This window comes from Roseicella sp. DB1501, assembly GCF_013112485.1.
In the GTDB taxonomy this organism is placed as follows: domain Bacteria; phylum Pseudomonadota; class Alphaproteobacteria; order Acetobacterales; family Acetobacteraceae; genus Paracraurococcus.
The window spans coordinates 448,685-503,023 of sequence record NZ_JABFHG010000003.1 but is presented as its reverse complement, the minus strand read 5'-3'; the positions used below and the strand labels follow the sequence as shown (position 1 = coordinate 503,023).

Genomic DNA, 54,339 nt, shown 5'->3' with positions numbered 1-54,339 from the left:
CGTCGCCGGCGCCAGTGTCACGCGCGGATTTGGCCGGCCGCTGTAGAGGTCAATTTCGATCTCGAGCATAGCCGGCTGCGCTCCTAGGCGATGCGTTGACTGCGGCAGGTATAGAAATAGCCACAGAACAATGTGTAAGGCCCACGATCGCATGTGCTGGGATCCATGATGACGCGGCCGCTATTGTCAGTGTTGCGCGCCGCGGTCCCGCCAGGCTTGTGGCCCCAAAAGCCCTCCTTCTGCTTGCGATACCAATGGAAATCCACGAAGCCCGGGCCAGGGGCCACGACCAGGGCCACGAGATAGCGCGGCTTCTCGGAATCCGGGAAGCAGTCGAAGCGCCTGTGTAGCCCGTCGCAGAGTGACGCCCGGGTCATCTCGGCGCAGGTGATCGCCGTGTACATACGCCCGCAGCCCTTGCCAGGCTGGGCAAAGGTATTGGTCCGCTTGTTGCTGGCGTAGTTGTAACAGTTGTTGCGTGCACGAGTCGTCGGGTCGTTGTTCCAGAAGCCCGGATTGAAGGCCCCGAGCTCGATCATGCAGGTGACCGCGGGCCCGACGGCAGCGGCTTCCTCCGCCTCCGGCGCGGCGATGCCGCTGGAGTCCGTGGCCGAGACGCGGCTGCCGACCTCCAGCTGTTGCGCCAGGAATTCCTGCAACGGCGTTTCGAGCGGCAGCGCCTCGGCACTCGCCGCCGTCGGCAAGCCCTGATCCATGCTGGCGAGGACCCGCTCCGCCAATTCACGCTCGCGCCCTGTCGCCTGCGGGCCCAGCCTGAGGTAGCCTGCAGCGGCTTGGCCAAAATCCTTGTCCAGCTCGTCGCTCAGCGGCTCGATCTGCAGGCCGCGCAGACCGAGCCCTCCGTCCTGAGTCGGCGCGGCGGCCATCAACGGGCGCTCCCGCGAGAACTCGCGCAGCAGGCTGCGTGCCTCGGCCTCGTCGGCGACAACCCAGCTCGGGTTCGGCCGTCCTGAGAAGACGTCAACTGTAACCTGGAGCATCTTGATCTCCCTAATTTATCTTGTAATGCACAACAAAAATGAAGCTTTCTTTTGTTTGGAATAGATAAATATAGAAACAAAACTAGGCAATTCATTATATTAGACGATTACAAGAAGAACCTCGCGGTATAGTCTCTCTAGTTTATTTTGAACATGCAAGCTGGCATAAATCTCTTACATCTCCTTCTATTGCCAGAATTTAATCGTATTCCAGCGGATGTAATTTCGGCAAGTCAATTGAGCCGCGGCACCTCGGATGCCGACGCGTCCTGTGACGTAGCGCACTAATTCCGGATTGGAGCATATCTGGCCCACGGCACAGCGCGACCAGAGGCACGACGCCGTCCAACACGGCGTGGAAGACCTCAGTCGACTCAGGCACGTGCATCGTCAAACCGAGGACCTGGGCGTCGCCGTGCAAGCAGCAGCAGCGTGGCCAGCCATCCGGGCTAGGGACCGTCGCGCTACTGGTCGTAGCCGCGGCGATGGCTGAGCCGCATCAGCCAGATCAGCAGCGCGGTGATGCCGAGGGTGAAGAGGCTGCCGAGGATGAGCGCGATGACCCCGTGCACCCCGATCTCCGTCTCGCCGGCGGCGCTCCAGGCCGTCCAGGCGGCATAGCCGGCGAGGCCGAGCAGGAGGATCGGCAGGGCGATGACGAGGAGCCGCATAAGCATCGGGGCGGCAGGCCGCTAGAGCATCGCCAGGGAGCGCTTGCGCTTCGGCGGCGGGAAGGCGGCATCCAGCGCCGCCTCGTCCGCCGCCGAGAGCCGCAGTTCGCGCGCCGCGGCATTCTCCCGCAGATGCGCCGCATCCGCCGCCTTCGGGATGCTGATCACCCCTTCCCCGCGCAGCGTCCAGGCCAGCGCCACCTGCGCCGGCGTCACCCCGTGCCGCGCCGCGACCTCGCGCAGCGCGGCGTTCCGCAGCAGCGCGCCGCCCTGGCCGACCGGCGAATAGGCCATCACCGGCAACCCGCGCCGGCGGCAGAAGGGCAGCAGGTCGAACTCGATCCCGCGCGCCTCCAGGTTGTAGAGCACCTGGTCGGCGGCGCAGTCGGCGAGCGCCGGGCCGAGCTCCTCCAGGTCGTCGACATCGAGGTTGGAGACGCCCCAGCGGGCGATCTTGCCGGCCTTGATCGCCCGCTCCATGCCCGCGACCGTCTCGGCGAGCGGGATGGAGCCGCGCCAGTGCAGCAGGTAGAGGTCGATCGTCTCGACCTTCAGCCGCTTCAGGCTGCGCTCCAGCGCCTGCTCCAGCCGCTTGCCGCCGGCATTGTGCGGATAGACCTTGGAGACGAGGAAGACCTCGTCCCGCCGGCCCGCGATGGCCTCGGCCACCACCTCCTCGGCGCCGCCCTCGGCATACATCTCCGCCGTGTCGATCAGGGTCATGCCGAGATCGAGGCCGAGGCGCAGCGCCGCTGCCTCCCGGCCCCGGTCGCTGCCCCGCTCGCCCATATGCCAGGTGCCCTGGCCGAGCGCCGGGACCTCCGTGCCATCCGGCAACCGCACCTTCGTCATTCGGCGCCCCTCTCTCCTGCGGCTATCATCCCGGCCATGCCCCGCCTCGTCACCGCCCTCGCCGCGCTCCCGCTCCTCCTGCCCGCCCTCGCCGGCGCCGCGCCGGACCAGGAGATCGGCTCCTGGCGCCTCGCCTGCGTGCAGGACAAGATGACCGACCAGGCCGCCTGCCAGCTCCGCCACCGGGACTGGGTGGAGCGGCCGAGCGGCGCGGTGCCCGGCCTCGCGCTCGAGGTCATCGACCGGCGGGGGCGGCTGGTTCCCGCGGTCACCGCCCGCGACCTGACGCTGGAGGGCGCCTCGCGCGGGTTGCTGGCGCTGACCGGCACGGCGCAGCTCCGCTTCCCGCCGAACCGGATGTTCGAGATGCCCTGCGGCCTGGAGGGCCGGTCGGTGGTCTGCGCCCCGACGCCGGAGGACGCGCCGCGGGCTGAACAGGAGCTGCTGGCGGCCGACCGCGCCCTGGTCCGGGTGGTCGGCGGCAGCAACGAGAGCAGCACCGCCGACCCGACGGAGCTGCGCCTCGCCGGCACCCGGGACGCGCTGGCCCGCTTCGCCAAGGAGGCGCCGCCCAACCCCTCGGCGGGACCGGAGCCGCTCGACGCCCGCGGGCTGCTGCAACGCCTGCTGCGCTTCCTCGGCAGCAACTGAGGCACCCCATCCGGCCCCCACAGCGCGCGTCGCAACTTGCCGCCTCCCGTTGCCCCGCCGCGGCTTCCCCGCGGCAGGCTGTGACGCGCCCCGGGACCGAGGCGAATCACGCCCCCCGCGGAGCCGCGCAGCGGCTTCGTGGGGATTTAGAACTTCACCCTGTCGCCGCCCTTCAGGCCAAGCATCTGCCGCGCCTCGGTCGGGTTGGCGATCTCAAGGCTCAGCTCCTCCAGGATGCGGCGGATCTTCGCCACCTGCTCGGCATTACTCACCGCCTGCTTGCCCTTGCCGATCCAGAGGCTGTCCTCCAGCCCGACGCGGACATTGCCGCCCAGCATGCCGGCCATGGTGGTGAAGGGCATCTGGTTGCGCCCCGCCGCCAGCACCGACCAGACATAGTCCTTGCCGAAGAGCCGGTCGGCGGTCTCCTTCATGAACATCAGGTTGCGCGGCTCGGCGCCGATGCCGCCCAGGATGCCGAAGATGGTCTGGGTGAAGAGCGGCGGCTCCACCACCTTGCGGTCCAGCATGTGCGCGAGGTTGTAGAGATGGCCGACATCGTAGCACTCGAACTCGAACCGGGTGCCGTGCCCCTTGCCGAGCCGCTCGACGATCTGCTCGATGTCCTTGAAGGTGTTGCGGAAGATGAAGTCGGTCGTGCCCTCCAGATAGGGCCGCTCCCATTCGTGCTTGAACGTCTTGATCCGCGCCGCGCTGCCGGCGATGTTGAAGTTCATCGAACCCATGTTGAGCGAGCACATCTCCGGGCTCGCCTGCAGCGGTGCCGCCAGGCGCTCATCCACCGTCATGCCGAGCCCGCCGCCGGTGGTGATGTTGATCACCGCATCGGTCGACTGCTTGATCACCGGCAGGAACTGCATGAACACCGCCGGGTCCGGCGTCGGCCGGCCGTCCTTCGGGTCGCGGGCATGCAGGTGCAGGATGGCGGCGCCCGCCTCGGCCGCGGCGATGGACTGCTCGGCGATCTCCTGCGGCGTGATCGGCAGGTGATCCGACATCGACGGCGTGTGGATCGCCCCCGTCACCGCGCAGCTGATGATGACCTTCGCCATGGCGTGCTTCCTCCGTCCCCGGCCGGCGGCGGAGTCTGCCCCGGCGGCCGGATGCCGTCCAGGCGGGCCCGGGGAAAGGCTGAGGAAGGCCGGCCCCCTTACACCTCGGCGCCGAATTGCAGCGTGGCCAGGCGGGCATAGAGGCCGCCCTCGCGGACCAGCGCCGCATGCGTGCCGCTCGCCACGACGCGCCCATGGTCGAGCACCAGGATGCGGTCGGCGCGCCGCACCGTCGCCAGCCGGTGCGCCACCACCAGCGTGGTGCGGCCGCGCGCCGCGATGGCGAGCGCCTGCTGCACCGCCTGCTCGGATTCGGCGTCGAGCGCGCTCGTCGCCTCGTCGAGCAGCAGCACCGCCGGGTCGCGCAGGATGGCGCGGGCGATGGCGAGGCGCTGCCGCTGGCCGCCCGAGAGCATCACCCCCTTGCTGCCGAGGAAGCTGCCGAAGCCCCGCGGCAGCGCATCGAGGAAGCCCTCCGCCGCCGCCGCCCGCGCCGCCGCGCGCACCTCCGCCTCGCTCGCCCCGGGCCGGCCGAAGCGGATGTTCTCCCAGGCATCGGCGGAGAAGATCACCGGGTCCTGCGGCACCAGCCCGAGCCGCGCCCGCAGCGCCGCCGGATCGACGCGGGCGATGTCGATGCCGTCGAGCGTCACCCGCCCCGCCTGCGGGTCGTAGAAGCGCAGCAGCAGTTGCAGCACCGTGGTCTTGCCGGCGCCCGAGGGGCCGACCAGCGCCACCGTCTCGCCCGGCTCGACGGTGAAGGAGACGTCGTGCAGCGAGGGCAGGTCGGGCCGCGCCGGATAGGCGAAGGTCACCGCCTCGAAGGCGATGCGCCCGCGCGGCGGCTCCGGCAGCGGCAGGGGCGCCGCCGGGGCGGTGATCTGCGGCCGCACCGCCAGCAGGTCGAGCACCCGCTCGGCGGCGCCGGCGGCGCGCTGCACCTCGCCCCAGACCTCGCTGAGCGAGGCGCCGGCGCTGGCCAGCAGCACGGCATAGAGCACGAAGGCCGAGAGCTCGCCCGCCGTCGTCCGCCCGGCGATCACGTCCCGCCCGCCGATCCACAGCCCGAAAACGACGGCGCCGAAGCCGAGCAGGATGACGACGAGGTTGAAGAGCGAGCGGCTGCCGATCCGCCGCATCGCGGCGGCGACCGAGGCCTCCACCCGCCCGGCGAAGCGGGCGCGCTGCTCCGGCTCGGCGGTGAAGGCCTGCACGGTGCGCAGCCCCGCCAACGCCTCCTCCGCCTGGTCGCCGAGATCGGCGATGCGCTCCTGCGCGGCGCGGGAGAGGCGCTTCTCCCGCCGGCCGAAGATCAACATGGGGCCGAGCACCAGCGGCAGCACCAGCGCCACCACGCCGGCGAGCTTCGGGCTGGTCACCAGCAGCATGCCGAAGGCGCCGATCCCGGTCATCAGGTTGCGCAGGCCGAGCGAGACGGCCGAGCCGATGAGGGACTGCAGCAGCGTCACGTCGGCGGTCAGGCGGGAGAGGATGTCGCCGGTCCGCGCCGTCTCGAACCAGGCGGGCGAGAGGCGCAGGACGTGGTCGAAGACCTCCCGCCGGAGGTCGCCCGCCACCCGCTCGCCGAGCCAGGAGACCAGCCAGTAGCGGCTGGCGCTCGTCACCGCGAAGCCGGCGACGACGCCGAGCAGCAGCAGGGTGGTGCGGTCGAGCGCCGCGGCGTTGCCGGCGGCGAAGCCGCGATCGACCAGTTGCCGGACCCCCTGGCCGATGCCGAGCACGAAGCCGGCGCCGAGCACCAGGAAGACCGTGGCCAGCGCCACCCGGCCGCGATAGGGCCGGAGATAGGGCAGCAGCCGGCGCAGCGCGGCCAATCTCGCGGGCATGCCGCGCCGCCCGATCCCCTCCGTCACGCCATCCCCCCGCCTGCCGCCGGCATCATGCGGGCGCCGCCCTGGACCGGTCCAGGTCATGGGGCCGGTCCAGGCCATGCTGCACCGCACGAAGCCGATTGGCGTCGCGGGCAAGCCTGCCTAGGCTCCTCCCTTCCGCCGCCCGTTCCGCGACCTGGGAGCCCCGATCATGGCCGATGAGATCCCGATTCTCGACCTCGCGCCGCTGCTGGAAGGCAGGCCCGGCGCGCTCGACGCGCTGGGGGCGCAGCTGCGCCGCGCCTTCACCGAGGTGGGCTTCTACTTCGTCCGCAACACCGGCGTGCCGGAGCCGCTGGTCGAGGCCGCCTTCGCCGCCGCGGCCCGCTTCCATGCCCAGCCGCTGGAGGCGAAGCTCGCTTTGCCCTTCAACGAGCACAACCAGGGCTACCTGCCCTTCCGCGGCAACACCACGCGGATGAACGCGGTCGAGGGCGTCAAGAAGCCCAATGCCAACGAGGCGGTCTTCTTCAAGCGCGAGCTGCCGCCGGACCATCCGGACGTGCTGGCCGGCCGGCGCTTTCGCGGGGTGAACCGCTGGCCGGCGGCGCTGCCCGGCTTCCGCGAGGTGGCGCTCGACTACGCCGCGGCGATGGAGGGGCTGGGCCGGCGGCTGGTGCCGATCTATGCTGCCGCGCTCGGCCTGCCGCCGGACTGGTTCGACGACAAGTTCCGCGAGCCGATGTTCACGCTGCGCATGACCCACTACTCGCAGCAGGAGCCGACCGCAGCGGCGGATGAATGGGGCCTGGCGCCGCATGCCGACACCTCCTTCATGACCATCCTGGCGCAGAACCGGGTGCCGGGCCTGTCGCTGCGCCTGCCGGACGGGCGCTGGATCGACGCCCCGGCGCCGGAGGGCGCCTTCCTGGTCAATGGCGGCATGATGTTGCGGCGCTGGACCAACCATGTCTTCCTCGCCACGCCGCACCGCGTCACCAACCGCTCGGGCCAGGAGCGCTACGCCATCCCCTTCTTCATGGATTGCGACTACGACGCGGTGATGGCGCCCATCCCGACCTGTGTCACCCCGGACAACCCGCCGCGCTACCCGCCCTTCACCTATCCGCAATTCATGACCGAGTATTCCGGCGCGAATTACGACCAGCGCGGTGCCTCCGCCGCCGGCGTGGCGCTGCAGGGCGCGTGACGCAGGCGGCCCTCAGACGCCGGGCGCAAGCCTCCGGCCTGCTTGGCGTCGCAGCATAGGCCGCGGGCCCCGTTCGGGGCCTCGGACCGGTCAGGAGACCGGTCCGCTGGTATGTGAGCGTCGGCGCCGGCCCGCCGCGGGCGGCGACGTCCTTCCGCCCGCGTCAAGAAACCGGAAGCTTCCGCCGGGGCATTCTGCCCGGATGGCCCCATGGGCATGGCCTCTCAGCCTTGACGCAGGGCGGCCATCGGGCCCGGCACCGGCAAGGTCGGGTCGGCGCCGTGCCACAACCTGCTGGTTTCATGTGGGGCAAGCGTGATAGTGCACGGCGTCATGGCGTTGTACCTTCCGGCATGCGGCCGTGAACGGATGACGGAGCGGCCTGCCGGTCGCCCGCCCGCGCCGCGCCGCCGCGCCTGGCTGGCGGCCCTTGCCTGGCGCGCAGGGCAAAGGATCGCCTCCGGCATCGCGCGGCCGGGCGCCGGCGCGCCGGTCCTTGCCACCTGGGCCCGCTCCACCTGGGCCCGCTCCACCCTGGCGATGCTCGGCCTGTGCCTGCTCGGCAGCCTGCCGGCGGCGGCGGAAGATCCGCCGATCCGCATCAAGGTGGTGGGCGGCCTCGCCTCGGTCAGCCAGTACGTCCGCTACGAGGAGCCCTTCTGGACCGAGCGCGTGCCGGGCCTCACCAATGGCCGGGTGCAGGCGGAGATCGCGCCCTTCGATCGCAGCGGCATCCGCGGCCAGGAGATGCTGCAGCTCATCCGGCTCGGCGTGGTGCCCTTCGGCACGGTGCTGCTCGCCCTCGCCGCGGCGGACGAGCCGGAGCTCAACGCCATCGACCTGCCGCTGATCAACCCGGACATCGCCACGCTGCGTGAGACGGAGCGGCTCTGGCGACCGCGGCTGGAGCAGCTGCTGCACGACCGCTACGGCGTGGAGCTTCTCGCCATCTACACCTATCCGGCGCAGGTGATGTTCTGCCAGAAGCCCTTCGGCGGCCTCAGCGACCTGGCCGGGCGGCGCGTGCGCGTCTCCTCGGTCGGCCAGTCGGAGCTGATCGAGGCGCTCGGCGCGACGCCGGTCGTCACCCCCTTCGCTTCGATCGTCTCCTCGATCCGCGCTGGCGTTGTGCATTGCGCGATCACCGGCACCCTCTCGGGCAACGCCATCGGCCTGCAGGAGGTGACGACGCATGTCTCGCGCACCGCCATCAGCTGGGGCGCCTCGATCTTCGCCGCCAATGAGCGCGCCTGGCTGGCGCTGCCGGAACAGGCGCGGGCCGCCATCAAGCAGGGGCTGGCCGGGTTGCAGCAGGATATCTGGGACGGCGCGGCGCAGGAAACCGAGGACGGGCTGCTCTGCAATGCCGGCCGGCCGGAATGCCTCGCCGGCACCCGCGGCCAGATGACGATCGTCGAGGACCGGCCGGAGGAGCAGCAGCGCCGCCGGCAATGGCTCACCAACACCGTGCTGCCCGCCTGGGTGCAACGCTGCGGCGCCGACTGCGCCGACACCTGGAACAGCATCATGGGCAAGGCCCGCGGCATCTACGCGAAGACGGACTGAGCGCGCATGCTGGTCCATCGTCTCCGCATCGCCGTCACCCTGTCCTGCGGCCTCGTGCTGCTGACCATCTTCGTCGGCACGAGCCTGCTGCTGAACCGGCTCGAGAGCAGCGCCCGGCAGACCGGGATGCAGACGGTCGAGCGCGTCGCGCGGGTGGCCGAGAGCACGGTGAACCGGCATTTCCTCGCCGTGGACGGCATGCTGGCCGGGCTGTCGCAGCTCATCGGCCAGCTCGGCCCGGACGGGAACATCGATCCCGCCGCCGCGAACCGGATGCTGCGGGAGCTGAACTTCCAGAACCTCAATTTCCGCGACCTGCTGCTGCTGCAGCCGGACGGGCGCCCCTGGGCGACGGCGCTGCCCGGCTCGCGCATGAAGTCCTCGCCGATCGATCCCGAGCGGCTGGCCGAGGCGCGCCGCAGCGGCGCGGCGGTGATCAGCGGGCCGATCCGCAGCGCGAACACCGGGGAGTGGACGCTGTTCTTCCTCCGCGCCCTCGACCTGCCGAACAACAAGACGATGGTCGCGGCGGCGGAGGTGCCGACCTCGCTCGTCACCACCATGCTCGCCCCGGTCGGCGAGCAGCCGGGCCTGCGCATCGCCGTCGAGCGGAGCAACGCCCAGCTCCTCGCCAGCCTGCCGCATGACGAGACCCGGGTCGGGCGGCATCTCCGGCCGCTCGACAGCGCCCTGCCGCCGGACGGCGTCGCCGCCGAGATGCCCGGGCGCTTCACGGCCGAGGAGGTCCTGGCCGCCGCCCGGCCGACGCTCTACCGCGACATCCATGTGGTCGCCAGCCTCGAGATCGCCGCCGCCTATGCCGCCTACGAGCAGGACCGCCAGCGCCTGCACCTGATCGCCCTCGTCTCCATCCTGCTGATCGGCGCGCTCGGCCTCGCCCTGCACCTGGCGCTTCGGCAGCGTGAGCGGATCGAGGCCGAGCGCGCGGCCGCCCGCGGCCTGCTGGAGAGCGCGATCGAGAGCCTGCCGGACGGCTTCGTGATGTTCGACGTCGAGGACCGGCTGGTGATCTGCAACCAGCGCTACCGCGACCTCTACGCCGTCAGCGCGCCCTTCATCGTGCCCGGCGCGCGCTTCGAGGACATCATCCGCGAGGGCGCCCGGCGCGGCCAGTATCCGCAGGCGAGCGAGGACATCGAGGCCTTCGTCGCCGAGATCAAGGCCTGGCACCGCGGCAACCATCCGAGCATGGAGCGGCTGCTGCCGGACGGGCGCTGGGTGCTGGTGACCGAGCGCAGCACGCCGGGCGGCGGCACCGTCGGCATCCGCACCGACATCACCGCGCTCAAGCACGCCATGGCCGACCTCGCCCTGGCGCGCGACACCGCCGCCGCGGCGACCGAGGCGAAGTCCCGCTTCCTCGCCCGGATGAGCCACGAGCTGCGCACCCCGCTGAACGGCGTGCTGGGCCTCGCCCAGGTGCTGGCGCGCGACCCGGCGCTCTCGGGCGAGCAGCGGGCCCGGGCGCAGACCCTGGAAGCAGCCGGCCGGCACCTGGTCTCGGTGGCCAATGACGTGCTCGACCTCGCCAAGGTCGAGGCCGGCCGGCTGGAGCTGCGCCTGTCCGCCGCCGAGCTGCCCGACCTGCTGCGCGACTGCACCACGCTGGTGCGCCAGGCGGCGGTGGAGAAGCAGGTGACGATCGCCCTCGACCTCTCCCCGGCCCTGCCGCCGCTGGTCGAGACGGACCAGACGCGGCTGCGGCAACTCGTGCTGAACCTCCTCTCCAACGCGGTGAAGTTCACCCCGCCCGGCGGCCGGGTCGAGCTCGCGGCGCGGGCGCTCGGCACGGCGGGCGCGGACGGGACGGTGCCGCTCAGGATCGAGGTGCGGGACACGGGGCCGGGCGTGCCGGAGGCCGAGCGCCGCGCCATTTTCGGCGATTTCGTGCAGCTCGACCACGGCCGGGCCGGCGGCACCGGGCTTGGTCTCGCCATCGCCGCCGGCATCGCCGACCAGATGGGCGGCAGCATCGGCTGCGAGGCGCATGCCGCCTCGCCGACCGGCACCGGCGCCATCTTCTGGGTGGAGCTGCGCCTGCGGGTGCTGCAGCCCGCCGCCAGGCCCGCCGCGACGCCGGCCGCTGCGACGCATCGCCGGCTGCACGTGCTGGTCGCCGACGACGTGCCGGCGAACCTCGCCGTGGCTCGCGCCCTGCTGGAATCCGCCGGCCACACCGCGCAATGCGTCAGCGACGGCGCCATGGCCGTGGAGACGCTGCGCGAGGCGCCGGCGGAGGCGCCCTTCGACCTGGTGCTGATGGATGTGATGATGCCCGGCATGGACGGGCTCGAGGCGACGCGCCGCATCCGCGCGCTGCCAGGCCCGGTCGCCCGCGTGCCGGTGCTGGCGGTGACCGCGAGCGCCTTCAGCGAGGATATCGCCGCCTGCCGCGAGGCCGGGATGGATGCGCATCTCGCCAAGCCGATCGAGCGGGAGGCGCTGGTCGCCATGCTGGCCCGGCTGACCGGCGAGGCCGCCGCCTCGCCGCCCGCCCCCCAGGCGCCGCCGCCCGGCCTCATGCAGACGCCGCTGCTGCAGCGGCGCGACGGCGCCAGACTCGCCGTGCCCGGCCTCGATCCCGAGGCGGCGCGCAGCCTCTTCGGCGAGTTCCTGCGTGAGCTGCAGGCGGGGGCCGAGGCGCTGCGGCAGGCCGATTCGTCGGTGCCCGAGCGGCTGGTGCCGGCGGCGCATCGCCTGGCCGGTGCCGCGGCCACGCTCGGTGCGGCGCGCCTGGCGATGGTCGCCCGGCGGCTGCAGGGCGAGGCGAGCCGGATCACGCCCGAGGAGGCGATGCGGCAGCGCGAGGCCGTGCTCGCGGTGACGGCGGAGACCATCGCCGTGCTCGCGGCCGATGCGGCGGCGGATGATGGCGCCGCGCCGGTCGCCGTCTTGCACTAAGGCGGATCGCGGGGGGGGGCAGGCTTGCCGCAGCCTGCCGGCTGCGCAGGCTGCGCGGTCCGGCGGCGGGGCCGCGCCCGCACCCGCGGGCGACGCTGTTGCGCCGCTGGCATGCCGATTGCCAAACTCGCCGCCACGGCGCGCCATCATGGGGCGCCAGGATCGGCGGAGACGCTCCATGACCCAGCCGCCCGGCGGCATGCCCCGGCGTGACCGCGACCTGGCCGGCTATGGCCGCCAGCCGCCCGATCCGCGCTGGCCGGACGGCGCCCGCCTCGCCCTCTCCTTCGTCGTCAATGTCGAGGAGGGGGCCGAGCTCTCGCTCGCCAGCGGCGACGAACGCAACGAGGCCATCCCGGAGACGCGCCAGATCGTCGAGGGCGCGCCCGACCCCTGCATGGAGACGCATTTCGCCTATGGCGCGCGGGTCGGGCTGTGGCGCATCCTCGACCTGCTGCAGCGCTTCGGCGTCCCGGCCACCTTCTCCTGCTGCGGTCGCGCGGTCGCCGCGACGCCGATCCTCGCCGCCGCCCCGGCCGCCGCCGGGCATGAGGTGAGCGCGCATGGCTGGCGCTGGGAGATGCATGCCGGCATGCCGGAGGCGACCGAGCGGGCGGTGATCGCCCGCACCGTCGCGGCCCTGACCGAGGCGACGGGCACCCGCCCGGTCGGCTGGCACACCAAATCCGCATCCTCGGTCAACACCCGCCGGCTGCTCGCCGAGGCGGGCGGCTTCCTCTACGATTCGGATGCCTATGACGACGACCTGCCGCGGCTGGTGCGGGTGGTGGGCCGGCCGCATGTGATCCTGCCCTATGCCTTCGACACTAACGACATGCGCTTCGCCCCCGGCCAGGGCTTCGTGCAGGCCGAGGATTTCTCCAACTACTGCATCGGCGCCTTCGACTGGCTGCTGCGCGAGGGGCAGGCGGCGCCGCGGATGATGTCGGTCGGGCTGCATCTGCGCACCATCGGCCGGCCTGGGCGCATCCGCGGCCTCGAGCGGCTGCTCGAGCATGTCACGCAGGCGCCGGGCGTCTGGATCGCCCGGCGGATGGACATCGCGCGGCACTGGCGGACGCTCTCCGGGCTGTCGGCCTGATGGGCGGCAGATCGCCTCACCCCGGCAGCTGCGCCCGCGCCGCCGCCGCGATGTCGCGCCGCCGCGCCACCCAGACCTTGCCGCGCCGCGCCGCGAGCAGCCGCAGGATGCCCTCCACCGCCCGGAAGCGGGCCGGGCGGCCGCAGATGCGCAGATGCAGGCCGATGCTGAGCACTTTCGGCACGCCCCGCTCGCCCTCCTCGATCAGCTGGTCGATCGCCGCCTCGGCATAGTCGACGAAATGCTGCGGCAGGACGAAGCCGTTGGGGTGGAAGAATTTCATGTCGTTGCAGTCGAGCGCATAGGGCAGCACCAGCATCGGCCCGCCGGCCACCTCGCGGTCCCAATAGGGCAGGTCGTCGTCGAAGGCGTTGCTGTCGTAGAGATAGCCGTGCCGCGCCAGCAGCCCGCGCGTCCAGGGGCTGGCGCTGCCGCGGCAGAAGAAGCCGACCGGCCGCTCGCCCGTCGCCGCCGCGATCGCCTCGGTGGCGCGCAGCAGCCCCGCCTCCTCCGCCTCGCGGCTCGGGTAGTCGGCATGCGGTCGCCAGACCCAGCCATGGTTCGCCGCCTCATGCCCACGCGCGACGCATGCCCGCGCCAGCTCGGGCGTCCGCTCCACCGCCCGGCCGCACATGAACCAGGTGACCTTCACCCCGTGGCGGTCGAAGGCCTCGAGGAAGCGGCCGAGGCCGGCCCGGGTGCCGTAGGAGAAGATGCCCTCCTGCCCGAGGTCGCGGCGACCCGGCGGCACGACGCTGACCACCTCGCCGATGCGCTCGTTCTCGGCATCGCCCGCCTCCACCGCCATCTCCGCCCCCTCCTCGTAATTCACCACCAGGGAGACGGCGAGCGGCGCATCGCCGGGCCAGGCGAGGCGGGGTGGGGCGAGGCCATAGCCAGTCAGGTCACGGCGCATGCAGGCAATCCCCCTCGGTCGCGGCGAGCATCGTCGCGCCCGCGGCCTGCAAGGATCAGGCCGCGATGGCCCCGATCGAGGCCGCCAGCACGTCGAGCGCCGCGGCGAAATCCGCCATCGCCATCGCCTCGGCCGGGTTGTGGCTGCCATTCTCGTTGCGGATGAACAGCATCGCCGTCGGCACGCCGAGCCCGGCGAAGGTCAGCGCATCGTGCCCGGCGCCGGAGGCCATGCTCATCACCGGCACCCCGGCCACCGCCGCGCCCTCGGCCAGCGCCCGGCGCAGCCGCGCATCCATGATCGCCGGCGGCACGTAGAGCCGTGGCCCGGTCTCGAGCGCCACGCCGCGCTCGGCGGCGATGCGCACCGCCTCCTCCTGCAGCAGCGCCTCGACATCCTGCAGCACGCCGGCATCCTCGCTGCGGATGTCGAGGGTGAAGCCCACCTCGCCCGGCACCTTGGTCGGCCCGTGCATCGCCGGATCGGTCGAGAACTCGCCCATGGTCAGCACCAGGTCGCGTCCCTCGGCCTCGGCCTCGATCCAGAAGCGCTCCAGCGCCCCCGCCAGATGCGCGACGGCCAGCACCGCGTCGCGCCGTCCCTGCCGCGGCACCGCCCCGGCATGCGCCCAGGCGCCGCGCGCCCGGCCGGCGCGGAAGCGCACGCTGCCGCGGATGCCGGTGACGATCGCCGCCGGCAGCCCGGCCTCGACCAGCATCGGTCCCTGCTCGATATGCGGCTCGAGGAAGGCATGGATGAAGGAGGGGTCGAGCGAGGCGCGGGACTGGCGGATGAAGTCCGGGTCGAACCCTTCCTCCGCCATGTGCTCGGCCAGCGTCCGGCCACTGTCGGTTCGCCGCAGCGTGTCGGGGGCCTCCGGCGGCAGCAGGCCGAAGGCGGCGCGGCTGCCGAGATAGAGCATGGGAAACCAGCACATCTCCTCGGCGCGGATGCCGAGCACCACCAGGTCGCGCGGCAGCGCGCGCCCCTGCCGCCGCAGCCGCGCGGCCAGCGCCAGGCCCATCACCACCCCGGCGGCGCCGTCGAAATTGCCGCCATGCGGCACGGCGTCGAGATGCGAGCCGATGACGACCGGCGGCAGGTCACGGTTCATCCCCGGCAGGGTCATGGAGAGGGTGCCGACCGGATCGGCCTCCACCTCCAGCCCGATCTCCTCGCCGGCGGCGCGGCAGATGGCATGCGCCGCCCGCTCGCCTTCGCCATAGCTGGCGCGGCTGACGCCGGGCGGATCCTCCGAGGCCTCGCGCAGGGCCGCGAAGACCAGTTCCGCCAGCCGCACCGCCGCATCCGCCGCCATGAATCCCCCTCAGCGCCTCACCGCTCCCGGTCCCGCCCTTGTGGCGCCGGGTGAAGCGGGGCGCAATGCGCGAGCGGCAGCCCAGGGCCGGGCATCCGGCACAGGGGACTATCCTAGCGTCCGTGAAATTGCGGCGGCCGCTTCTCGCGGAAGGCGGCCGAGCCCTCGCGGAAATCCTCCGAGTCGCGGATCGAGGCCAGCCGCGCGCCATGCCGCGCCCATTGCTCGGAGGGGCCGCTCGGCAGGATGTCGTCGAGCACCATGCGCTTCAGGGTGCCGGTGACGAGCGGCGCGAAGCCGGCCATCTCCTTGCCCCACTCGATCGCGCGCGCCAGCGCCCCGCCCTCCGGCACCACCTCGTTCACCAGCCCGACGCGCTCGGCCCGCTCCGCCTCGAAGACGCGGCAGAGCAGCATCATCTCCATGGCGATCTTGTGCGGGATGCGCGAGGGCAGCGCGGCGATCATGCCGCCGGTCAGGCCGATCTTCGCCTCCGGATAGTAGAAGCGCGCCGTGCTGCCGCAGACCGCGAGATCGGCCATCATCGCCAGCACCAGCGCGCCGCCGATGCACCAGCCCTCCACCGCGGCGATCAGCGGCTTGTCGGTCTGCCAGCCGGAATTCGGCACCGCCCGCCAGAGCTCCGGCGGCTCGGTCACGTCGGCGCCGAAGGAGAAGGCCTTGCTGCCCATCGCCGTCAGCACCGCCACCTTCTGGTCGGAGGCGGCGAAGTCGGTCATCGCCGCCTGCACCTCCTCGGCCATCCGCTTCGAGATGGCATTGCCCTTCTCCGGCCGGTTCAGCGCCACGACCGTGACCGGGCCCTCCTCCCAGACCTTGATATGTTCGAAGCTCATTGCACGCTCGCTCCCGTCCTTTGCACCGCCGCGCCGAACAGGGCGCGGTCCTGCGTGATCCGCCGGGCGAAGGCCTCGCCCGCCTCGAGATGCGGCCGCAGCCCGACCGGTGCCATCGCCCGCGCCACCTCCGGCAGGGCCAGCACCGGTCCGAGCGCCGCGACCAGCCGCGCGACGATCACCGGCGGCAGCCCGGCCGGGCCGGCGAGGGCGAAGAAGGAGAGCCCGCCCTCGCCATAGAGGCCGAGCTCGCGCAGGGTCGGCAGGTCGGGAAGCTGCGGGCTGCGCGTCTCGCCGGTGGTGGCGAGGCCGATGAGGCGCCCGTCTTTCACCGCCGGGATGGCGACCGGGTCGAATTGCAGCTCGACATCGCCCGCCAGCACCGCCGTCAGCGCCGGCGCCGAGCCGCGATAGGGGATGTGCTCCAGCTTGATCCCGGCGGCATGGGCGAAGATCTCGCCGGTCATCTGGGTGATGGTGCCGTTCCCGGCGCTGCTGAAGCGCAGCTTGCCGGGATGCGCCTTCGCATAGGCGACGAGGTCCTGGATGCTGCGCACCGGCACCGAGGGGTGCATCGCCACCACGCCGTCGGAGAAGGCGAGCATGGCGATGGGCGTGAAGTCGCGCGCGGCGTCGTAGGGCAGCGTCAGCATGTGCGGGCTGATGGTCAGCACCGCGGTCGGCCAGACCAGCAGGGTGTAGCCGTCCGGCTTGGCCTGTGCGACCAGGGCGGCGCCGATCGAGCCGCCGGCGCCGCCGCGATTCTCGATGACGATGGACTGGCCGAGCGCGGCCGAGAGCGGCTGCTGGATCGGCCGCGCGACATTGTCGGTGCTGCCGCCCGGCGGATAGGGGACGATGAGGGTGATCGGCCGGTCCGGCCAGGCCTCGGCCCCCTGGGCGCCGGCGCGGCGCGGCAGCAGGCCGGGCGCGGCGAGCAGCGCCGGCAGCAGGCGGCGGCGGATCATGCGGAGCGCAGGACGGCTTCACCGTCCTGCCCCTCAAACGCCGGGCGCCGCCCGCGGCGGCCTGGCTTCGCCGCGTCGCGCCGACAGGCGCGCCAAAAGGCGCGACCGGCGGCACCCGTTCGGGTGCTCGGCCCTGCGGGCCCCAGGTCGGAACGCCATGCGTCCGGCATCATGTCGCGCCCTCCGTATCCGCCGGTTGCAAGGTGGCCCGGGCATCGACGGCGATGCAGCCCTGCCCCTCGGCGCGCAGCAGGAGCGGGTTGAGGTCGAGCTCCACCAGCTGCGGCCCGAGATCGGCGGCGAGCCAGGAGAGCCGCACCAGCGCCTCGGCAGCCGCCGCGACATCGAGCGGCGGCCGGCCGCGCACCCCGGCCAGCACCGGCCAGAGGCCGAGGCGGCGCAGCATCGCCATCGCATCCTCCGGCCGCAGCGGCGCCGGGGCGAGCTGCACGTCGCGCAGCACCTCGACCAGCACGCCGCCGGTGCCGACCAGCACCAGCGGGCCGAGCCCAGGTTCGTGCCGGGCGCCGAGGATCAGCTCCGCCTCGCCGCGCGCCATCTCCTGCACCAGCACGCCCTCGAGCGTCACCGGCGCCGCCTGCAGCGCGGCGAAGGCCTCGCGCAGCGCGGCGGCATCGCCGAGGCCGAGCCGGACCAGGCCGAGATCGCTCTTGTGCACCACGGCGCGGCTGACGCCCTTCAGCACCACCGGGAAGCCGATCGCCTCGGCCGCCGCCACCGCCTCGGCCTCGCTCGCCACCTCGGTCTCGCGCGTCACCGGCAGGCCGTAGGCAGCGACGAGGCGCTTGGTCTCCGCCTCGGTGAGCGCCCCCCCGCCTCTTCCCTCTGGCAACGGCCCTTCCAGGGGGCTGGCGCCGGGCGGGCGCTGCGGCGGCGGCAGAGCGTGGCGGTCGCGGCCCTCGGCCTCCGCCTCCAGGGCGCGCAGCACGGCCAGCGCCTGCGCCACATGGTCGCAATAGGGGAAGTCGGCCGCCTGCATCGCCGCCCGCGCGGCATCGCCCACCTCGCCGGCCATCATCACGTAGAGCAGCGGCCGGCCGCCCTCGCGCGCCAGCGGCGGCAGCAGGGCGGCGCGCTGCGCCATGGCCGGCTGCGTCGTCATCGGCACCAGCACGGCGCCGATATCGGGATCGGCCATGAAGGCGCGCAGGCAGCCGGCCAGCGCCGTCTCGCTGGTGTTGTCGTGGAAGCTGCCGGTGTCGAGCGGCAGGTGGACATGGCTCGCCGGCATCCAGCGGGCCATCTCCGCCCGCGTCGCCGGCCCCATCCGCGCCGTGCGCAGGCCGAAGCCGGCGAGCATGTCGGTCGTCGTCACCGTGCTGCCGCCGGAGGAGGCGACCACGGCGACGCCCATCCCGGGGCGCGGCAGCGGCGGCTGGCGGTCCAGCATGTCGGCGGCGAGCACCATGATGGCGGGATCGTCGAGCAGCACCGCCCCCGCCTCGCGGCAGACCGCGGCGAAGGCGGCATGGCTGCCGGCGAGGCTCGCGGTGTGGCTGCGCGCCGCCTGCGCCCCGGCCTCGCTGCGCCCGGCCTTGACGCAGAGCACCGGCTTGCCGGCGGCCCGCGCCCGGCGCAGCAGCGGGGCGAGGCGCGCCGGGTCCTTCAGCCCCTCGATGTAGAGGGTGATGACGTGCGTCGCCGGGTCCTCGATCAGGTAGTCGAGAAAGTCGCAGAGCTCGAGATCCGCCTGGTTGCCGACCGAGATGCAGCGGCTGAAGCCGGCGCCGTGCCGGTGGCCGAGCGAGACCAGCGCCCCCATCAGCGCGCCCGACTGGCTGACCATGCCGATGCCGCCGGGTTTCACCCGCTCCACCTCGAGGGCGAGGGAGGAGGAGAGCATGGCCCGGTCGGTGACGTTGAAGATGCCGAGGCAGTTCGGCCCGACGAGGCGCATGCCGCCCGCAGCGGCGACCTCGCGCACCTGTGCCTCCAGCGCCGCGCCATCGGGGCCGGCATCGGCGAGCTTGCCGGTGATGACGATGCAGGCGCCGACCCCGGCCGCGGCGCAGGCCTCGATCTCGCGCAGCAGGGCGGCGGCCGGCACGGCGAGGATCGCCACGTCGACCGGCCCGGGCGCCGCAGCGATGCCGGGATAGGCCGGCAGGCCGCGGATCGTCGGGCGGGACGGGTTGATCGGCAGCAGCCGGCCGGGAAAGCCGTGGCGGATCAGGTAGTGGATCACCCGGCCACCGAATTTCCCGACATCCTCCGAGGCGCCGATGACCGCGACGGAGCGCGGATTGACGATATGCGCGATCGGCAGGCGGGTGGGCGGCATGGCCATGGCCTCGGTCGTTCCCCCTCGGCAGGTCGCCCCCTGCGCGGGCGCCCGTCCTGTTTCGTTGCGCGCATGCCGGACCAAGCCTGTTGGGATGCGCTGCGGGCAGCTTGGCATGCGGCAGCGGCCCCTGCCCAGGCCGCCCGATCCTCCGGCTGCCGGGCGGGATTTTTCTCCGATGGGCTTCACTTTCCCGCTCGGGGCCTCTGATCCACCGCCCCGAAGGGTGATATGCGCAACCGCATGCCGGACACGCCGACCCTTCCCCGACGCGCCCCCCGCCCGGACCCCGATCCGCATGGGACCGAGCCGTTGCCGGCGCATGGGCGTATCTATGACAGCGTGCTCGACATCGTCGGCTCGACGCCGCTGGTACGGCTGAAGCGGCTGCAGGCGGCGGAAGGGCTGGCGGCCGAGCTCGCGATCAAGCTGGAATTCTTCAACCCGCTCGGCTCAGTGAAGGACCGCATCGGCCTTGCCATGGTCGAGGCGGCGGAGCGCGAGGGGCTGATCGCCCCCGGCCGCTCCACCCTGGTCGAGCCGACCTCGGGCAATACCGGCATCGCGCTGGCCTTCGTCGCCGCCGCCAAGGGCTACCGGCTGATCGTCGTCATGCCGGATGGCGCAAGCATCGAGCGGCGCAAGATGATCCGGCTGATGGGCGGCGAGGTGGAGCTCACCCCGGCGCGGCGCGGCATGGCGGGCGCCATCGCCCGGGCCGAGGCGATCGTCGCGGCGACGCCCGATGCCTGGATGCCGCGGCAGTTCGACAACCCGGCCAATCCCGCGATCCATGCCGCCACCACCGCCGAGGAGATCTGGGCCGACACCGCCGGGCAGGTCGATGTCGTCATCGGCGGCGTCGGCACCGGCGGCACCGTCAGCGGTATCGCCCGCGCCCTGAAGCCGCGCAAGCCGGGGCTGCGCGTCATCGGCGTCGAGCCGGCCGAGAGCGCCGTGCTGTCGGGCGACGAGCCCGGGCCGCACGGCATCCAGGGCATCGGCGCCGGCTTCAAGCCGACGGTGCTCGACCTCGATGCGCTGGATGCGGTGATTCGCGTCGGCGAGCGCGAGGCCTTCGCCGCGGCGCGGCGCTGCGCCCAGCTCGAGGGTCTGCCGGTCGGCATCTCCTCCGGCGCCATGCTGCATGCCGCGCTGCAGGTGGCGCGCGAGATGCTTGGCGGCCTGGTCGTCGGGATCGCGCCTTCCTTCGCGGAGCGCTATCTCTCGACTGAGCTCTTCGCTGGCCTCTGAGCCGGCGGGGCGCCACCTGATTTCCGGCCGCAAGGCCCCCATCCCGGAGGATGTCCGATGCCGCATGACGGTCACCACAGCCACGACGCGCCGCCCGATGGCTGGAAGCATTCGGGCGTGCGGGTGATCCCGGGCGACCAGCTCGACGCCAACACGGCGCAGACGCCGGGCATGAACCGCGCCGCGGCGATCAACGCCGCCCGCGTGGGCGCGCAGAAGATCTGGGCCGGCACGGTGCACATCCACCCGAACGCCAAGACCGGCGCGCATCACCATGGCGAGCTGGAGAGCGTGATCTACATCGTCTCCGGCCGCGCCCGCATGCGCTGGGGGGAGAAGCTGGAATTCGTCGCCGAGGCCGGGCCGGGCGACTTCATCTTCGTGCCGCCCTTCGTGCCGCACCAGGAGATCAACGCCTCCACCGACGAGACGCTGCGCTGCGTCCTCGTCCGCTCCGACAACGAGGCGGTGGTGGTGAACCTCGATATCGAGCCGGTGGAGAAGCCGGAAGAGGTGCTCTGGATCGACCCGATCCACAAGACCGGCGGGGTCTGACGCCGACGCGCGTCCGGCGGCATCGCCAGACCACCCGGAACAGATGACGGAACGGCGGGGCGGCGCGAGCGGCCCCGCCGCCCCGGCTTGGCTCAGACGCAGCCGTGCAGGGCGAAGACCGCGGCCGTGGTCGCCGCCTCGTCGGGCGGCGGCTCGGCCGGCGCCGCGGCGGCGAGGGCGAGGGCCGCGGCGAAGGTCAGCAGCAGCGCCGCCTCGACCGGCGGCAGCGGCAGGGCGAGCAGCAGGGCCGGGCTCATCGCCGGCGGCCCCGGCGGAAGGCGGCGCTCCAGGCAACGGGCAGGGATGGGCTGGCAGGCATCGGCGTCTCCGCCGGCGCCGGGCCGGCATGGCGCCATGATTCACGCCATCGGCGCGTGCGTCAATATATTGAACGCACACCCATCGCATTAAGCCCGCGCGTCGGGCGCCGCGCCCATCGCGGATAGGATGGCATTCACCATCGGCTTCATGTGGAAACTCTCCGCCGGCATCACCGAGACCCGGCCGCCGGCCGCCTGCAGCGCCTCTCCCACCAGCGGCCCGACCGCGGCGAGGCGGGTCTGGGCGAGGGCCTCGCGCAGCCGCTCGGGCGGGGCGAGGGCGCTCAGCCGCCGCACCTGCGGGGTGGAGGTGAAGACGGCGAGGTCGATCCGCCCGGCCGCCATCTCCTCCAGCATCGCCAGCACCCGGGCATCGTCCTCGCGCGAGGCATAGGCATAGGGCAGCACCGGATCGGGCTCGGCCCCGGCGCCGCGCAGCGCCTCGAGCAGCGCGTGGTTCGGGTTGTCCGGGTAGAGCTGCACGCCGACCCGCCGCCCCCGCATCGGCTGCGCCGCGAGGGTGGCGATGACGCCCGCCGTGGTCGGCTCGGCGGCGGCGAGGTCGGAGCCGAGGCCAATGCTGCGCAGCCGCGCCTGCGGCTTCGGCCCGCGGGTGATGCGCCGCACGCCGGCCAGGGCGGCGCGGAACTCGGCCTCGATCCCCGCCCGCTGCGCCACGCCGAGCAGGCGCGACAGCCCCTCCCCGGTCAGCAGGATGAGGTCGTCCGGCGGGGTGGCGACGAAGCGGCGCAGCCAGGCCTCGACGGGGGCGGGATCGGGCGCGTCGATGATGGCGACGAGCGGGCAGCGCAGCGCCTCGGCGCCGTGCCGCTCCAGCATCCGCGCCAGCACCTCCAGCTCGCGCGTCTCCGGCACCATCACCCGCTTGCCGGCCAGCGCGCCCCCTGCCGCTACCTCGCTCATGCCGTCATCCCCTTCCTGTCTCCGGGCTCGACCGCCATCCCGACCGCCGCCATGGTCAGGCCCCCTCGGGGGCCGGGCGCGTCGCGCCGTTGCGGGCGGCCCGCGCGGCCGGCGGGCCGGCGCGCCGCCGCGGCAGCGGCACCGGCTCCCCATCGCGAAACACCACGCAGGCGCCGGGTTCCACCACCGTCCACGCCTCGTCGCGGGTCAGCGGCCGGGTGGCGACCACGGTGACGACGTCCCGCGGCGTGGTCTCCTGCGCGAAGTTCACCGTCAGGTCCTCGTCCAGCAGCGTCGCCGGGCCGAAGGGCGCGCGCCGGGTCAGCCAGGCGAGCTTCGTGCTGCAATGGCAGAACAGGCTGCGCCCGTCCGAGAGCAGCATGTTGAAGACGCCGAGCACCGCCAGCCGCCGCGCCAGCTCCTCCACCGCCGCGTCCAGCGCGCGGGCCGCGGGCGGCGCCGGGAAGCGGAGGCGGAGCTGCTCCATCAGCCAGCAGAAGGCGTGCTCGCTGTCGGTCGTGCCGATCGGCGCATAGGCGCCGAGCCGCCAGCGCTTCACCCCCTTGAGCTGGCCGTTATGCGCGAAGCTCCAGGGCCGGCCCCAGAGCTCGCGCTGGAAGGGATGCGTGTTCTCGAGCGCCATGCGGCCGCGATTGGCGCGGCGGATATGGCTGATGACGATGCGGCTCTTGATCGGGTGGCGGCGGACGAATTGCGCCACCTCGGACCGCGCCGAGGGGTGCGGATCATGGAAGCTGCGGCAGCCCTTGTCCTCGTAGAAGGCGATGCCCCAGCCATCGGCATGCGGCCCGGTCTGCCCGCCGCGCCGCATCAGCCCGGCGAAGCTGAAGCAGATATCGGTCGGGACATTGGCGCTCATGCCGAGAAGTTCGCACATGCCGGGAACGCTAGAGCAGATCGGCGCGGGGCGGAAACGCCAGCAGGGCGGCCTCGGGCGCGCGATTTTGCGGCAGGGCGGTGCCCTTCCGCCGGATTCGGACAAAGCCCCCGCATGGCCCGCGGCTCATGGCTCGGCCCAGCGGCGGTGCCAGGGCTTGCCGGCATAGAAGCGCATCACCTTGAGCCAGAGCCGGGCGCGCCGGCGCGGCAGGGCGAAGGGGTCCGCGCGGTGACGGAGGAGCAGGGCGTGCAGCCAGGCCTCGGCCCAGCGGAACAGGACGGGGCGGCAGAGATACATCGGCAGCACCGGCATGGCGCTGAGCAGGCCGAGCCGTTCCGCCGCCTCGGCCGCCGGCAGGCCGAGCACCCGCATGGCGCGGCGGGCGGCGCGGACCAGGAAGAATTCGATCCGCCGCAGCGCGGGCGGCGCCTCCGGCGCGGCGCAGGCGGCGAGCAGGCGCATCCACGGCCTGGGCGAGGCGGCGGAAATGCCGGCTGACGGTATCCGGCCGGCCATAGGCCTCGGGCAGGCTGCGCCAGGGCTGGCCGGAGGCGGCGATGAGGAACATGGCGTCGATCCGGCCGCGGGCATCGGCGAGCGGGCGGCCCTGATGCGGGGTGACGGCGCGGAGATGCGGCTCGATGGCGGCCCAGGCGGCGTCGGTGAGCGGGGCCCAGGGGCGGCGGGGGGTGTAGTGGCGGTGGGAGGGGGCGGGAGGGGCATGTGGGGCCTCCGGCGGGGGGCGGGGCCGGGGAGGATGGAGGAATTTTTTCTTAGGTGCAAGGGAAATGGGCTAAATGTCGCTTTAGCATGCGCATCTGATTGCCAGCCTTTGAGGCTAGAAGTCTGCTCTCCTGCCAGACTTAAACGTACCATTCCTTCAGGACGAGGCTGGAGCTTGCGTCCAAATACGGGGGGCATCTGGACGTATAGCCGGCGCACCTGCATCGAAACTGCAAAATTTGCCTAGCACAAATAATACAAAACGCCCCAAATCTTAGTGAAATTCTTCTGATTTTTAAAATCAACTTAGCCAATATGTTTAGTTAGAAAATTGGTACCTTCATAGTTTGCCCTACGCTATTCATTAGGATCTGAAGCATTTTCTTCGGTTTGCTCAAGAGCTTCCAATGCGCAATTCCTTTCCTTTCGCAGTTTTGGATCGTCGAGACATTCCAAAACCGCCCATGCTGGCAATACGCATGTCATACCACTTAATCCATTAATTTGGGCCCCGGTCAACAAGGGAACTCTACCCTCGTGAGTTTGTATTTGCGCCGAATCCGCCGCCGTCAATCGGAATATTTCAGGAAATTGGGCGAAATGTATACCAAGGAATTTATGAAGTAGATCCGGCAATAATTGTAAACTAGATCCAGGAATAAATCTTTGCTTTTCTATTGGATCACCCTCAAGATCTGAAGTAAATGTTCGATACATGAATACCGGTGAGCCAGAATAGCCAGTCCTAGAATGCAGATCAATACAGTAAGTCTCAGCAGGCCCGAAATGCATACCCTGCGGCAAGAAGGTAGGCATGATACTAATATTTCCAAATCTAGCAGATGGAACGTTAATTTTTGTGCCGTCATGATCAATAAATCGTCCGATCATGTAAACGTCGTCTCCGAGGCTAATTCCACAATCACTCACGACATCTCGCGTTGCAAACATAGTAGTCGGAATAACAGAAACTTTATGAATTTTTTCGTCTAAATTTTCTAAGGGTATTATTGCAATATCATATTTTTTGCTACCAATCCATTCATCTGGTTCAAAAGAAAATATTTCAGTCCCTCCATCATGCTTATTTATCCGAATCGTTGAGCATCCCTCCCCTAGCGCGACATGCCAGTTTGTCACAGCGTAGACGAAATATTGTCCCGATAGATCCTTAACTGGCATTCCCACAAGGAATCCAGTTCCGCCATTTGGTGAACCCCTTTTTGCGCTTTCCTCATCTGGAAAGAGATAAATCACAGCTTCAAGTATTTTCCTGGGAATTCTCGGCATTTTATTTCCTATATTATCTTGTGCGGAAACTAGGTCGGGACGGAGCGGATATAATACTGATTTGTTGAGAAGATAGGTCGATATCATATTGCATAGCATAGAATTAATTCGTAACAACGGTTCCCATGCGTGACATCCCGCCCTCAGCAGCCAAAACCCACCTGCCTCGGCTCCCCGATGTGGTCGAGCGCGGCGAGACGATCGTCGTCACCCGCCATGGCTGCCCCATCGCCCGCCCCGTACTGGAGGCTGCCGGCCGCGAGGCGGAGATCGCCAGGGCGATGGCGAGCCTGCGCGCGCTGCGCCGGTCCATCGCAAGCCGCGGCGAGTCGCTCTCCTGGGAGGTGTTGAAGTCGTTCCGCGATACAGGGCGCCAATGACTGCGCCCTCACCGACTGACACGGCGCCCTGCTCGCCCAACTCAGCGCCCTGACCCACCAGACCAACCCGGACGTGGCCGAGGACTGGAAGTGACGCGGCGTGCCGGTCTGGTCGCATGCCGGCATCCTCTGCACCGGGTAGACCTGCAAGGCGGTGGTCAACCTCACCTTCGCCAGGGGCGCCGCGCTGGCGGACCCGGCCGGCCTGTTCAATGCCAGCCTCGAAGGCAACAACCCGCCGCGCCATCGACCTGCGCGAGGGCGCGCGGATCGACCCGGCCGCCTTCCAGGCGCTGATCCGCGCCGCCGTGGCGCTGACCCTCGCCGGCAAGCACCCGCGCTGAATTGTCGCCGCCCCGCCGTGCGCCAGCGCATGGAAGGGAGGCCGTCGCCCGCCTTAAGGCTACCGGCCCGCCGCATCCGGCGCCTCCTGCCAGCGAGACCCCGATTCATGGACCTGGAATCCACCGTCGCCCAACACTACGCCCGGGAGTCGCTGGAACACACCATCCTCGCCGCCCTCGCCGTCATGGGGAAGGATGTCGAGCATCTCGCGCCCGAGGACCTGGCGCCGGTCGACGAGTTCCATATCGGCGGCCGGGCGGCGACGCGCGACCTGGCCGATGCCATGCGGCTCGCCCCCGGCATGGCGCTGCTCGATATCGGCTGCGGCCTCGGCGGCGCCGCGCGGTTCTTCGCCGGCGAGCGGGGCTGCCGGGTCACCGGCCTCGACCTGACGGAGGATTACGTGCGCTGCGCCACGGCGCTGGCCCGGCGCGTCGGCCTCGGCGGGCAGACCGCGTTCCACCAGGGCAGCGCCCTCGACCTGCCCTTCGCCGAGGCGAGCTTCGATGCGGCGACGCTGCTGCATGTCGGCATGAACATCGCCGACAAGGCGCGGCTCTTCGCCGAGGCGCGGCGCGTGCTGCGCCCGAGCGGCGTCTTCGGCCTCTACGACGTGATGCGCGAGGGCGAGGGCGACCTCGCCTTTCCCGTGCCCTGGGCAGAGGGCGCGGCGACCAGCTTCGTCGAGGGCGCCGACACCTATCGCCGGCTGCTGGAGGCGGCGGGCTTCGCGGTGGAGGCGGTGCGCAGCCGGCGCGCCTTCGCCATCGCCTTCTTCCAGCGCATGCGCGTGGCGGCGGCGGATGCGGGCGGCCCGTCGCCGCTCGGCCTGCATCTGCTGATGGGCGAGACGGCGCCGCTGAAGGCGCGCGCCATGATCGGCAACCTCGAAGCCGGCCTGATCGCCCCCACCGAGATCATCGCCCGCGCGGTTTGAAGACGCCTCCCGTTGCCCTGCCGAGGCTTCGCCTCGGCAGGCTGTGACGCAGCCAGGATCAGGAGCGAATCCCGGGGCCCCCGCGAAGGCGCGTCAGCGACTTCGTGGGGATTGGAGGAGTGCCTCGCGCGCCGCCGCCCAGCTCGCCGCATCGGGGGCGCAGATCAGGCCGCCGCTCCGCGCCACCGGCCGATAGGGCGAGCCGTCGAACTGCGCGCTGTGGCCGCCCGCCTCGCGGTGCAGCAGCCAGCCCGGCGCGTGGTCCCAGGGCATCAGCCGGTTGTAGAAGAGCAGGTGGCAATGCCCCGCCGCCGCCATGCGGTATTCCTGCGCCGCGCAGCGCAGCCAGGCGCTCATGCCGAGCCGCGCGAGATTGCCGTTGACGGTGCCACGCAGCGGCTCGGGCAGGAAATTGGTGCCGATGATCGCCTCCATCCGCCCGACCGGCACCGGCGCGGCGACCCGCAGCGCCGCCTGCCGCCCGTCCTCCGCCTCGCGCCAGGCGCCCTCGCCGCGCAGCGCCAGCGCGGTGTCGCGGCAGAGCGGGTCGTGGAGGGCGGCCATCACCACCTCGCCCCGCACCACCGCCGCCGCCATGATGCCGAAGAGCGGCAGGCCGGCGGTGAAGTTCCGGGTGCCGTCCAGCGGGTCCAGCAGGATGGCGAGCTCGGCCGTGCCGAGGCTGTCCAGCAGCGCGGGATCGCGCTCGCTCGCCTCCTCGCCGATGACGGCGGCGCCGGGCCAGGCGCGGAGGATGGCGGCGCTCGCCCGGCGCTCCGCCGCCTCGTCGGCCTCGGTCACCACGTCGAAGGCGGAGGTCTTCTCGCGCACCTCCCCGGCGGCGAGGCGGGTGAAGCGCGGCATGATCTCGGCCCGCGCCGCCTCGGCCAGGATGGCGCCGAGCCGCCGCGCATCGCCGGTGGTGAACCGCATCCCGCCTCCTTCCCGCCGCCGGCCCATTGGCGGCCGGCGGCGGGCCATGGTCAAGGCGCGCCTGCCGGGCATTCCCAACTGGGCATTCCCAGCCGCGCCGAACCCAGCCTAGTCTCCCGCAATGAACCGCCCGCCGCCCCCCGGCCTCTCCCCCGGCCATGCCCTGGCACGGCGCGGGCTGCTCGCCCTGCCCGCCTTGCTGGCGCGTCCCGCCCGGGCGGCGCCGCTGCTGCGCGTGGGGTCGAAGAACTTCACCGAGCAGCTCGTGGTCGGCGAGCTCTTCGCCCAGGGGCTGGAACGGGCCGGGGCGCGGGTCGAGCGGCGGCTGAACCTCGGCGGCACCGCCATCGCGCAGCAGGCGCTGGTCGCGGGCGAGATCGACCTCTACCCGGAATACACCGGCACCGGCCTCGGCGTGGTGCTGAAGCAGCCGCCGGAGGGGACGGCGGAGGCGGTGCTGCGCAAGGTCCGCGCCGGCTACGAGCGGGAATTCCGCTGCACCTGGCTCGCCCCCTCGGGCATCGACAACGGCAATGCGCTGCTGGTGCTGCCGGCGACGGCGAAGCGCCTCGGCCTCATCACCCTCTCCGACCTCGCCCGCGCCGCGCCCGGGCTGACGCTCGCCGCCGGCAACGAGTTCGCCGACCGCGCCGACGGGCTGCCGGGGCTGCAGCGGGTCTATGGCATGCGCTTCGGCCGCTTCCGGCAATTCGCCGCCCTCGGCCTGCGCTACGCCGCGCTGCAGCACGGCCAGGCGGATGTGGTGAACGCCTATGCGACCGACTGGCAGATCGCCGTCGGCGGCTACACGGTGCTGCGGGACGACCGGCATCTCTGGCCGCCCTACCAGCTCGCCGCCGTGGTGCGGCAGGCGGCGCTGGCGGCGTGGCCCGGCCTCGCCGCGCCGCTCGAGCGCATCGGCGCCCGGCTCGACAACCGGGTGGCGCAGGAGCTGAACCGGCAGGTGGACCAGGATGGCGACGAGCCGCGCGAGGTGGCGGCGCGCTTCCTGGCGGCGCAGGGCCTCGGCTGATGCGCTGGACGCTGCGCAACCTCGACACCATCGGCTGGGCGGTGCTGGTGCATCTCGAACTGGTGCTGGCGGCGCTCGGCATCGCGCTGCTGGTGGCGCTGCCGGCCGGGCTGCTGGTGGCGCGGCACCAGCGGCTGCGGGCGCTGGTGCTGGGCGCCGCCTCGCTGCTCTACAGCCTGCCGACGCTGGCCCTCTTCGCCCTGCTGGTGCCGGTGCTCGGCCTCGGCCTGCCGCCGGCGCTGCTCGCCCTCGTCACCTATGCCGTGCCGGTGCTGCTGCGGGCGCTGGTCGCCGGCCTCGCCGCGGCGCCGCCCGCGGTGCTGGAGGCGGCGACGGGCATGGGGCTGACCTCGGCGCAGCGGCTCTGGCGGGTGGAGCTGCCGCTCGCCCTGCCGGCGCTGCTCGGCGGGTTGCGGGTCGCCACGGTGACGCTGGTCTCGGCGGCGACGGTCGCCGCCTATATCAGCGCCGGCGGGCTCGGCACGCTGATCCTGACCGGGCTCGACCAGGGACATACCGAGAAGATCCTGGTCGGCGCCGGCCTCGTCACGCTGATGGCGCTGCTGCTCGATGCCGGGCTCGGCGCGGTGCAGCGGCGGCTGCCGGCGCTCGCCTGATGGGGGCGATCGCCGACGGCGCCGCCTGGCTCGCCGGCCATCCCGGCGCCTTCCTCGGCGCGGCATGGCAGCATCTGCTGCTCTCCTTCACCGGGCTCGGCATCGGCATCGCCATCGCCCTGCCGGCCGGGCTGCTGGTGGCGCGCCGGGCGCGGCTGGCGGAGGCGGCGATGGCGCTGGCCGGGGCGCTACGCACCATCCCGAGCCTCGCCGTGCTGGCGGCGCTGCTGCCGCTGCTCGGCGTCGGCTTCACCCCCTCCGTCATCGCCCTCGCCCTGCTCGCCTTGCCGCCGGTGCTGGTGAACACGGTGATCGGCCTCAGGGGCGCCGATGCGGCGGCGCTGGAGGCGGCGCGCGGCCTCGGCATGGGGCGCTGGCAGCGCGCCTGGCAGGTGGAGCTGCCGCTGGCCGCGCCGCTGGTCTTCGCCGGCTTGCGCATCGCCGCGGTGCAGGTGGTCTCGGCCGCGGCGCTCGCCACCTTCATCGGCGGCGGCGGGCTCGGCGACCTGGTGACGCAGGGGCTGGCGCTGCTGGATACCGGGCGGATGCTGGTGGGCGCGCTCGCCATCGCCCTGCTCGCCCTCGGCACGGAGGCCGGCTTCGGCCTGTTGGAGCGCCATCTCGTACGCGTGCCCGTTGCCGTTGACACAGCAACGGCCCCCATCCAGCGCCCCCCTGGCGCCGGGCGCGAACCTCCGGTTCGCCTGGCTTCGCCGCACATGCGGCAGGCTTCGTTCGAGGCCTCGGACCGGTCAGGGGACCGGTCCGCGAGCAACAGCCGTCGGATCGAAGGCGCATGATCGAGCTCGAAGGGCTGACCAAGCGCTGGCCCGGCGCCGGCGCCGCCGCGGTGGAGGACCTGACGCTCTCGGTGCCGGAGGGGACGAGCTGCGCCCTGATCGGTCCCTCGGGCTCGGGCAAGACGACGACGCTGCGCATGGTCAACCGCCTCATCGAGCCGAGCGGCGGGCGGCTGCGCATCGGCGGCGAGGATGCGCTGCGCCTGGACCCGGTGCGGCTGCGGCGCGGCATCGGCTATGTCATCCAGGAAGTCGGGCTGTTCCCGCACCGCAGCGTCGCCGAGAACGTGGCGACGGTGCCGCGCCTCCTCGGCTGGCCGGCGCCGCGCATCGCCGCGCGGGTGGAGGAGGTGCTGGCCATGGCCGGGCTCGATCCCGGCCGCTTCGCCGCGCGCCGGCCGCACCAGCTCTCGGGCGGCGAGCGGCAGCGGGTCGGCGTCGCCCGGGCGCTGGCCGGCGACCCGCCGGTGCTGCTGATGGACGAGCCCTTCGGCGCGGTCGATCCGGTGGTGCGGGCGCATCTGCAGGAGGAGGTGCTGCGGCTGCTGAAGCAGCTCCGCAAGACCGTGCTGATCGTCACCCACGACCTGGACGAGGCGGTGCGGCTCGGCGATGCGGTCGCGGTGCTGCGCGACGGGCGGCTGGCGCAGCATGCGCCGGCGGCGGCGCTGCTGGCGCATCCGGCGGATGCTTTCGTCGCCGGCTTCCTCGGCAGCGACCGGGCGCTGCAACGCCTGGCGCTGCTGCCGGCCGAGGGGGCGGCGACGGGGCAGGCCATGCCGGGGGAGCGGCTGCCGGAGGGCGCCTCGCTGCGCGACGCGCTCGCCGCCATGCTGGCGCGCGGGGTGCGGGCGGTGCCGCTGGCGGATGGCCGGGCGGTGACGCTGGACGCGCTGCTGGAGGCGGCGCGGCGAGGGTAGGAGCGCCCCTCAACCTCGTCGCCGCCCGTTGCCCTGCCGAGGCTTCGCCTCGGCAGGCTGTGCCGCCTCTTGGGCACCGAGGGACTCCCGGGGCCCCCACGAAGCCGCGAAGCGGTTTCGTGGGGAGCTCACAGCAGCTTGTCGAGCGTGATCGGCAGGTCGCGCACCCGCCGGCCGGTGGCGTTGAAGATGGCGTTCGCCACCGCCGCGCCGGTGCCGGTGATGCCGATCTCGCCGACGCCCCGCGCGCCCATCGGGGCGTGCGGATCGGGGATGTCGGTCCAGATCACGTCGATCTCCGGCACGTCCATATGCACCGGCACATGGTACTCGGCGAGGCTCGGATTCATGATCCGCCCCTTGCGCTCGTCGAACTGCGTCTCCTCCATCAGCGCCAGGCCGAGGCCCATGATGATGCCGCCGCGGAACTGGCTCGCCGCGGTCTTGGCGTTGAGGATGCGGCCGCAATCCATCGAGCCCAGGAAGCGGCTGATCCGCGGCTCGCCGGTGATGCGGTTGACGCGCGCCTCGCAGAACATCGCGCCGTGGGAATGCATCGACCAATGCTGCGTCTCGAGCGGCGGCGGCGCGCTGGCCTCGGCCACCACCGCCTCGCGCCCGGCGCGGGCGAGGATGGAGGCGTAGCTCTCCCGGCGCGCGGGCTCCTCCAGCCCGGCAAGGCCGCCATCGAGGCCGCCAACCTCCTCCGGCTTCAGTCCGGCCAGCGGCGAATCATTGCCGGCGAGCTGCAGCAGCTCGGCCACCAGCACGCGATGCGCCGCCGCCACCGCCGCGCCGATCGCCGCCGTCTGCTGCGAGCCGCCGGCGAGGACGACACCGGGCAGCGAGGAATCGCCATAGGCGAAGCTCACCGCCTCGAGCGGCAGGCCGAGCCGCTCGGCCACCACCTGGCTCTGCGCCGTGGCGGTGCCCATGCCCATCTCATGCGCCGCGATCTCCACCCGCACGCGGCCGTCCCGCGTCAGGGTGAGGCGCGCCGCGCCGCCGGGCATCCGGTAATAGGGATAGGTGGCGGTGGCGCAGCCGAGGCCGACCAGCCACTCCCCGTCCCGCACCGCGCCGGGGGTCGGGTTGCGCCGGCTCCAGCCGAACCGCTCGGCGCCGGCGCGCCAGGCCTCGACGATGTGGCGGGCGGAGAAGGGCGTGCCCTCGACCGGGTCCCGCTCCGGCTCGTTGCGGATCCGCAGCTCGACCGGATCCATGCCGAGCTTCGCCGCCAGCTCGTCGATCGCGCATTCGAGCGCGAAGGTGCCGACGGCCTCGCCCGGCGCCCGCATGAAGGTGTTGGCGAGCATGTCCATGTACGCCACCTCCACGTCCAGCTTCAGGCTGCCGGCGGCATAGGCGCTCCGCGTCGGCAGGATGAAGGGCTCGGGCAGGGCGTTGTGCCGCGTCATCGCCACCGTGCCGGTATGAATGATCGCCTCGAACCGGCCATCCGGCTGCGCGCCGATGGCGACCCGCTGCTCCGTCAGGGTGCGGCCGCCGATCATCCGGTGCATGCCCTCGCGCGAGAGGGCGATGCGCACCGGCCGGCCCGCGAGCTTCGCCGCGGCCGCGCCGAGCACCTGGTGCTGCCAGAGCGTCTTGGAGCCGAAGCCGCCGCCGACGAAGGGCGAGGTGACGCGGACCTGCTTCTCCTCGATGCCGAAGACCTGGGCGAGCGACCAGGCTGTGTGGGCGACCGCCTGGGAGGCGTCGTGCAGCAGCAGCCGGTCGCCATCCCAGGCGAGCGTCGCCGCATGCGGCTCGATCGGGTTGTGGTTGTGGCGCGGCGTCACATAGGTCGCATCCACCGAGACCGGCGATGCCGCCAGCGCCGCCTCGGCATCGCCCTTCTCGAGCTTCAGCGGCTGGCCCATGAACTGGCCGGGCTCGGTGCCCTGCGCCTTGGCCTCGGCGAAGGCGATGGTCGCCGGCTCCGCCTCGTAGGTCGCGCGGATCAGGGAGGAGGCATGGTCCGCCTGCTCCTGCGTCTCGGCCAGCACCACCGCGATGGGCTGGCCGTTCCAGTGGATGCGGTCGTCCTGCATCACCGGCAGGTCGTCGCCGCCCGCGGCCTTCTCCGCCGTCAGGAAGAGCGGCATGGGCTGCAGGCGCGGCGTGTTCGCATGCGTCATCACCAGGACAACGCCGGGCGCGGCCTCCGCGGCGGCGAGGTCGAGCGCGGCGATGCGGCCCTTGGCCACCGCGCTGAAGGCGATCGCGGCATAGACCATGCCATCGAGCGGAAACTCGGCGGCGAAGGGCGCCTGGCCGCGCACCTTCAGCGGTCCGTCGAGGCGCGAGACGGGCGCCCCGATCAGCCCGTGCTGCTGGCGGATGAGCGGGTCGGGCTGGCCGCCGGGCAGCCAGGAATCGGGCGCCAGGGCGATCGCCTTCTTCATCGCCGCCTGCGCCGCGCCCTGCACGGTCTGCTTGGCGTTCTCCAGGATGCTCATGCGGCTTCTCCCGCCAGTTCGCCGAGGACGGCGGCGATCGTGCGCGTCGCCAGCTCGATCTTGAATCCGTTGTCCCGCAGCGGCGCGGCGGGGGCGAGCTCCGCCTCCGCCGCCACCCGGAAGGCCGCGGCGGTGGCGGGGCCGCCGCGCAGCGCCTCCTCCGCCCGCCGCGCGCGCCAGGGCTTGTGCGCGACGCCGCCGAGCGCCAGCCGGACATCGGCGACGCGGCCGTCCCGCACGTCCAGCGCGGCGGCGACCGAGACCAGCGCGAAGGCATAGCTCGCCCGGTCCCGCACCTTGCGATAGGTGGAGCGCGCCGCGATCGGCAGGGGCGGCAGCTCGATGGCGGTGATCAGCTCGCCCGGCCGCAGCGCGGTCTCGATCTCGGGATGACCGCCGGGCAGGCGGTGCAGCTCGGTCAGCGGCATCTGCCGCGCGCCGGCCGGTCCGGCGAGATGCACCACCGCGTCGAAGGCGGCGAGGGCGACGCACATGTCGGAGGGATGCGTCGCCACGCAGGCGGGCGAGGCGCCGAGGATCGCATGCGACCGGTTGAAGCCGTCGATGGCGTCGCAGCCCTCGCCCGGGTTGCGCTTGTTGCAGCGCGCGCCGGCATCGTCATAGAAATAGGTGCAGCGGGTCCGCTGCAGGATGTTGCCGCCGACCGTCGCCATGTTGCGGATCTGCGCCGAGGCGCCGGCCAGGATGGCGCGGGCCAGGGCCGGGTAGCGGCTGCGGACCGCGCGGTGCTCGGCCAGCGCGGTGTTGCGCGCGGCGGCGCCGATGCGGAGGCCCCCCGCCTCGGTCTCCTTGATCGTGGCGGCGAGGCCGGTGACGTCGATCAGCGCGGCGGGCCGCTCGATCGTCTCGCGCATCAGGTCGACGAGGTTGGTGCCGCCGCCGAGATATCGGGCGCCGGCCTCGGCGGCGAGCCGCACCGCCTCGCCCGCCTCGGTGGCGCGGGCATAGCGGAAGGGGGTCATTCGGCGGCTCCCGCGCAATGCGCGGCGATCGCGGCGATGATGCCGTTATGCGAGCCGCAGCGGCAGAGATTGCCGCTCATCCGCTCCCGCAGCTCGGCCGGGTCCGGGGCGATCCCGGGCGCGTCCAGGTCGGCGGTGACAAGGCTCGGGACGCCGCGCCGCAGCTCCGCCGCCATGCCGACCGCCGAGCAGATCTGGCCGGGCGTGCAGTAGCCGCATTGGAAGGCGTCGTGCTCGATGAAGGCCTCCTGCAGCGGGTGCAGGCCCTGCTCGCCGCCCAGGCCCTCGATCGTCGTGACCGACCGGCCCTCGCACTGCACCGCGAGCGTCAGGCAGGACAGGATGCGCTCGCCGTCGAGGAGCACGGTGCAGGCCCCGCAGGCGCCCTGGTTGCAGCCCTTCTTGGTGCCGTGCAGGTGCAGCGTCTCGCGCAGCAGGTCGAGCAGCGAGACGCGTGGATCGGGCGGCAGGGCGGCCTCGGCTCCGTTGATCCGCATGGGCATGGTCTCCGCTCCTTCCGGTTCGGGGCGAGGCGCCAGGGGCCTGTCCGGGGAGGCCCTTCCGGCAGGGGCGCTGACTGCAGGACATGCGGAGCCATGGCCCAGCGGGTGGCAGAGGGGCCCGGCGCATCGCCATGCACTGCACAACGCGGCAGGCGGGGCTTCGTTGGCGGGGGTTGCCGCGGAATGGCCGAATGGCGGGGGTGGCGGCGGCTGGGGGGAGCGGCGGGCCGGCAGGCGGCGTGGCGCGCCCGAGAGGATTTGAACCCCTAACCCCCAGATCCGAAGTCTGGTGCTCTGTCCAGTTGAGCTACGGGCGCCCTCGCAAGGCCTATCGCATTTCCGAGGGCATGACGAGGCCACCCCATGCGAGGCGCCTCTTTCCGCCCTGAAATTGCGACGCTTTTTTCTGCTGGATCGCGGTAGGTCGCGGCTGGTGGCGCTAGGCGGTGCGGCGGCCTGACAGACCGATCGAGCCCTGCTGTGGGAACTAGGTGTGAGCCATATGTGAGCCCGGCTCAGCCCGGCTCACACCGAGAGGATGGCTTGGAGAGGCCCGCTGATGCGGCGCTGCTTTCCAGCGGCAGCGGCCACCACGCTTGGCGCTGGGCCTCGTCCGGGACGAAGGGCTGGACGGCTGCGCCCACAGGCTGGTTGGGCATAGAGCCATCTTGTCCCATACAAGCCACAAAAAGCTCGCATGACTGTCCCCTACAGGGTACAAACCGTGTCATGATCGAAGTGCACGAAACATCCGAGTTCAAGAACTGGTTGAGTGCGCTTCGATCCGGTACCGGGCGCGCCGCCATTGCCAAGCGTGTCGTCCGGCTGCGTAGCGGCAACTTCGGCGATGCCAAGTCAGTTGGTGGCGGCGTCTCGGAACTGCGGATCGCCGTAGGGCCGGGATACCGGGTCTACTTCACCCGCCGTGGCCAAACCATCGTCGTGCTGCTTTGCGGCGGCGATAAGGACAGCCAGAGCCGCGACATCGCCAAGGCGCAGGCCATGGCCGCCGATCTCTAACTCACGCCACCTGGAGGGTTTCCCCCAATGCCTATCATGACGAACCCATTCGATCCCGCCGATTACCTCACCGACGAGGAAAGCCGGGCCGAATACCTGCGCCTCTCCTTCGAGAGCGGAGATGCGGCCGAAATCGCTGAGGGCCTCGGCACCGTAGCCCGTGCGCTCGGCATGAGCCGGATCGCAACCGATGCGCACCTGTCCCGGCCGGCGCTGTACCGAGCCCTGGCGCGTGACGGCAATCCGTCGCTCGACACCATCCTGCGCGTCATCAAGGCCCTGGACCTCCAGCTCACCGTCAGGCCGGCGCAGCGCCAGAGCGAGCCCGCCTCCTGAGTTGTCGCCATTGGCAGCAATCTACCGAGCGCCGAACCGGGCGGTGATGGCTTCCGCGAGCGCAGGGTCGCGTTCCAGGGCGAGGGCCAGCTGCGCCGCCAGCGGGTCCAGCGTCCGCTCGCCTCTGTCCAGCGGTGCAAGCCGCCAAGCTTGGGGAAACCGACCAACAGCAGAAGCTCGGAAGCGGGCCGTCCCAGATTCGAAATCCGGTGCCCTGTCCCGCTGAGCTGCCGGCGCTCCAAGGTGGGGCCAGACCATTCCCGCGACAATGAAGGAAAATGGCGCGCCCGAAGAGATTCGAACTCCTGACCCCCAGATTCGTAGTCTGGTGCTCTATCCAGCTGAGCTACGGGCGCGCATCCCGCCTTGTGGCGAGGCGGGCGGAATAGCGGAGGCGGCGCGGCCGCGCAACCCCCCTCCGCCGTCCGAAATGGATCAGCCGGCGAGCTTGTCGAGCTCGCGCAGCACCGCCTCGCCCATCACCGAGGTGCCGACCCGGGCCATGCCGGGCTGCATGATGTCGGCGGTGCGCAGCCCGCCGGCGAGGACCTTCTCGATCGCCGTCTCGAGCAGCGCCGCATCCTCCTCGAGCCCGAAGCTCCAGCGCAGCAGCATGGCGAAGGAGAGCATCTGGGCGCAGGGATTGGCGATGCCCTTGCCGGCGATGTCGGGCGCCGAGCCGTGGATCGGCTCGTAGAGCGCGTGCCGCTTGCCCGTGGCGGGGTCCACCGCGCCGAGCGTCGCGGAGGGCAGCATGCCGAGCGAGCCGGTCAGCGCCGCGGCGAGGTCGGAGAGCACGTCGCCGAACAGGTTGTTGCCGAGGATGACGTCGAACTGCTTCGGCCGGCTGCAGAGCTGCATGGCGCAGTTGTCGGCGTACATGTTTTCGAGCTCGACATCCGGGTACTCGGCCTTCCGTACCTCGCCGACCACGGCGCGCCAGAGCCGGCCGGACTGCATGACATTGGCCTTCTCGACGCTCGTCACCTTGTTGCGCCGCTTGCGCGCCAGGTCGAAGGCGATGCGGGCGACGCGGGCGATCTCGTCCTCGTGGTAGACATCGGTGTCGAAGCCGCGGCGCTTGCCGTCGGGCAGCGTCTCGACGCCGCGCGGCTCGCCGAAATAGATGCCGCCGACCGTCTCGCGCACCACCATGATGTCGACGCCGCGGACGATGTCGGGCTTCAGCGAGGAGGCCTCGGCCAGCGGGTCCATCACCAGCGCCGGGCGGAGATTGGCGAAGAGGCCGAGATCCTTGCGCAGCCGCAGGATGCCAAGTTCCGGCCGCTGCTCGAAGGGCAGGCTGTCCCATTTCGGCCCGCCGACGCTGCCGAACAGCACCGCATCGGCCGCCTTCGCCTTGGCCACCGTCTCGTCCGGGCAGGGCGAGCCGACGGCGTCGATGGCGCCGCCGCCGACCAGGCCTTCCTCGATCTCGAAGGAGAGGGCGCGGCGGCGGTCCATCCAGTCGATGACGCGGCGCACCTCGTGCATCACCTCGGGCCCGATGCCGTCGCCCGGCAGCACCAGGAGCTTCTTGTTCGCAGGCATGGTCGTCTCCGTCCTCGCCGCCCGGCGGGCGGCGCATGCTTCATCCCGAGGACGCCGCCGCGCGGCGCGGCGGGCGGCGGCTCAGGCGCCGGCCGGCGTGGTCCCGGCCGCGCCGGCGAGCCAGGGCTGCGCCGCGGCGCGCTTCGCCTCGAAGGCGTCGATCGCCGGGGCGTGCTGCATGGTCTGGCCGATATCGTCGAGGCCGTTCAGCAGCAGGTGCCGGCGCAGCGGGTCGATCTTGAAGGGGATCTCCTCGCCGTTCGGCCGCACCACCACCTCGCGCTCCAGATCCACGGTGAGGCGGGCATTGCCTCCCATCCGCGCATCCTCCATCAGCTGCTCGCACACCTCGCGCGGCAGCTTCACCGGCAGGACGCCGTTCTTGAAGCTGTTGTTGTGGAAGATGTCGGCGAAGTCGGGCGCGATGACGCAGCGGATGCCGAAATCGAGCAGCGCCCAGGGCGCATGCTCGCGCGAGGAGCCGCAGCCGAAATTCTCGAAGGCGATGAGGATCTCGGCTTTGCGGTAGGGCTCCTGGTTGAGGACGAAGTCCGGGTTCTCCGACCCGTCCTCGCGGTAGCGGAAATTGGCGAAGAGGTTCTTGCCGAAGCCGCTGCGGCTGATCGACTTCAGGAAGCGGGCCGGGATGATCTGGTCGGTATCGACATTCGCCTTGGGCAGCGGCGCGGCGATGCCGGTCAGGGTGGTGAAGGCCTGCATCAGACATCCCCCTTCTTCGGCTGGTAGTCGCGGACATCGGCCAGGCGGCCGGCGATCGCCGCGGCGGCGGCCATGGCGGGCGAGAGCAGATGGGTGCGCCCGCCCGGGCCCTGGCGGCCCTCGAAATTGCGGTTGCTGGTGCTGGCGCAGCGCTGGCCCGGCGTCAGCTTGTCCGGGTTCATGCCGAGACACATGGAGCAGCCGGCCTCGCGCCATTCGAAGCCCGCCTCGCGCAGGATGCGGTCGAGCCCCTCCTCCTCCGCCTGCGCCTTCACCAGGCCGGAGCCGGGCACCACCATGGCCCGCACCCCGTCCGCCACCTTGCGGCCACGGGCGATGGCGGCGGCGGCGCGGATATCCTCGATCCGGCTGTTGGTGCAGGAGCCGACGAAGACCACGTCCACCTTCAGGTCCTGCAGCCGCTGCCCCGGGGCGAGGCCCATATACTGCATCTTGCGCCGCATCTGCTCGCGCCGCGCCTCGTCCGCCGCCGCTTCCGGGTCCGGCACCACGCCGGTGATCGGCAGCACGTCCTCCGGGCTGGTGCCCCAGGTGACCTGCGGCGCGATCGCATGCGCGTCCAGCCGCACCACGGTATCGAAATGCGCGCCAGGGTCGCTCGGCAGGCTGCGCCAATACTCGATCGCGCGCTCCAGCGCCTCGCCCTTCGGCGCGAAGGGGCGGGTGCGGACATAGTCGTAGGTGGTGTCGTCCGGCGCCACCATGCCGGCCCGGGCGCCGCCCTCGATCGACATGTTGCAGACCGTCATGCGCCCGGCCATGTCGAGGGCGCGGATGGCGTCGCCGGCATATTCGATGACATGGCCGGTGCCGCCCGCCGTGCCGATGCGGCCGATGATCGCCAGCACGATGTCCTTGGCGGTGCAGCCGACGGCCAGGTTGCCCTCGACCAGCACCTGCATGTTCTTCGCTGGCTTCTGCAGCAGCGTCTGGGTGGCGAGCACGTGCTCGACCTCCGAGGTGCCGATGCCGAAGGCGAGCGCGCCCATGGCGCCATGCGTGCTGGTGTGGCTGTCGCCGCAGACGATGGTCATGCCGGGCAGCGAGCGGCCGAGCTCCGGGCCGATGACATGCACGATGCCCTGCCGCTGGTCGAGCAGCGGGATCAGCGGCATGCCGAACTCGGCGGCGTTCTTCTCCAGCGTCTCGACCTGCAGCCGGCTCTCGGGATCGACGATGCCGGTGTAGCGGGAGGCGTCGGTGGCGATGTTGTGGTCGATGACGCCGAGCGTCGCCTCCGGCCGCCGGACCTTGCGGCCGGCCTGGCGCAGCCCGTCGAAGGCCTGCGGCGTCGTCACCTCATGCGTCAGGTGAAGGTCGATGTAGAGAAGCGCCGTGCCGTCCGGGAGGGTCTCCACCACATGGGCGTCCCAGATCTTGTCGAAGAGAGTGCGCGGCTTCTGCCCTGACATGACGTGTTCCTGTCTGCATTCCGCGCCCCGCGCCGTGCCGCGCGGGGCGCCCTGTCCTTCTTACGCCTGCTGCCCGGCCGTGGCGGCGGCGGCGGCCTTCGCCGCGGCCTGGGCGTTGGTGGTGGTCCGCTCCTGGATGCGGGCGGACTTGCCGGTGCGGCCGCGCAGGTAATAGAGCTTCGCGCGCCGGACCTTGCCGCGGCGGACCACGGCGATCTCCGCGATGGAGGGGGAGTAGAGCGGGAAGACGCGCTCCACGCCCTCGCCATAGGAGAGCTTGCGGACGGTGAAGTTGCTGTTCACGCCCTTGTTGCTGCGCGCGATCACCACGCCCTCATAGGCCTGGGTGCGGGTGCGCTCGCCCTCGACCACCTTCACCATCACGCGGACGGTGTCGCCCGGGCCGAATTCGGGCACGGCGCGGGCGGCGAGGAGGCGCGAGGTCTGCTCGGCCTCGAATTGCTGCAGCAGGTTCATGGTCTGGTCCTTTCCTTGTTCTTTAGGCGGCGGCAGGTCGGCCGTCCATGGCCTCCGCCTCCGCAACATTCCGTGGGGGTTCGGTGCCCGCCGCAGGCGCACCCTTCGCGTAGCGGGCCCAGAGATCGGGCCGGCGCTCGCGAGTGATCCGCTCCGCCTCCGCCTGGCGCCAGCGCGCCACCTCGGCATGGTGGCCGGAGAGCAAGACCGGCGGCACCGCGCGGCCCTGCCACTCGGCCGGCCGGGTATAGTGCGGGTATTCCAGCAACGCCTCGCGCCCGCCGGCCGAGAAGCTTTCCTCCTCGGCGCTGCCGGCGCCGCCCATCACCCCCGGCAGCAGCCGGACGCAGGCATCGAGCAGCACCATCGCCGCCGTCTCGCCGCCCGAGAGGACGTAGTCGCCGACCGAGACCTCGATCAGCTCCCGCGCCTCGATGACGCGCTGATCGACGCCTTCGTAGCGGCCGCAGAGCAGGATCACGCCCGGCCCGGCGGCGAGCTGGCGCACCAGCGCCTGGTCGAGCACCCGGCCGCGCGGCGTGAGGTAGAGGGCGGGGCGGGATACGCGTCGGGCGACCGATTCACGCTCCGCGCCCTGCGGCGCTCCGCGATCGGGCGCTCCCGGCACCTCCCCTGGCGCCTCCCCCAACACCTCCCCTGGCGCCGCATCCTCGGCCATCGCTGCCGCCAGGGCGGCGTCCAGCACGTCGGGGCGCATCACCATGCCGGCGCCGCCGCCGAAGGGCGTGTCGTCCACCGTCCGGTGGCGGTCGGTGGCGAAGCCGCGGATGTCGAGGCTGTCGATCCGCCAGCGCCCCTCGCGCAGCGCCCGCCCCGCGAGCGACTGGCCGAGCGGGCCCGGGAACATCTCCGGGAAGAGGGTGAGGATGGTGGCGCGCCAGCTCATGCCGCCGCCTCGCCATCATCGCCGCCACCGTCATCGCCGCTGCCGGGCGGCACGGTGATCTCCTCCGGCGGCGCGACGACCAGCCGGCCGCCGGCGATGTCGACCACCGGCACCGCGGCGCGGGTGAAGGGGATCAGGCGCTCGCCCGTCGGCCCACCCCCTGGTGCATCCTCCAGCACCAGGAAGGCGCCGGCGCCGTGCTCCTCGACCGCGCGGACGCGGCCGAGCCGCTCGCCCGCCTCGGTCTCGGCGGCGAGGCCGATCAGGTCGGCGAGGTAGTATTCCTCCGCCTCCGGCGGCGGCAGGCTGTCGCGCGCCACGTAGAGGCGGGTGCCGGTCAGCCGCGCCGCGGCGTCGCGGTCGGCGACGCCCTCGATGCGGGCGAGGCCCTCGGCGAGCAGGGTGAGCGCGAAGCGGCGCCCGCCCGTCTCGTCGGTCAGCGGGCCGTAGGCGGCGATGGCGGCGGGATCGGCGGTGAAGCTGCGCAGCTTCACCAAGCCGCGCACGCCGTGCGGCCTGCCGATCTCCCCGACCAGGATGCGCTTCGCGCCCATCGCCTATGGCCCGCCCTCAGGCTCCGTTCAGCCCGCCGCGGCGGCGGCCGCGGCGGCGCGCTCCTGCGCCTTCTTCTTCGGCGCCGACTTCTTCGGCTGCTCCGGGAATTCCGGCATCGGCGCCAGGCCGGCCTTGCCAAGGAACTTCGCCACCCGGTCGGTGGCGACCGCGCCCTGGCCGATCCAGTGGCTCACCCGCTCGTCCTGCAGGCGCACGCGCTCGGCATGGTCGGAGGGGAGCATCGGGTTGTAGCTGCCGATCTTCTCGATGAAGCGGCCGTCGCGCGGGCTGCGGCTGTCGGCCACCACGATGTGGTAGTAGGGGCGCTTCTTGGCGCCGGCGCGCGCGAGGCGGATCTTCAGGCCCATGGTCTCAGGTCACTCCTGGTCTTGATCTAGAAAGGCTTCCGGCCGCCGGGGAGCTGCATCCCCTTGGGCATGAGCGCGCCGAGGCCGCCGCGCATCAGCCCTTTCTGGCCGAGCTTGTTCATCCGCTTCATCATCGCGGACATGTCGTCGAAATTCTTCAGCAGCTTGTTCACCTCCTGCACAGAGGTGCCGCTGCCGGCGGCGATGCGCTTCTTGCGGCTGGCCTTGATGAGGTCGGGCTTGCGCCGCTCCTGCGGCGTCATCGAGCCGATGATCGCCGCTTGGCGCTTCAGCATGCCGTTGTCGAGGTTCGCGCCCTCGATCTGCTGCTTCATCTTGCCGATGCCGGGCAGCATGCCGAGGATGCCGGAGAGCGAGCCCATCTTGCCGATCTGCTTCAGCTGGCTGGCATAGTCCTCGAGGCTGAACTGCCCCTTCTGCATCCGCGCGGCCAGCTTCTCGGCCTCGTCGCGGTCGATGGTCTCGGCGGCGCGCTCGACGAGGGAGACGATGTCGCCCATGCCGAGGATGCGGCCGGCGATGCGGTCGGGGTGGAAATCCTCGAGCGCGTCGAGCTTCTCGCCGGCGCCGAGCAGCTTGATCGGGGCGCCGGTGACGGCCCGCATCGAGAGCGCGGCGCCGCCGCGGGCATCGCCGTCGATCCGGGTCATGACGATGCCGCTGACGCCGACCTTGTCCTGAAAGGCGCGGGCGGTGTTCACCGCGTCCTGGCCGGTCATGGCATCGACGACGAGCAGCGTCTCGTGCGGCCTGGCGAAGGTCTTCACCGCCGCGACCTCGGCCATCAGCGCCTCGTCGATCGCGAGCCGCCCGGCGGTGTCGAGCACCACCACGTCGAACAGCTCGCGCCGGGCGAGGTCCATGGCCCGCGCCGCGATCTCGAGCGGCGTCTGGCCGGCGACGATCGGCAGGCTGGCGACGCCCACCTGCTTCGCCAGCGTCTCGAGCTGGAGTTGCGCCGCCGGGCGGTGCACGTCGAGCGAGGCGAGCAGCACCTTCTTCTTGTCGCGGCCCTTCAGCCGCAGCGCGATCTTGCCCGAGGTGGTGGTCTTGCCCGAGCCCTGCAGGCCGACCATCAGCAGCGGCACCGGGGCGGGGGCGTTGAGGTCGAGGCCGCGGGCGCCGGTATCCGCCTCGCCGCCGCCGAGCGCCTCCACCAGCGCGTCATGGACGACCTTGATCACCTGCTGCGCCGGGGAGACGCTCTTCAGCACCTCCTGGCCGATGGCGCGCTCGCGCACCTTCGTGGTCAGGTCCTTGACCACGGGCAGGGCGACATCGGCCTCCAGCAGGGCCACGCGGACCTCGCGCAGCGCCTCCTGCACATCGGCCTCCGAGAGCGCGCCACGGCGGCGCAGCCGGTCGAAGACGCCATTCAGCCTGCCGGACAGGGCCTCGAACATGCGGCCTGCCTTGCCCCCTCGCCTGCGGGGCCGGAAAGGCCCCAAATGGAAACGCGCCGCTGCGCGAGTCTTCGCGGAGCGGCGGAGCCCCCCGCCCGGCAGGGGACCTCGGTCGGGAACATCCCGGGAGCGGGGCTGCTACGCCCCGGCGGGCCCGGCGTCAAGGGAAACCGGGCCGGCGGGTGGCGCCAGTGGCCCCAAAGGGGGCCTACGGCCCGCGCCGGCCTCCATGGGGGCCGATGCGCTGCCGCATCGGCGGCGGTGCCGTTACTTCGGCGCCAGCACCATGATCATCTGCCGGTTCTCCAGCCGCGGCATCTGCTCGACCTTGATGGTCTCGCCCAGCTCAACCCGGATCCGCTCCAGCACCTTGATGCCGAGATCCTGGTGCGCCATCTCGCGGCCGCGGAAGCGGAGCGTGACCTTCACCTTGTCGCCCTCGCTGATGAAGGACTTCATCTGGCGCATCTTCACGTCGTAGTCGTGGTCGTCGATGTTCGGACGAACCTTGACTTCCTTGATCTCGACGACCTTCTGCTTCTTGCGGGCCTCGTTGGCCTTCTTCTGCTGCTCGTACTTGAACTTGCCGTAGTCGGTGATCTTGCAGACGGGCGGCACCGCGTTCGGGCTGATCTCGAGCAGGTCGAGCCCGACATCATAGGCCCGCATCAGCGCGTCGCGCGCCGACATCACGCCGATCATCTCGCCGTCCTGGTCGATCAGCCGCACCTGCGGGACGCGGATGTCCTCATTGACCCGCGGGCCGTCGCGGGTCGGCGGCTGATTCGAAATGGGTCCTCTTGCTATGGTCCTCTCCTGTCGCTGTGGAAACGGCTCAGCGGCCTGTTATGGGGCTTGACTTAGCCCGCTGCAACCACCCCCTCGGGCACCCGGTCGGGCGGCGTCGCCTCCCGCGCCAGGCTCGCCACGGCCTCGGCGAGCGGCAGCGCCGCCTGCTCGCGGCCCGGCAGGCGGCGCAGCACCAGGGCGCGCTCCTCCGCCTCTCGCCTTCCGACCACGGCGAGCACCGGCACGCGCTGCTCGATATGGTCCACCACCTTGCGGTTGATCTTCTCGTTGCGCAGATCCAGTTCGACCCGCAGCCCCGCCGCCTGCAGCGCCGCCGCGGCCTCGCGCGCGAAGGGCGCCGCCTCGTCCACGATGGTCGCCACCACCACCTGCACCGGCGCCAGCCAGAGCGGGAAGCGGCCGGCATGCTGCTCGATCAGGATGCCGATGAAGCGCTCGAAGCTGCCGAGGATGGCCCGGTGCAGCATGACCGGGCGCTTGCGCGTCCCGTCCTCGGCCACGTATTCCGCCTCCAGCCGCTCGGGCAGGACGAAATCGACCTGCAGCGTGCCGCACTGCCAGTCGCGGCCGATGGCGTCGCGCAGCACGAATTCCAGCTTCGGCCCGTAGAAGGCGCCCTCCCCCGGGTTCAGCGTGTACTCGACCCCGGCGATCCGGCAGGCCTCGCGCAGCGCGCCCTCGGCCTGGTCCCAGACCGCATCCGTCCCGGCCCGCTTCTCCGGCCGGTCGGAGAACTTCACCTGGAAGCTCTCGAAGCCGAGGTCGCGATAGACCGAGCTGAGCAGCGCGACGAAGCGCACCGTCTCCTCGGCGATCTGCTCCTCGGCGCAGAAGATATGCGCGTCGTCCTGGGTGAAGGCGCGCACCCGCATGATGCCGTGCAGCGCGCCCGAGGGCTCGTAGCGGTGGCAGGCGCCGAACTCGGCCATGCGCAGCGGCAGCTCGCGGTAGCTGCGCAGGCCCTGGTTGAAGATTTGCACGTGGCAGGGGCAGTTCATCGGCTTCAGCGCCAGCACGCGGTCCTTCTCGGACTCGTCCTCGACCGTCGCGATGAACATGCTCTCGCGGAACTTCTCCCAGTGGCCGGAGGCGATCCAGAGCTTGCGGTCGACGAGTTGCGGCGTCCGCACCTCGCGGTAGTCGGCCGCGTCCAGCCGGCGGCGCATGTAGTCCTCGAGCACCCGGTAGAGCTTCCAGCCCTTGGGGTGCCAGAAGATGGAGCCGACCGCCTCCTCCTGCAGGTGGAAGAGGTCCATCTCCTTGCCGATCTTGCGGTGGTCGCGCTTCTCCGCCTCCTCCAGCTGGTGGAGATGGGCGTCGAGCTCCTTCTGATCGCGCCAGGCGGTGCCGTAGATGCGGCTCAGCATGGCGTTGCGGTGGTCGCCCCGCCAATAGGCGCCGGCCACCTTCATCAGCTTGAAGGCGGTGCCGACATCGCCCGTGCCGCGCATGTGCGGGCCGCGGCAGAGATCGATCCAGTCGCCCTGGGAATAGAGGCTGATCTCCTCGCCCTGCGGCAGGTCGCGGATGAGCTCGGCCTTGTACTTCTCGCCCTTCGCCTCGAAGAAGGCGATCGCCTCCTCGCGCGGCATCACGCTGCGCAGGAAGGGCGCGTTGCGCGCCACGATCTCGCGCATCTTTGCCTCGATCGCCGCGAAATCCTCGGGCGTGAAGGGCTCGTTGCGGGCGAAGTCGTAATAGAAGCCGTTCTCGATCGCCGGCCCGATCGTCACCTGCGTGCCGGGATAGAGCGCCTGCACCGCCTCGGCCAGCACATGCGCCGCGTCGTGGCGGATCATCTCCAGCGCCTCGGGGTCGCGGCGCGTGATGAAGCGCACCGCGGCGTCGTGCTCGACCGGCATGGCGAGGTCGCGCGTCACGCCGTCCACCTGCATGGCGAGCGCCGCCTTGGCGAGGCCCGGGCCGATCGCCTGCGCGATCTCGGTGCCCGTCACCGGCGCATCGAAACGGCGCACGGAACCGTCGGGCAGGGTGATCGCAGGCATCGGTCGGGGTGTCTCCATCAGGCGGACCGGGGGCGCGGACCATGGGCAGGCGAGCCCGGCGGCGTCAAGCATCGGCCGGGCGGGACTGCCATGCCCTTGCGGGCCGCGCCGGGGCGACGCGCAGGAAAGATGGGGAGCGCCGCGCCTCGCGAGGTCTTCATATTTGTCCATGCTGGAAATTCTACCCGTGGTTGGAGTGTTCTGTGCAACCTCCAAACCTGTCGGATCGGTAACGACCAATTAGCGAGGACCTGCAAATGGGCACGATTTCCATCGCCACCGGCGCGGGCAGCACGAACAACGCGGATTACATCGACGTCTCCAGCCGCGGCGGCGCGGGCGGCGCCAACCGCGTCTGGGCCGGCGGCGGCGCCGACCGGGCGGTCGGCAGCACCGGCAACGACACCCTGTATGGCGAGGACGGCAACGACCAGCTGGTCGGCAATGAGGGCCATGACAGCCTCGATGGCGGCATCGGCCACGATGCCCTCTCCGGCGGCACCGGCAACGACACGCTCGATGGCGGCGAGGGCAACGACACCGCCAATGGCGGCGCCGATGACGACCTGCTCTCGGGCGGCGCCGGCGCCGACCAGCTGAACGGCGACGACGGCAACGACACCATCGATGGCGGCGCCGACAACGACGCGATCACCGGCGGCAACGGCAACGATCTGCTCTACGGCGGCGATGGCGACGATCGGCTGAACGGCGGCGCCGGGATGAACATCCTGCATGGCGGCGAGGGCAATGATTCGCTGACCGGCGGCGCCGATGCCGATGCGCTGCACGGCGATGCCGGCGCCGATACGCTGCTCGGCGGCGACGGCGCCGATACGCTCGATGGCGGCGACGGCGCCGACCTCCTCATGGCCGGCAATGGCGACGACCTCATCATCGGCGGCGCCGGCAACGACACCATCGATTCCAGCGCCGGCCAGGACACGGTGCTCGCCGGGGCGGGCGACGACAGCATCAAGCAGACCGCCGCGGCGGCGCCCGCCACCGGCTACGACCTGATTGACGGCCAGGATGGCTGGGACACGCTGCACCTCCATCTGACCCGGGCGCAGTGGTTCGACGGCGCCATCCAGGCCGACATCGCCGGCATCCAGGCCCATATCGCCGGCGCCGACGCCCAGACCGTCACCTATTACGCCAATGCCCTGCACACCACCGTCACCCGGGTCGAGGGCTTCGACGTGACGGTGGCGGGCGTCACCCTCACCGCCCAGGACGACGCCGTCGCGGCGCAGGACGACAGCGCCACCGCCACGCTGCAGGCCGGCTCGGTGACGCTGGACCTGCTGGGGAACGACAACGTGCCGGACCTGGTGCGCTCGGTAACGCTGCTGAGCGGCCCGGCGCATGGCAGCCTGGTGCTGAACGCCGACAATACCGTCACCCTCAGCTACACCGCCGCCGACTTCGCCTATCTGCCGCAGGGCGGCTCGGACACGATGAGCTTCACCTATCGCGTCACCGATGCCGATGGCGACACCGGCGATGCGACGGCGCGGGTGACGATGACCGGCGGCGTCAACGACGCGCCGAGCTCGGTCTCGCTCACCGGCGGCAGCGTGCGGGAGAACCTGGCGGCCGGCACCGTGGTCGGCACCCTCTCGGCGATCGATCCGGACGGCGATGCGGTGAGCTTTGCGGTGACCGGCGACAAGGCCAGCCTGTTCGAGGTGGTGGGCAACCAGCTCGTGACCAAGGCGTCGCTGGACTACGAGACGGCGACCCAGCACGTCGTCGGGCTGCGGGCGACGGACAGCCATGGCGCGACGCTTGACACCTCCGTCACCGTGCAGGTGATTGACGAGGTCTCGCGCCTGGTGAGCTACACCCAGTCGGCGACCCAGGTCACGGCCGGGCAGGACTTCAGTCTCGCCCTCAACGGGCTGCTGCCCTCGGACGGGCAGGCCGCCACGCTGACCGTTGCCGCCACGGGCGACCTCGACTCCGACGGGCTGCTGATCAACCTTCTCCTGACCAACCACGAATATGTCGCGCTGGGCTTCGCCGGGCAGTCGCAGGTGCTCGACGTCCAGACCGCTGATTCCGTGAAGAGCGCCAATGGGGTGGTCCTCGGCCTGACCAACCTCCTGCTCGGCGCCGGCAGCGAGCAGGTCACGCTCGCCAAGGCCTACGCCATCTCCGGCAGCGCGATGCAGGCGGAAGCGGCGGATGGCACGCTCACCGTGACGGCGGATCTGAGCAGCACGGTGAACGCCAATATCGACAGCCGCGACGGCGTCACGGTGACGCTCAGCTACTACGCGCTGGTGTGATGGAGAGCCGGGCGGCTTGATCGCCGCCCGGCCTCGCCCCATCTGAGGGGCGCGAGGCCACGTCCTCCCCCGCCATGGGTTGCCCGAAGGGGTCGCCCATGAGGTCCAAGTCCGGGACGGCCCGGCAGCTTGCACCGAGGGAGGCTGCTATGGCCTGGATCCTTCTCGTCACCGCCGGTCTGTTCGAGGTCCTCTGGGCCTTCACCATGAAGCAGTCGGGCGGCTTCACCCGCCTCTGGCCCAGCCTCGTCACCCTCGCCGCCATGGTGGTGAGCTTCGGTCTGCTGGCCATGGCGATGCGCAGCCTGCCCCTCGGCACCGCCTATGCGGTCTGGACCGGGATCGGGGCGCTCGGCGCCTTCCTCGCCGGCATCCTCTTCCTCGGCGAGGCGGCCAGCGCCGCCCGGCTGCTCGCGGCCGGGCTGATCCTCGGCGGCCTCGTGCTGATGAAGCTCTCAAGCCCGGCCTGATCGCGCCGCGTCAACCGTGGGGCCGGCGGTCCTGGGCGAGGCGGGGCACCAGCAGGGCGGCCAACGGCAGCGTCGCCAGGGCGGTGCCGGCCGTCGCTACCGTCGCCCAGGGCACCCCGACCCCGTCGCCGAGCCAGCCATACAGCACCGGCGCGACGGCGCCCGAGCCGATGGTGCCGGTGTAGAACACCGCGAAGGCGCGCTCGGCCTTCGCGGCCGCCGTCAGCTCCGGGACAGTGCCGTAGAGCACCGAGGAGGTGCCGTTCAGCAGCATCCCGAGCAGCGGCAGCACGGCGAGCGCCGAGCCCAGCGGCAGCGCCAGCAGGCCGAGGATGAGCAAGGCGGTCCCGCCCTCCGTGGCCAGCACCACCCAGAGCACGCCGAAGCGAGCGCCGAGCAGGCCGCAGACGAACTTGCCGGCGGCGCCGCCGAGGAAGACCAGCGACAGCGCGAAGCCGACCATCGGCATGTCGGCGCCCTTCGCCTGCAACAGGAAGGGCAGGAAGGTGAGCAGCCCCATGCGGACGGCGCTGTCGAGCACGCCGATGCCCAGCAGCAGCGCGAAGCCGCCCCGCGCCCCGCCCGGCCCCGCCGCTGGCGACGCGGCATCGCACCGCGCCGGCGCCATCCCGGCGCGGCGCGGCAGGCCGAGGGCGATCAGCGCGGCGCAGGCGATGCCGAAGCCGGCGAGAAGCCAGAGTGTCGGCCGCCAGGACAGCCAGGCCAGCAGCAGCGAGGTGGTGGCGGGCAGGGCGGCCTTGCCGAGGTCGCCGGCGAAATTATAGGTCCCGAGCGGCCCCCGCGCCGCCGTCCCATAGGCGCGAGAGACCACGGCCGAGGCGATGGGATGCTGCGTGCTCGACCCCGCGCCGGACAGCGCCAGGCCGAGAACGAGGCCCGCCAGCCCGCCCGAGGCGCCGGCGACCGCATAGCCCAGCGCCGCCAGCACGGTGCCGAGCGCCAGCAGGCCGCGGGCGCTGAACCGGTGCCCGGCGAGATGGCCGACCGGGATCTGCAGCAGCGCCATGCTCCCGACATAGGTGCCGCGCAGCGCCGCGAGCACCGCGAAGCCGAGCCCGAACTCCGCCTGCCAGAGCGGCAGCAGGAGGTAGATCAGGTCAGTGTAGCCGTCATGCAGGGCATGCGCGGCGCAGGCGACCAGCAGGCTCCGCCGCGCCGCGCCCGTGGGGCTGGGCATGGGCGGGGCATCGGCCAGGCGGCGTTCTCCGGCGATCGACATGGGCATGGTTCCGGGCCGTCTCCCGGCATTGAACGGCGCGCCGCGGGCCGGCGACAGACGGATCTTCGCCGGCCGGACATCCGGCCCGGCCGGTCCGCGGACATGGCGCGGCAGTGGTCCGGCAGGGCGTGCGGGCGATCCGGTGCGCCCAGACCATGATCCGCTCACACAGGGTCGCGGATCATGGTCCAGGCCGTTGTTTGATCGCGTGCTTCACGCTTTCCGGTGATTTCGCCTCAAGCGGTCACGCTCTACCGCGCCACCAGCCCGGCCAGCGCCGCCCGCGCCTCGGCGACCGTCAGCCGCGCCAGGCTGTCCCGCTGCAGCACCGCGACGGCGCGGCCGCGCGGGGCGCAGAGCGCCGGGTCGCTCTCGGCGCCGAACAGCGCCAGCGTCGGGCAGCCGGCGGCGGCGATCAGATGCGTCGGGCCGGTGTCGTTCCCCACCGCGAAGGCGGCGCGGCGCGCCACGGCGCCGAGCCGCGCCAGACTGGTGCGGCCGGTGAGGTCGGTGCCGCCCGGCGCGGCGGCCAGGATCGCCGCTGCCAGCGGGCCTTCCGACGCGCCGCCGACCACCGCCACCGGGCAATCCAGCCCCGCCGCCAGGGCCGCGTAATTCGCCACCGGCCAGCGCTTGCCCGGCCGCAGCGGCGAGGCGCCGGGGACCAGCAGGGCGAAGCGCGGCGGCAGGCCGAGATCGGCGATGTCGCCATCCAGCCAGGTGAGGTCGGGGGCGGGGAAATCCCGGATGCCGGCCATCTCGAGCTGCTCGCGTTGCCGCTCGATGGTGTGCATCAGGTCGCGCAGCGGGTTGGCATGCGGGTGGCTGGCGCCGCGCGCGATGCCGGACCACTCGGCGCCGCGCCCGACGAGGAGCCGGTAGCGCGAGGAGCGGGAGGAGGTCTGCAGGTCGTAGACCCGGTCGAAGCGGGCGGCCCGCAGGCGGCGGCCGAGGCGCCACAACCCGCGCAGGTCGGAGGCGGCGGGGCGGCCATCGGTCCAGACCGCGTCGAACCAGGGGCTGAGCCGCGCCAGCTCGGCATAGGGCGGCGTGGTCAGCAGAGTGATATGGGCGCCGGGGTGATGCGCCCGGATGGCGGCGAAGGGCCCGAAGGCCTGCACGATGTCGCCGAGGGCGGCGAGCTTGATGACCAGGATGCGCTCGCTCATGGCTGGCCCCGCCCCCGCTGGCCCAGCTCCCGGTAGAGGTCGAGCGTCGCCGCCTGCATCGCCGCGGTGGTGGTGGTGGCGAGCACATGCGCCCGCGCCGCCGCGCCGATCGCCGCCCGCGCCGCAGCCGGCATCGCCAGCACCCGCCGCAGCGCCGCGGCCAGCGCCGCCGGGTCGCCCGGCGGCACGCGCCAGCCGGTCACGCCCTCCTCCACCGTCTCGCGTGGCCCGCCGAGATCGGCGGCGATCACCGGCCGCGCCATGGCCTGGGCCTCGATCACCGTGCGCCCGAAGGCCTCGGCATCGGTCGAGGCGTGCACGACGATGTCGGCGAGCAGCAGCGCCGCCGGCATGTCGTCGGCATGGCCGGCGAGGATCACCCGCCCCTGCAAGCCGAGCGCCGCGATCCGCGCCGCCAGCTCGCCGCGCAGCGCCTCGCCGCCGCCGCCGACCAGCAGGGCGGCCGCCTCCGGCACCGCGGCCATGGCCTCGACCAGCACCGCCTGGCCCTTCCAGCGGGCGAGGCGGCCGGGCAGCAGGATCACCGGCCGGTCCGGCGGCACGCCCCAGGCCGCGCGCAGCGCCGCGACGCGGCCGGGCGCCACCCGATCTGGATCGAACAGCGCCGGATCGACGCCGCGCGGGATGATGCGGATGCGCGCCGGGTCGGTGCCATGCACCCGCCGGATGTGCTCGGCGATGAAGCGGCTGATGGCGATCACCCGCTCGCCCCGCGCCATGACCGAGTTGTAGAGCCGCTTGCCCGGAAAGCCTTCGTTGTAGGTGCCGTGATAGGTGGTGACGAAATGCGCGCCGCTCCGCCGCGCCGCGAGCAGCGCCGACCAGGCCGGGGCGCGGGAGCGGGCATGGATGATGTCCACCCCCCCGGCGCCGGCCAGCGCCGCCAGTCGCCCGGCATTGCGCAGGATGCCGAGCGGGGACTTGCTGCGCAGCGGCAGGGTGACGTGGCGGGCGCCGAGCCGCTCGAGCGGCGCGACCAGCCGCCCGCCGGCCGAGGCGACGAGGGCCCGGCCGCCAGCGCGGATCACCGCATCGGCGATCTCGAGCGTGCCGCGCTCCACCCCGCCGGATTCGAGGGCGGGCAGCACCTGCAGGACCGTGGGCATCGCGGCCGGGTCGCGCCGTCCGGTCTCCGCCGTCATCCGGCGGGCGCCGCGGCGCGAAGGCTGGCGGGGTCCCAAGGATCGGTCATGCGCAGGTCCTAGAGCGTGATCGCTTGAATTGGACTCACCGAAAAGCGTGCCTCACGCGATCAAGCAACGGCCTGGACCATGATCCGCGACCCTGTGTGAGCGGATCATGGTTCTAGGCGGGCGATGGGCGGTGGCGCTTCCTCGGCGCCCAGGGGCGGTTCGTCAACCGCGCCGGGACGCGGCCAGCCTCCCGCCACGACCCGGTCCCGCCCGCCTCCCCGCCCCGGTCACGATACATTTCCGCAAGAGTGCACATGACGAACGGATAAATCTCCGGTAATGTTCAGCCGTCTATCCAGGCCTCCCGAACCTTTTCGGAGGGGGACCATGCCAGTCAACAACATCCCGTATGACCCGCTTTTCCGCCATCAATGGGGCTTGCACAACACCGGGCAGGCGCATGGCGGAGCCGGCATGGACATTAACGTCCTGCCAGCCTGGATCGACTATACCGGCCGCGGGGTCCGGGTCGGGGTGATCGATTCCGGCGTCCAGCTCGACCACCCCGATCTCCAGGCCAATATCGACCTGGCTGCCACCTGGGACGCGGCGCAGGACCAGCCGGGCGGCGATCCCCTGGGCCGGGACGAGAATCACGGCACCGCGGTCGCCGGCATCATCGCCGCGGCGGCCAACGGCATCGGCGGCGTCGGCGTCGCGCCGGATGCGACGCTCGGCGTCTATCATGTCGGCTTCGGCGCGAACCTGCCCTTCCCGGTGCGGCCGGACCAGTTCACCATCGCCTTCCAGCACGCCCTGGCCGACGGCATGGACGTGGTGAACAACAGCTGGGGCGCCACCACCCCCTTCGCCATGCCGGAGGAGGGCGCCGAGGCGCTGGCCACGCAGGGGCGCAACGGCCTCGGCACCATCATCGTCTTCGCCAACGGCAACGGCCGGGCGGACGGCGATGACGGCGTGCTCGAGCTGCAGCTCGACCTCCCCTATGTCATCAGCGTCGGCGCGGTGCAGAACAACGGCGTCACCACCGCCTACAGCACGCCGGGCGCGGATCTGCTGATCTCGGCGCCGGGCGGCGCGCAGACCGACCAGGTGGCGACCCGGCCGGGCAACGGCATCGTCACCACGGACCGCACCGGCACGGACGGCTACAACACCACCGCGGGCAGCGCCGGCGACTACACCTACGACTTCAACGGCACCTCCGCCGCGACGCCCTTCGTCTCCGGCGTCGTGGCGCTGATGCTGGAGGCCAATCCCGGG

At 71.8% G+C, this 54,339-nt stretch carries 52 protein-coding genes, 2 tRNA genes and 1 pseudogene (2 of these 55 only partly in view); 19 read left to right on the top strand and 36 right to left on the bottom strand.

The genetic code is table 11. The annotated features are described in order from the left end of the window. The 4 genes from HJG45_RS08585 to HJG45_RS08570 all read right to left on the bottom strand — a co-directional run. Window positions 1-69 carry the 5' portion of a hypothetical protein gene (locus HJG45_RS08585; RefSeq protein ID WP_171611669.1) on the bottom strand. The gene continues 279 nt to the left of window position 1, outside the view, so 69 of the gene's 348 nt are visible here — the first part of the coding sequence; its start codon is at window positions 67-69; its stop codon lies off the left edge, out of view. 14 nt (window positions 70-83) lie between these two features. Continuing rightward, entirely contained in the window at window positions 84-1,001 is a 918-nt protein-coding gene (locus HJG45_RS08580) for a hypothetical protein (RefSeq protein WP_171611668.1), read from the bottom strand. 464 nt (window positions 1,002-1,465) lie between these two features. After that, window positions 1,466-1,678, bottom strand: a complete 213-nt coding sequence (locus HJG45_RS08575; RefSeq protein ID WP_171611667.1) for a hypothetical protein — start codon at window positions 1,676-1,678, stop codon at window positions 1,466-1,468. Window positions 1,679-1,693: 15 nt separating this feature from the next. After that, entirely contained in the window at window positions 1,694-2,524 is an 831-nt protein-coding gene (locus tag HJG45_RS08570; RefSeq protein WP_171611666.1) for an aldo/keto reductase, read from the bottom strand. A gap of 36 nt (window positions 2,525-2,560) precedes the next feature. Here HJG45_RS08570 and HJG45_RS08565 point away from each other — a divergent pair, with 36 nt between their 5' ends. Beyond that, window positions 2,561-3,175 (top strand): hypothetical protein, encoded by a 615-nt coding sequence (locus tag HJG45_RS08565; protein ID WP_171611665.1) that lies wholly within the window; start codon window positions 2,561-2,563, stop codon window positions 3,173-3,175. A gap of 146 nt (window positions 3,176-3,321) precedes the next feature. On the opposite strand, the gene HJG45_RS08560 is transcribed toward HJG45_RS08565, so the two are convergent. Both HJG45_RS08560 and HJG45_RS08555 read right to left on the bottom strand, forming a co-directional pair. Then, window positions 3,322-4,248: a 3-keto-5-aminohexanoate cleavage protein gene (locus HJG45_RS08560; protein ID WP_171611664.1), complete on the bottom strand. Its 927-nt coding sequence runs from the start codon at window positions 4,246-4,248 to the stop codon at window positions 3,322-3,324. A gap of 98 nt (window positions 4,249-4,346) precedes the next feature. Beyond that, window positions 4,347-6,095, bottom strand: coding sequence for an ABC transporter transmembrane domain-containing protein (locus tag HJG45_RS08555; protein WP_171611663.1), 1,749 nt, complete (start codon window positions 6,093-6,095; stop codon window positions 4,347-4,349). Between the two features lie 196 nt (window positions 6,096-6,291). Between HJG45_RS08555 and HJG45_RS08550 the strand changes: the two genes are divergently transcribed. The 4 genes from HJG45_RS08550 (at window position 6,292) to HJG45_RS08535 (ending at window position 12,880) form a co-directional block, all read left to right on the top strand. Then, a complete protein-coding gene (locus tag HJG45_RS08550) occupies window positions 6,292-7,290 on the top strand; it encodes an isopenicillin N synthase family oxygenase (RefSeq protein ID WP_171611662.1) in 999 nt (332 codons plus the stop codon). Between the two features lie 369 nt (window positions 7,291-7,659). Beyond that, window positions 7,660-8,856, top strand: a complete 1,197-nt coding sequence (locus HJG45_RS08545) for a TRAP transporter substrate-binding protein (protein ID WP_254452362.1) — start codon at window positions 7,660-7,662, stop codon at window positions 8,854-8,856. Window positions 8,857-8,862: 6 nt separating this feature from the next. Further along, a complete protein-coding gene (locus tag HJG45_RS08540; RefSeq protein ID WP_171611661.1) occupies window positions 8,863-11,778 on the top strand; it encodes a PAS-domain containing protein in 2,916 nt (971 codons plus the stop codon). A gap of 178 nt (window positions 11,779-11,956) precedes the next feature. Beyond that, window positions 11,957-12,880, top strand: coding sequence for a polysaccharide deacetylase family protein (locus tag HJG45_RS08535; RefSeq protein ID WP_254452361.1), 924 nt, complete (start codon window positions 11,957-11,959; stop codon window positions 12,878-12,880). A gap of 16 nt (window positions 12,881-12,896) precedes the next feature. Here the strand turns inward: HJG45_RS08535 and HJG45_RS08530 are convergent, their stop codons facing one another. The 5 genes from HJG45_RS08530 to HJG45_RS08510 all read right to left on the bottom strand — a co-directional run bounded on the left by HJG45_RS08530 (window position 12,897) and on the right by HJG45_RS08510 (window position 19,241). Beyond that, window positions 12,897-13,796 carry a polysaccharide deacetylase family protein gene (locus HJG45_RS08530; protein ID WP_171611660.1) on the bottom strand — a complete coding sequence of 300 codons (900 nt, stop codon included), beginning with the start codon at window positions 13,794-13,796 and terminating at the stop codon, window positions 12,897-12,899. Window positions 13,797-13,851: 55 nt separating this feature from the next. Beyond that, on the bottom strand, window positions 13,852-15,114 hold the full coding sequence (locus tag HJG45_RS08525) for a Zn-dependent hydrolase (protein WP_171611659.1): 1,263 nt from the start codon (window positions 15,112-15,114) through the stop codon (window positions 13,852-13,854). A gap of 113 nt (window positions 15,115-15,227) precedes the next feature. Then, on the bottom strand, window positions 15,228-15,971 hold the full coding sequence (locus tag HJG45_RS08520; RefSeq protein WP_171611658.1) for an enoyl-CoA hydratase/isomerase family protein: 744 nt from the start codon (window positions 15,969-15,971) through the stop codon (window positions 15,228-15,230). Beyond that, entirely contained in the window at window positions 15,968-16,939 is a 972-nt protein-coding gene (locus tag HJG45_RS08515) for a tripartite tricarboxylate transporter substrate binding protein (protein ID WP_171611657.1), read from the bottom strand. Before HJG45_RS08515 ends, HJG45_RS08520 begins: the two co-directional genes overlap by 4 nt. A gap of 169 nt (window positions 16,940-17,108) precedes the next feature. Further along, a complete protein-coding gene (locus HJG45_RS08510; RefSeq protein ID WP_171611656.1) occupies window positions 17,109-19,241 on the bottom strand; it encodes an acetate--CoA ligase family protein in 2,133 nt (710 codons plus the stop codon). A 243-nt stretch (window positions 19,242-19,484) separates the two neighbouring features. Here HJG45_RS08510 and cysK point away from each other — a divergent pair, with 243 nt between their 5' ends. Both cysK and HJG45_RS08500 read left to right on the top strand, forming a co-directional pair. Next, window positions 19,485-20,495: a cysteine synthase A gene (gene cysK / locus HJG45_RS08505; RefSeq protein WP_171611655.1), complete on the top strand. Its 1,011-nt coding sequence runs from the start codon at window positions 19,485-19,487 to the stop codon at window positions 20,493-20,495. A 57-nt stretch (window positions 20,496-20,552) separates the two neighbouring features. Next, on the top strand, window positions 20,553-21,050 hold the full coding sequence (locus tag HJG45_RS08500) for a cupin domain-containing protein (RefSeq protein WP_171611654.1): 498 nt from the start codon (window positions 20,553-20,555) through the stop codon (window positions 21,048-21,050). A gap of 92 nt (window positions 21,051-21,142) precedes the next feature. On the opposite strand, the gene HJG45_RS08495 is transcribed toward HJG45_RS08500, so the two are convergent. The 6 genes and pseudogenes from HJG45_RS08495 to HJG45_RS08475 form a co-directional block, all read right to left on the bottom strand. After that, a complete protein-coding gene (locus HJG45_RS08495; RefSeq protein WP_171611653.1) occupies window positions 21,143-21,307 on the bottom strand; it encodes a hypothetical protein in 165 nt (54 codons plus the stop codon). A gap of 150 nt (window positions 21,308-21,457) precedes the next feature. Continuing rightward, window positions 21,458-22,294, bottom strand: coding sequence for a uroporphyrinogen-III synthase (locus HJG45_RS08490; RefSeq protein WP_171611652.1), 837 nt, complete (start codon window positions 22,292-22,294; stop codon window positions 21,458-21,460). A 55-nt stretch (window positions 22,295-22,349) separates the two neighbouring features. After that, the gene (locus HJG45_RS08485; protein ID WP_171611651.1) at window positions 22,350-23,192 is read right to left on the bottom strand and encodes a class II glutamine amidotransferase; all 843 of its coding nucleotides are present in this window, start codon (window positions 23,190-23,192) and stop codon (window positions 22,350-22,352) included. Window positions 23,193-23,318: 126 nt separating this feature from the next. Then, window positions 23,319-23,657 (bottom strand): hypothetical protein, encoded by a 339-nt coding sequence (locus HJG45_RS28630; protein ID WP_254452359.1) that lies wholly within the window; start codon window positions 23,655-23,657, stop codon window positions 23,319-23,321. Between the two features lie 16 nt (window positions 23,658-23,673). Beyond that, window positions 23,674-23,985: pseudogene (locus HJG45_RS29370) on the bottom strand (transposase); the annotation flags it as partial. Between the two features lie 290 nt (window positions 23,986-24,275). Then, the gene (locus HJG45_RS08475; protein ID WP_171611650.1) at window positions 24,276-25,208 is read right to left on the bottom strand and encodes a trypsin-like peptidase domain-containing protein; all 933 of its coding nucleotides are present in this window, start codon (window positions 25,206-25,208) and stop codon (window positions 24,276-24,278) included. A 125-nt stretch (window positions 25,209-25,333) separates the two neighbouring features. Between HJG45_RS08475 and HJG45_RS08470 the strand changes: the two genes are divergently transcribed. From HJG45_RS08470 to HJG45_RS08460, 3 genes are all read left to right on the top strand, one after another. Then, window positions 25,334-25,588 carry a type II toxin-antitoxin system Phd/YefM family antitoxin gene (locus tag HJG45_RS08470; RefSeq protein WP_171611649.1) on the top strand — a complete coding sequence of 85 codons (255 nt, stop codon included), beginning with the start codon at window positions 25,334-25,336 and terminating at the stop codon, window positions 25,586-25,588. Between the two features lie 212 nt (window positions 25,589-25,800). Then, entirely contained in the window at window positions 25,801-25,932 is a 132-nt protein-coding gene (locus tag HJG45_RS29180) for a hypothetical protein (protein ID WP_302479720.1), read from the top strand. 107 nt (window positions 25,933-26,039) lie between these two features. After that, on the top strand, window positions 26,040-26,870 hold the full coding sequence (locus HJG45_RS08460; protein WP_171611648.1) for a class I SAM-dependent methyltransferase: 831 nt from the start codon (window positions 26,040-26,042) through the stop codon (window positions 26,868-26,870). Window positions 26,871-26,963: 93 nt separating this feature from the next. On the opposite strand, the gene HJG45_RS08455 is transcribed toward HJG45_RS08460, so the two are convergent. Next, entirely contained in the window at window positions 26,964-27,803 is an 840-nt protein-coding gene (locus HJG45_RS08455; protein WP_171611647.1) for an inositol monophosphatase family protein, read from the bottom strand. Window positions 27,804-27,924: 121 nt separating this feature from the next. On the opposite strand from HJG45_RS08455, the gene HJG45_RS08450 reads away from it, so the two are divergent. The 4 genes from HJG45_RS08450 to HJG45_RS08435 are packed head-to-tail and all read left to right on the top strand — an operon-like array spanning window position 27,925 to window position 31,173. Further along, window positions 27,925-28,836, top strand: coding sequence for a glycine betaine ABC transporter substrate-binding protein (locus HJG45_RS08450; RefSeq protein ID WP_171611646.1), 912 nt, complete (start codon window positions 27,925-27,927; stop codon window positions 28,834-28,836). Continuing rightward, window positions 28,836-29,453 (top strand): ABC transporter permease, encoded by a 618-nt coding sequence (locus tag HJG45_RS08445; protein ID WP_171611645.1) that lies wholly within the window; start codon window positions 28,836-28,838, stop codon window positions 29,451-29,453. The genes HJG45_RS08450 and HJG45_RS08445 overlap by 1 nt, the downstream gene beginning before the upstream one ends. After that, window positions 29,453-30,253 (top strand): ABC transporter permease, encoded by an 801-nt coding sequence (locus HJG45_RS08440; RefSeq protein WP_171611644.1) that lies wholly within the window; start codon window positions 29,453-29,455, stop codon window positions 30,251-30,253. The genes HJG45_RS08445 and HJG45_RS08440 overlap by 1 nt, the downstream gene beginning before the upstream one ends. Continuing rightward, entirely contained in the window at window positions 30,250-31,173 is a 924-nt protein-coding gene (locus HJG45_RS08435; protein ID WP_171611643.1) for an ABC transporter ATP-binding protein, read from the top strand. The genes HJG45_RS08440 and HJG45_RS08435 overlap by 4 nt, the downstream gene beginning before the upstream one ends. Window positions 31,174-31,301: 128 nt before the next feature. Here the strand turns inward: HJG45_RS08435 and HJG45_RS08430 are convergent, their stop codons facing one another. From HJG45_RS08430 to HJG45_RS08415, 4 genes are all read right to left on the bottom strand, one after another. Beyond that, on the bottom strand, window positions 31,302-33,635 hold the full coding sequence (locus HJG45_RS08430; protein ID WP_171611642.1) for a xanthine dehydrogenase family protein molybdopterin-binding subunit: 2,334 nt from the start codon (window positions 33,633-33,635) through the stop codon (window positions 31,302-31,304). Continuing rightward, window positions 33,632-34,618 carry a xanthine dehydrogenase family protein subunit M gene (locus HJG45_RS08425; RefSeq protein WP_171611641.1) on the bottom strand — a complete coding sequence of 329 codons (987 nt, stop codon included), beginning with the start codon at window positions 34,616-34,618 and terminating at the stop codon, window positions 33,632-33,634. The genes HJG45_RS08430 and HJG45_RS08425 overlap by 4 nt, the downstream gene beginning before the upstream one ends. Next, window positions 34,615-35,115 (bottom strand): 2Fe-2S iron-sulfur cluster-binding protein, encoded by a 501-nt coding sequence (locus HJG45_RS08420; protein ID WP_368040547.1) that lies wholly within the window; start codon window positions 35,113-35,115, stop codon window positions 34,615-34,617. Before HJG45_RS08420 ends, HJG45_RS08425 begins: the two co-directional genes overlap by 4 nt. A gap of 246 nt (window positions 35,116-35,361) precedes the next feature. Beyond that, window positions 35,362-35,438, bottom strand: a tRNA-Arg gene (locus HJG45_RS08415). A 412-nt stretch (window positions 35,439-35,850) separates the two neighbouring features. Here HJG45_RS08415 and HJG45_RS08410 point away from each other — a divergent pair. Further along, on the top strand, window positions 35,851-36,141 hold the full coding sequence (locus tag HJG45_RS08410; RefSeq protein ID WP_171611639.1) for a type II toxin-antitoxin system RelE/ParE family toxin: 291 nt from the start codon (window positions 35,851-35,853) through the stop codon (window positions 36,139-36,141). A 36-nt stretch (window positions 36,142-36,177) separates the two neighbouring features. Continuing rightward, window positions 36,178-36,477: an addiction module antidote protein gene (locus HJG45_RS08405; RefSeq protein WP_254452358.1), complete on the top strand. Its 300-nt coding sequence runs from the start codon at window positions 36,178-36,180 to the stop codon at window positions 36,475-36,477. A 279-nt stretch (window positions 36,478-36,756) separates the two neighbouring features. On the opposite strand, the gene HJG45_RS08400 is transcribed toward HJG45_RS08405, so the two are convergent. The 11 genes from HJG45_RS08400 to thrS all read right to left on the bottom strand — a co-directional run bounded on the left by HJG45_RS08400 (window position 36,757) and on the right by thrS (window position 46,728). Then, a tRNA-Arg gene (locus HJG45_RS08400) sits at window positions 36,757-36,833 on the bottom strand. Window positions 36,834-36,912: 79 nt separating this feature from the next. Further along, complete coding sequence (gene leuB, locus HJG45_RS08395; RefSeq protein ID WP_171611637.1) at window positions 36,913-38,028, bottom strand: 3-isopropylmalate dehydrogenase; 1,116 nt, start codon at window positions 38,026-38,028, stop codon at window positions 36,913-36,915. Window positions 38,029-38,109: 81 nt separating this feature from the next. Then, complete coding sequence (leuD, locus tag HJG45_RS08390; protein WP_171611636.1) at window positions 38,110-38,748, bottom strand: 3-isopropylmalate dehydratase small subunit; 639 nt, start codon at window positions 38,746-38,748, stop codon at window positions 38,110-38,112. Next, window positions 38,748-40,181, bottom strand: a complete 1,434-nt coding sequence (gene leuC / locus HJG45_RS08385; RefSeq protein WP_171611635.1) for a 3-isopropylmalate dehydratase large subunit — start codon at window positions 40,179-40,181, stop codon at window positions 38,748-38,750. Before leuC ends, leuD begins: the two co-directional genes overlap by 1 nt. A gap of 60 nt (window positions 40,182-40,241) precedes the next feature. Continuing rightward, entirely contained in the window at window positions 40,242-40,658 is a 417-nt protein-coding gene (gene rplS, locus HJG45_RS08380) for a 50S ribosomal protein L19 (RefSeq protein ID WP_171611634.1), read from the bottom strand. A 22-nt stretch (window positions 40,659-40,680) separates the two neighbouring features. Beyond that, window positions 40,681-41,565: a tRNA (guanosine(37)-N1)-methyltransferase TrmD gene (gene trmD / locus HJG45_RS08375; protein WP_171611633.1), complete on the bottom strand. Its 885-nt coding sequence runs from the start codon at window positions 41,563-41,565 to the stop codon at window positions 40,681-40,683. Continuing rightward, window positions 41,562-42,119: a ribosome maturation factor RimM gene (gene rimM / locus HJG45_RS08370; RefSeq protein WP_171611632.1), complete on the bottom strand. Its 558-nt coding sequence runs from the start codon at window positions 42,117-42,119 to the stop codon at window positions 41,562-41,564. The genes trmD and rimM overlap by 4 nt, the downstream gene beginning before the upstream one ends. 27 nt (window positions 42,120-42,146) lie before the next feature. After that, window positions 42,147-42,488, bottom strand: a complete 342-nt coding sequence (gene rpsP / locus HJG45_RS08365) for a 30S ribosomal protein S16 (protein ID WP_171611631.1) — start codon at window positions 42,486-42,488, stop codon at window positions 42,147-42,149. A 26-nt stretch (window positions 42,489-42,514) separates the two neighbouring features. Beyond that, on the bottom strand, window positions 42,515-43,912 hold the full coding sequence (gene ffh / locus HJG45_RS08360) for a signal recognition particle protein (protein ID WP_171611630.1): 1,398 nt from the start codon (window positions 43,910-43,912) through the stop codon (window positions 42,515-42,517). A 267-nt stretch (window positions 43,913-44,179) separates the two neighbouring features. Further along, window positions 44,180-44,704 carry a translation initiation factor IF-3 gene (infC, locus tag HJG45_RS08355; protein WP_171611800.1) on the bottom strand — a complete coding sequence of 175 codons (525 nt, stop codon included), beginning with the start codon at window positions 44,702-44,704 and terminating at the stop codon, window positions 44,180-44,182. Between the two features lie 68 nt (window positions 44,705-44,772). After that, window positions 44,773-46,728: a threonine--tRNA ligase gene (gene thrS, locus HJG45_RS08350; protein WP_171611629.1), complete on the bottom strand. Its 1,956-nt coding sequence runs from the start codon at window positions 46,726-46,728 to the stop codon at window positions 44,773-44,775. Window positions 46,729-46,985: 257 nt separating this feature from the next. Here thrS and HJG45_RS08345 point away from each other — a divergent pair, with 257 nt between their 5' ends. Together HJG45_RS08345 and sugE are read left to right on the top strand one after the other, a co-directional pair. Beyond that, the gene (locus HJG45_RS08345; RefSeq protein WP_171611628.1) at window positions 46,986-49,022 is read left to right on the top strand and encodes an Ig-like domain-containing protein; all 2,037 of its coding nucleotides are present in this window, start codon (window positions 46,986-46,988) and stop codon (window positions 49,020-49,022) included. A gap of 149 nt (window positions 49,023-49,171) precedes the next feature. Beyond that, complete coding sequence (sugE, locus tag HJG45_RS08340) at window positions 49,172-49,492, top strand: quaternary ammonium compound efflux SMR transporter SugE (RefSeq protein WP_171611627.1); 321 nt, start codon at window positions 49,172-49,174, stop codon at window positions 49,490-49,492. A 10-nt stretch (window positions 49,493-49,502) separates the two neighbouring features. Here sugE and HJG45_RS08335 read toward each other — a convergent pair whose 3' ends face one another. The 3 genes from HJG45_RS08335 to HJG45_RS08325 form a co-directional block, all read right to left on the bottom strand. Then, complete coding sequence (locus tag HJG45_RS08335) at window positions 49,503-50,690, bottom strand: MFS transporter (protein WP_217362866.1); 1,188 nt, start codon at window positions 50,688-50,690, stop codon at window positions 49,503-49,505. 293 nt (window positions 50,691-50,983) lie between these two features. After that, the gene (locus HJG45_RS08330; protein WP_171611625.1) at window positions 50,984-51,901 is read right to left on the bottom strand and encodes a glycosyltransferase family 9 protein; all 918 of its coding nucleotides are present in this window, start codon (window positions 51,899-51,901) and stop codon (window positions 50,984-50,986) included. Further along, window positions 51,898-53,064, bottom strand: a complete 1,167-nt coding sequence (locus HJG45_RS08325) for a glycosyltransferase family 4 protein (protein WP_254452357.1) — start codon at window positions 53,062-53,064, stop codon at window positions 51,898-51,900. Before HJG45_RS08325 ends, HJG45_RS08330 begins: the two co-directional genes overlap by 4 nt. A gap of 465 nt (window positions 53,065-53,529) precedes the next feature. Between HJG45_RS08325 and HJG45_RS08320 the strand changes: the two genes are divergently transcribed. Then, window positions 53,530-54,339, top strand: partial view of a S8 family serine peptidase gene (locus HJG45_RS08320; RefSeq protein WP_171611624.1) — the 5' end (the start) only. 1,773 nt of this gene lie beyond the right edge of the window; only the first 810 of its 2,583 coding nucleotides appear in the window; its start codon is at window positions 53,530-53,532; the stop codon falls past the right edge of the window.

What these genes read in the sequence shown, in the direction of transcription:
- HJG45_RS08550 (WP_171611662.1), top strand. Translation starts at nt 6,292, where the DNA reads ATGGCCGATGAGATCCCGATTCTCGACCTCGCGCCGCTGCTGGAAGGC.
- HJG45_RS08545 (WP_254452362.1), top strand. Translation starts at nt 7,660, where the DNA reads ATGACGGAGCGGCCTGCCGGTCGCCCGCCCGCGCCGCGCCGCCGCGCC.
- HJG45_RS08565 (WP_171611665.1), top strand. Translation starts at nt 2,561, where the DNA reads ATGCCCCGCCTCGTCACCGCCCTCGCCGCGCTCCCGCTCCTCCTGCCC.
- HJG45_RS08490 (WP_171611652.1), bottom strand. Translation starts at nt 22,294, where the DNA reads ATGAGCGAGGTAGCGGCAGGGGGCGCGCTGGCCGGCAAGCGGGTGATG.
- sugE (WP_171611627.1), top strand. Translation starts at nt 49,172, where the DNA reads ATGGCCTGGATCCTTCTCGTCACCGCCGGTCTGTTCGAGGTCCTCTGG.
- HJG45_RS08420 (WP_368040547.1), bottom strand. Translation starts at nt 35,115, where the DNA reads ATGCGGATCAACGGAGCCGAGGCCGCCCTGCCGCCCGATCCACGCGTC.
- leuD (WP_171611636.1), bottom strand. Translation starts at nt 38,748, where the DNA reads ATGCAGGCCTTCACCACCCTGACCGGCATCGCCGCGCCGCTGCCCAAG.
- thrS (WP_171611629.1), bottom strand. Translation starts at nt 46,728, where the DNA reads ATGCCTGCGATCACCCTGCCCGACGGTTCCGTGCGCCGTTTCGATGCG.
- HJG45_RS08555 (WP_171611663.1), bottom strand. Translation starts at nt 6,095, where the DNA reads ATGCCCGCGAGATTGGCCGCGCTGCGCCGGCTGCTGCCCTATCTCCGG.
- HJG45_RS08485 (WP_171611651.1), bottom strand. Translation starts at nt 23,192, where the DNA reads ATGTGCGAACTTCTCGGCATGAGCGCCAATGTCCCGACCGATATCTGC.
- HJG45_RS29180 (WP_302479720.1), top strand. Translation starts at nt 25,801, where the DNA reads ATGCCAGCCTCGAAGGCAACAACCCGCCGCGCCATCGACCTGCGCGAG.
- rimM (WP_171611632.1), bottom strand. Translation starts at nt 42,119, where the DNA reads ATGGGCGCGAAGCGCATCCTGGTCGGGGAGATCGGCAGGCCGCACGGC.
- HJG45_RS08435 (WP_171611643.1), top strand. Translation starts at nt 30,250, where the DNA reads ATGATCGAGCTCGAAGGGCTGACCAAGCGCTGGCCCGGCGCCGGCGCC.
- HJG45_RS08330 (WP_171611625.1), bottom strand. Translation starts at nt 51,901, where the DNA reads ATGAGCGAGCGCATCCTGGTCATCAAGCTCGCCGCCCTCGGCGACATC.
- HJG45_RS08500 (WP_171611654.1), top strand. Translation starts at nt 20,553, where the DNA reads ATGCCGCATGACGGTCACCACAGCCACGACGCGCCGCCCGATGGCTGG.
- HJG45_RS08560 (WP_171611664.1), bottom strand. Translation starts at nt 4,248, where the DNA reads ATGGCGAAGGTCATCATCAGCTGCGCGGTGACGGGGGCGATCCACACG.
- HJG45_RS08570 (WP_171611666.1), bottom strand. Translation starts at nt 2,524, where the DNA reads ATGACGAAGGTGCGGTTGCCGGATGGCACGGAGGTCCCGGCGCTCGGC.
- ffh (WP_171611630.1), bottom strand. Translation starts at nt 43,912, where the DNA reads ATGTTCGAGGCCCTGTCCGGCAGGCTGAATGGCGTCTTCGACCGGCTG.
- HJG45_RS08425 (WP_171611641.1), bottom strand. Translation starts at nt 34,618, where the DNA reads ATGACCCCCTTCCGCTATGCCCGCGCCACCGAGGCGGGCGAGGCGGTG.
- HJG45_RS08510 (WP_171611656.1), bottom strand. Translation starts at nt 19,241, where the DNA reads ATGCCGCCCACCCGCCTGCCGATCGCGCATATCGTCAATCCGCGCTCC.
- trmD (WP_171611633.1), bottom strand. Translation starts at nt 41,565, where the DNA reads ATGAGCTGGCGCGCCACCATCCTCACCCTCTTCCCGGAGATGTTCCCG.
- HJG45_RS08515 (WP_171611657.1), bottom strand. Translation starts at nt 16,939, where the DNA reads ATGATCCGCCGCCGCCTGCTGCCGGCGCTGCTCGCCGCGCCCGGCCTG.
- HJG45_RS08345 (WP_171611628.1), top strand. Translation starts at nt 46,986, where the DNA reads ATGGGCACGATTTCCATCGCCACCGGCGCGGGCAGCACGAACAACGCG.
- HJG45_RS28630 (WP_254452359.1), bottom strand. Translation starts at nt 23,657, where the DNA reads ATGCGCCTGCTCGCCGCCTGCGCCGCGCCGGAGGCGCCGCCCGCGCTG.
- leuB (WP_171611637.1), bottom strand. Translation starts at nt 38,028, where the DNA reads ATGCCTGCGAACAAGAAGCTCCTGGTGCTGCCGGGCGACGGCATCGGG.
- HJG45_RS08405 (WP_254452358.1), top strand. Translation starts at nt 36,178, where the DNA reads ATGACGAACCCATTCGATCCCGCCGATTACCTCACCGACGAGGAAAGC.
- HJG45_RS08525 (WP_171611659.1), bottom strand. Translation starts at nt 15,114, where the DNA reads ATGGCGGCGGATGCGGCGGTGCGGCTGGCGGAACTGGTCTTCGCGGCC.
- HJG45_RS08460 (WP_171611648.1), top strand. Translation starts at nt 26,040, where the DNA reads ATGGACCTGGAATCCACCGTCGCCCAACACTACGCCCGGGAGTCGCTG.
- HJG45_RS08470 (WP_171611649.1), top strand. Translation starts at nt 25,334, where the DNA reads ATGCGTGACATCCCGCCCTCAGCAGCCAAAACCCACCTGCCTCGGCTC.
- HJG45_RS08535 (WP_254452361.1), top strand. Translation starts at nt 11,957, where the DNA reads ATGACCCAGCCGCCCGGCGGCATGCCCCGGCGTGACCGCGACCTGGCC.
- HJG45_RS08445 (WP_171611645.1), top strand. Translation starts at nt 28,836, where the DNA reads ATGCGCTGGACGCTGCGCAACCTCGACACCATCGGCTGGGCGGTGCTG.
- rpsP (WP_171611631.1), bottom strand. Translation starts at nt 42,488, where the DNA reads ATGGGCCTGAAGATCCGCCTCGCGCGCGCCGGCGCCAAGAAGCGCCCC.
- HJG45_RS08520 (WP_171611658.1), bottom strand. Translation starts at nt 15,971, where the DNA reads ATGAGCTTCGAACATATCAAGGTCTGGGAGGAGGGCCCGGTCACGGTC.
- HJG45_RS08495 (WP_171611653.1), bottom strand. Translation starts at nt 21,307, where the DNA reads ATGAGCCCGGCCCTGCTGCTCGCCCTGCCGCTGCCGCCGGTCGAGGCG.
- HJG45_RS08430 (WP_171611642.1), bottom strand. Translation starts at nt 33,635, where the DNA reads ATGAGCATCCTGGAGAACGCCAAGCAGACCGTGCAGGGCGCGGCGCAG.
- leuC (WP_171611635.1), bottom strand. Translation starts at nt 40,181, where the DNA reads ATGTCAGGGCAGAAGCCGCGCACTCTCTTCGACAAGATCTGGGACGCC.
- HJG45_RS08530 (WP_171611660.1), bottom strand. Translation starts at nt 13,796, where the DNA reads ATGCGCCGTGACCTGACTGGCTATGGCCTCGCCCCACCCCGCCTCGCC.
- HJG45_RS08475 (WP_171611650.1), bottom strand. Translation starts at nt 25,208, where the DNA reads ATGCCGAGAATTCCCAGGAAAATACTTGAAGCTGTGATTTATCTCTTT.
- HJG45_RS08455 (WP_171611647.1), bottom strand. Translation starts at nt 27,803, where the DNA reads ATGCGGTTCACCACCGGCGATGCGCGGCGGCTCGGCGCCATCCTGGCC.
- HJG45_RS08325 (WP_254452357.1), bottom strand. Translation starts at nt 53,064, where the DNA reads ATGACGGCGGAGACCGGACGGCGCGACCCGGCCGCGATGCCCACGGTC.
- HJG45_RS08580 (WP_171611668.1), bottom strand. Translation starts at nt 1,001, where the DNA reads ATGCTCCAGGTTACAGTTGACGTCTTCTCAGGACGGCCGAACCCGAGC.
- cysK (WP_171611655.1), top strand. Translation starts at nt 19,485, where the DNA reads ATGCCGGACACGCCGACCCTTCCCCGACGCGCCCCCCGCCCGGACCCC.
- HJG45_RS08440 (WP_171611644.1), top strand. Translation starts at nt 29,453, where the DNA reads ATGGGGGCGATCGCCGACGGCGCCGCCTGGCTCGCCGGCCATCCCGGC.
- HJG45_RS08335 (WP_217362866.1), bottom strand. Translation starts at nt 50,690, where the DNA reads ATGCCCAGCCCCACGGGCGCGGCGCGGCGGAGCCTGCTGGTCGCCTGC.
- rplS (WP_171611634.1), bottom strand. Translation starts at nt 40,658, where the DNA reads ATGAACCTGCTGCAGCAATTCGAGGCCGAGCAGACCTCGCGCCTCCTC.
- HJG45_RS08450 (WP_171611646.1), top strand. Translation starts at nt 27,925, where the DNA reads ATGAACCGCCCGCCGCCCCCCGGCCTCTCCCCCGGCCATGCCCTGGCA.
- HJG45_RS08410 (WP_171611639.1), top strand. Translation starts at nt 35,851, where the DNA reads ATGATCGAAGTGCACGAAACATCCGAGTTCAAGAACTGGTTGAGTGCG.
- HJG45_RS08575 (WP_171611667.1), bottom strand. Translation starts at nt 1,678, where the DNA reads ATGCTTATGCGGCTCCTCGTCATCGCCCTGCCGATCCTCCTGCTCGGC.
- HJG45_RS08540 (WP_171611661.1), top strand. Translation starts at nt 8,863, where the DNA reads ATGCTGGTCCATCGTCTCCGCATCGCCGTCACCCTGTCCTGCGGCCTC.